The organism is Methylobacter sp. BlB1 (assembly GCF_015476545.1).
Lineage (GTDB): Bacteria > Pseudomonadota > Gammaproteobacteria > Methylococcales > Methylomonadaceae > Methylobacter.
The window spans coordinates 1-45,028 of the sequence record NZ_JADMKV010000035.1; the positions used below are offsets into that span (position 1 = coordinate 1).

General features: G+C 52.5%; 28 protein-coding genes. 18 read left to right on the forward strand and 10 right to left on the reverse strand.

The genetic code is table 11. The features are described from left to right. Window positions 1–37: 37 nt before the first annotated feature. The 3 genes from IT781_RS13635 to IT781_RS13645 all read right to left on the reverse strand — a co-directional run bounded on the left by IT781_RS13635 (window position 38) and on the right by IT781_RS13645 (window position 5,588). On the reverse strand, window positions 38–649 hold the full coding sequence (locus IT781_RS13635; RefSeq protein WP_194970718.1) for a response regulator transcription factor: 612 nt from the start codon (window positions 647–649) through the stop codon (window positions 38–40). Then, on the reverse strand, window positions 639–2,492 hold the full coding sequence (locus IT781_RS13640) for a PAS domain S-box protein (RefSeq protein WP_194970719.1): 1,854 nt from the start codon (window positions 2,490–2,492) through the stop codon (window positions 639–641). Before IT781_RS13640 ends, IT781_RS13635 begins: the two co-directional genes overlap by 11 nt. 117 nt (window positions 2,493–2,609) lie before the next feature. Beyond that, window positions 2,610–5,588 carry a CheR family methyltransferase gene (locus tag IT781_RS13645; RefSeq protein WP_370527001.1) on the reverse strand — a complete coding sequence of 993 codons (2,979 nt, stop codon included), beginning with the start codon at window positions 5,586–5,588 and terminating at the stop codon, window positions 2,610–2,612. Between the two features lie 554 nt (window positions 5,589–6,142). On the opposite strand from IT781_RS13645, the gene IT781_RS13650 reads away from it, so the two are divergent. The 7 genes from IT781_RS13650 (at window position 6,143) to IT781_RS13680 (ending at window position 15,592) form a co-directional block, all read left to right on the forward strand. Further along, window positions 6,143–6,316, forward strand: coding sequence for a hypothetical protein (locus IT781_RS13650; RefSeq protein WP_194970721.1), 174 nt, complete (start codon window positions 6,143–6,145; stop codon window positions 6,314–6,316). Window positions 6,317–6,703: 387 nt separating this feature from the next. Beyond that, entirely contained in the window at window positions 6,704–8,851 is a 2,148-nt protein-coding gene (locus IT781_RS13655; RefSeq protein ID WP_194970722.1) for an EAL domain-containing protein, read from the forward strand. Between the two features lie 172 nt (window positions 8,852–9,023). Beyond that, the gene (locus IT781_RS13660; RefSeq protein ID WP_194970723.1) at window positions 9,024–9,224 is read left to right on the forward strand and encodes a DUF2934 domain-containing protein; all 201 of its coding nucleotides are present in this window, start codon (window positions 9,024–9,026) and stop codon (window positions 9,222–9,224) included. A 95-nt stretch (window positions 9,225–9,319) separates the two neighbouring features. After that, window positions 9,320–10,060, forward strand: coding sequence for a hypothetical protein (locus IT781_RS13665; RefSeq protein WP_194970724.1), 741 nt, complete (start codon window positions 9,320–9,322; stop codon window positions 10,058–10,060). A gap of 241 nt (window positions 10,061–10,301) precedes the next feature. Beyond that, window positions 10,302–12,251: an ATP-dependent zinc metalloprotease FtsH gene (gene ftsH, locus IT781_RS13670; RefSeq protein ID WP_194970725.1), complete on the forward strand. Its 1,950-nt coding sequence runs from the start codon at window positions 10,302–10,304 to the stop codon at window positions 12,249–12,251. Beyond that, window positions 12,248–13,228 carry a zinc metalloprotease HtpX gene (locus tag IT781_RS13675; RefSeq protein WP_194970726.1) on the forward strand — a complete coding sequence of 327 codons (981 nt, stop codon included), beginning with the start codon at window positions 12,248–12,250 and terminating at the stop codon, window positions 13,226–13,228. Before ftsH ends, IT781_RS13675 begins: the two co-directional genes overlap by 4 nt. A gap of 618 nt (window positions 13,229–13,846) precedes the next feature. Beyond that, on the forward strand, window positions 13,847–15,592 hold the full coding sequence (locus IT781_RS13680) for a multicopper oxidase domain-containing protein (RefSeq protein WP_194970727.1): 1,746 nt from the start codon (window positions 13,847–13,849) through the stop codon (window positions 15,590–15,592). Between the two features lie 91 nt (window positions 15,593–15,683). Here IT781_RS13680 and IT781_RS22395 read toward each other — a convergent pair whose 3' ends face one another. Beyond that, window positions 15,684–18,350: a hypothetical protein gene (locus IT781_RS22395; RefSeq protein ID WP_228779146.1), complete on the reverse strand. Its 2,667-nt coding sequence runs from the start codon at window positions 18,348–18,350 to the stop codon at window positions 15,684–15,686. 46 nt (window positions 18,351–18,396) lie between these two features. Then, window positions 18,397–19,959 carry a DEAD/DEAH box helicase gene (locus IT781_RS22400; protein ID WP_228779147.1) on the reverse strand — a complete coding sequence of 521 codons (1,563 nt, stop codon included), beginning with the start codon at window positions 19,957–19,959 and terminating at the stop codon, window positions 18,397–18,399. A gap of 452 nt (window positions 19,960–20,411) precedes the next feature. Between IT781_RS22400 and IT781_RS13690 the strand changes: the two genes are divergently transcribed. From IT781_RS13690 to egtD, 3 genes are all read left to right on the forward strand, one after another. Further along, the gene (locus IT781_RS13690) at window positions 20,412–21,464 is read left to right on the forward strand and encodes an alpha/beta hydrolase (RefSeq protein ID WP_228779148.1); all 1,053 of its coding nucleotides are present in this window, start codon (window positions 20,412–20,414) and stop codon (window positions 21,462–21,464) included. Window positions 21,465–21,548: 84 nt separating this feature from the next. Further along, the gene (egtB, locus tag IT781_RS13695; protein ID WP_194970728.1) at window positions 21,549–22,856 is read left to right on the forward strand and encodes an ergothioneine biosynthesis protein EgtB; all 1,308 of its coding nucleotides are present in this window, start codon (window positions 21,549–21,551) and stop codon (window positions 22,854–22,856) included. Continuing rightward, the gene (egtD, locus tag IT781_RS13700; protein ID WP_194970729.1) at window positions 22,846–23,823 is read left to right on the forward strand and encodes an L-histidine N(alpha)-methyltransferase; all 978 of its coding nucleotides are present in this window, start codon (window positions 22,846–22,848) and stop codon (window positions 23,821–23,823) included. Before egtB ends, egtD begins: the two co-directional genes overlap by 11 nt. A 182-nt stretch (window positions 23,824–24,005) precedes the next feature. On the opposite strand, the gene IT781_RS13705 is transcribed toward egtD, so the two are convergent. Beyond that, window positions 24,006–25,760, reverse strand: coding sequence for an ABC transporter ATP-binding protein (locus IT781_RS13705; protein ID WP_194970730.1), 1,755 nt, complete (start codon window positions 25,758–25,760; stop codon window positions 24,006–24,008). A 382-nt stretch (window positions 25,761–26,142) separates the two neighbouring features. Here IT781_RS13705 and IT781_RS13710 point away from each other — a divergent pair, with 382 nt between their 5' ends. From IT781_RS13710 to IT781_RS13725, 4 genes are all read left to right on the forward strand, one after another. Next, window positions 26,143–27,411 (forward strand): hypothetical protein, encoded by a 1,269-nt coding sequence (locus IT781_RS13710; RefSeq protein WP_194970731.1) that lies wholly within the window; start codon window positions 26,143–26,145, stop codon window positions 27,409–27,411. Beyond that, window positions 27,404–28,777, forward strand: a complete 1,374-nt coding sequence (locus IT781_RS13715) for a hypothetical protein (protein WP_194970732.1) — start codon at window positions 27,404–27,406, stop codon at window positions 28,775–28,777. The genes IT781_RS13710 and IT781_RS13715 overlap by 8 nt, the downstream gene beginning before the upstream one ends. A gap of 565 nt (window positions 28,778–29,342) precedes the next feature. After that, window positions 29,343–30,653 (forward strand): hypothetical protein, encoded by a 1,311-nt coding sequence (locus IT781_RS13720; protein WP_194970733.1) that lies wholly within the window; start codon window positions 29,343–29,345, stop codon window positions 30,651–30,653. 65 nt (window positions 30,654–30,718) lie between these two features. Next, window positions 30,719–33,133 (forward strand): cadherin-like domain-containing protein, encoded by a 2,415-nt coding sequence (locus IT781_RS13725; RefSeq protein ID WP_194970734.1) that lies wholly within the window; start codon window positions 30,719–30,721, stop codon window positions 33,131–33,133. Here IT781_RS13725 and IT781_RS13730 read toward each other — a convergent pair. After that, a complete protein-coding gene (locus IT781_RS13730) occupies window positions 33,089–33,319 on the reverse strand; it encodes a hypothetical protein (RefSeq protein ID WP_194970735.1) in 231 nt (76 codons plus the stop codon). The genes IT781_RS13725 and IT781_RS13730 overlap by 45 nt on opposite strands. 434 nt (window positions 33,320–33,753) lie before the next feature. Between IT781_RS13730 and IT781_RS13735 the strand changes: the two genes are divergently transcribed. The 4 genes from IT781_RS13735 (at window position 33,754) to IT781_RS13750 (ending at window position 39,970) form a co-directional block, all read left to right on the forward strand. Continuing rightward, window positions 33,754–36,048 (forward strand): hypothetical protein, encoded by a 2,295-nt coding sequence (locus IT781_RS13735; protein WP_194970736.1) that lies wholly within the window; start codon window positions 33,754–33,756, stop codon window positions 36,046–36,048. 159 nt (window positions 36,049–36,207) lie between these two features. Next, window positions 36,208–38,136, forward strand: coding sequence for a multicopper oxidase family protein (locus IT781_RS13740; protein WP_228779149.1), 1,929 nt, complete (start codon window positions 36,208–36,210; stop codon window positions 38,134–38,136). A 23-nt stretch (window positions 38,137–38,159) separates the two neighbouring features. Beyond that, window positions 38,160–38,816, forward strand: coding sequence for an SCO family protein (locus tag IT781_RS13745; RefSeq protein ID WP_194970737.1), 657 nt, complete (start codon window positions 38,160–38,162; stop codon window positions 38,814–38,816). A gap of 455 nt (window positions 38,817–39,271) precedes the next feature. Continuing rightward, complete coding sequence (locus tag IT781_RS13750; protein ID WP_194970738.1) at window positions 39,272–39,970, forward strand: response regulator transcription factor; 699 nt, start codon at window positions 39,272–39,274, stop codon at window positions 39,968–39,970. On the opposite strand, the gene IT781_RS13755 is transcribed toward IT781_RS13750, so the two are convergent. From IT781_RS13755 to IT781_RS13765, 3 genes are all read right to left on the reverse strand, one after another. Then, complete coding sequence (locus IT781_RS13755; protein WP_194970739.1) at window positions 39,967–41,511, reverse strand: ABC transporter substrate-binding protein; 1,545 nt, start codon at window positions 41,509–41,511, stop codon at window positions 39,967–39,969. The two genes, IT781_RS13750 and IT781_RS13755, sit on opposite strands and share 4 nt — an antisense overlap. A 361-nt stretch (window positions 41,512–41,872) precedes the next feature. After that, window positions 41,873–44,212: a multicopper oxidase family protein gene (locus IT781_RS13760; RefSeq protein ID WP_228779150.1), complete on the reverse strand. Its 2,340-nt coding sequence runs from the start codon at window positions 44,210–44,212 to the stop codon at window positions 41,873–41,875. 161 nt (window positions 44,213–44,373) lie between these two features. Continuing rightward, window positions 44,374–44,553 carry a hypothetical protein gene (locus IT781_RS13765; protein WP_194970740.1) on the reverse strand — a complete coding sequence of 60 codons (180 nt, stop codon included), beginning with the start codon at window positions 44,551–44,553 and terminating at the stop codon, window positions 44,374–44,376. Window positions 44,554–45,028: the final 475 nt, after the last annotated feature.

Sequence of the window (45,028 nt, forward strand, 5' to 3'; positions counted from 1 at the left end):
TCTATAAATAATCGGGCACTGGGGCTTTTTCTCCGCGTTAGCGGCTTCGTCCAACCATCAATTCGGCCAGATTTTCGGCCTGCATTTTTTCCATGATATGGGCTCTGTGTACGTCAATGGTGCGGTTGCTGATATCGAGTATTCTAGCGGCTTCTTTGTTGGAATGGCTCCTGACTATCAGGTTCAGTACTTCTCTCTCGCGTGTTGTTAAATGACTGAGACGCTCGAGTATCTTGTTTTTCTCTCTGAGTTGCTCTCTAACTTGAGCATCTTTGCTCAGGGCTTCTTCAATGCGGCTCAGCAATATTTCTTCATTGAACGGTTTTTCCAGAAAATCGACGGCTCCGGCTCTGAATGCTTTGGCCGAATCGGGCACATCCGCATGGCCGCTGATGAAGATAATGGGAATATCTATGCTTCTTCTGATGAGCTCTTCCTGAAGATCCAGCCCGCTCATGGACGGCATTCTAACGTCCAGAAGCAGGCAGCTTGGCTGTTCAGGATCATAGTGGTCCAGAAAGGATTCGGCCGATTCGAAACTCATCACAGGCTGTCCAGTTGATTCGATCAATATCGTCAGCGAATCACGCACGGCGAATTCATCATCAACTATATAGACTATAGGAGTCGTCGGCTTGTTATGCGTCATTAGATTTCCTCCGTACAGGTATAGTGAAATAAAAAGTACTGCCTTTTCCTGCCTTGCTGGCGAAATGCAATGAACCGTCATGGGATTTGACTATAGATTGGCTGATGGACAATCCCATTCCCATGCCGGACGATTTGGTCGTATAAAAAGGCGTTAATATTTTCTTTTGGCTGGACTCGCCGAGTCCGTGGCCGTTGTCTTTGACCTTTACTTCGATAAAATTCTCATCATTCAAAAGTGTCTGAATGAAGAGCTTTCGTTGTTTGTTATGTGCCACGTCTTTCAACGCATCGATGCTGTTTCTGACAAGATTTAGAATGACCTGTTCAATTTGAACGCTATCGACATAAATACTCGGCAGATTATCGGCCAGGTTGAAAGACAGCTGGATATTGTATTGTTTTAAATCTGTTATTGACAGGCTGACCGCATTTTCGATCAGCGCATTGATGTCGGCGGTCGACCGATGTATTTTTTTGGACCTGACAAAGTCCCGCATGTGATGGATGATCTGTCCGGCTTTCAGCGCCTGGTCATGGGTTTTTTCCAGAATTGATCTGAGTTTTGCCAGATCGGGTTGATCAGCCTGAATGAAACGCAGACAGGCCTGCGCGTAATTGACGATCGCTGTCAGCGGCTGGTTGACTTCATGAGCGATGCCCGATGCCAGTTCCCCCATCAGGCCGAGGCGCATGACATGGGAAAGCGCTTCCAGATGCTCTTTCTGCTGCAATTCCTGCATCTTGCGCTGGGTGACGTCACGGACAATGCTGGTGAAATAATTCTGGCCGTCGAGCGTAAATTCAGCGATGGATATATCCAGCGGCACTGCAGAGCCGTCTTTGCGCATGCCCTCAACCTCGCGAATGCGGCCCAGCACTTTGGGCATATCGGCTTCTTGCCGATAGCTCTTTCGCTCACGATGAGAGCATTTATCCTGCGATAAGGGCATGAGTTTGTTGATGCTGCAACCGATCAGTTCTGCTTCCGTATAGCCAAAAATGGTTTCTACCGCCGCATTCGCGGAAATGATCTTGCAGGACATATCGCAGGTGATGATGCCTTCTACAGACGCATTGAAGATGGAATTAAGTTTAGCCTCGCGTTCCAGTATCTGCTGCTTGGAATGCTTGAGCTCTTCAACCAGTTGGGTTAGGTTCTGATTGCTCAGCGACAAATCGCAATCTTGCTTGAGCACCTTTTGAGCCAATTTCTTATTGAGATTGGCTATGGTTTCTTCAGCGCGTTTGCGCTCCGTAATGTTGTTTAAAGTCAGCCAGATTTCGCTGTCATTATTATTGATGTCATTGATTTTACCCTGACATTCCACATGAGTGATCTCGCTGCCGTCACTCTTGAGCCGGACATCCAATGACTGATGAGTGCGTTCCGTTGCCAGCCTGCGCAGGAATAAATAGTACGGGTCCTGATCGCTGGCATCGATATATTGCGCCAGTTTCCTGTTGATCAGCTCCTCAATGGGATGATTCAATAGACGCGTCGCAGTCAGATTGGCCTGCAGGATAACGCCGTCTTTATTGAGGGTCAGATAGCCAACCGGAGAAAGGTTGTATAAGTTGGCATACAGGTCGCGTGAGGCGAGCAGCTCCTGATGCGTTCTGTTCAACTCCTCATTCTGGAGCTCAAGCTCTATCTGGTGGACCTGAAATTCGAACAGTAGCTTTTGAATTTCCTGGCTGGACATGCGCGTAATGTCGGTTCCGGATTTGTTAAGCATCGTTTCCGCCCGATTGCGGAGATTCTCGCGATACTGGACAAGCAGGTTCTCCGCATCTGTCTGGAGAATTTCGTAATCGATATTCCCGTCGAATGAATTAAACATGGCGATTTATTCCAGCGGATAAGTGAAAAAGTGAACGCCTGCGGTTGGGGCAGGCGCTCGCCGGATTTATAGTGCGCAATTTTTGCCTATGCGCCGGAGAAATTAGGACGATTGTATTCATGGGTTATCCCGTTCGACATCTTCAATGGCTAACAGAATGCGTCTGGCATTGGTCGATGACTGCTGAAGCAAGCGGCCATTGAGGGTTAGATGTTTTTTTCCTATGACAGGGCATTCACACGTATAGTTAAACGCATCGAAAGGCGTATTGCTGTTTAATGTTTCGTATAAATGGCCGCGTAATTGATCCGAATCCCAGGCCGACCTATTGATAGTGAAAAAAGATTGTCCTGTCAGGTCTTCATGGGACGGATTGAAAGCCTTATGAAACGCAGGATTGGCGGTAATGATGCTGAGATTTTCATCGAGCACCAGCAGCGGGTTGGATACGGTATTGACAATCGCGCTGGCCATACTGGCGTCCAAAGCCGCCTGTTCGGCTTTCTTCAGTCTGTCGATGTCGATAAACGTAATAACCAGCCCGTCGATCATGTTTTCCGCGGTTCGATACGGCAGGATGCGCAACAGATACCACGCACCGTTTGTGGACTGCACTTCTGCATCCTTGTAAATCAGTGTTTGCAACACCGCTTTGGCATCATCTATCAGGTGGGCATATTTAAGACTTGACGCTAGGTCGCCGAGCGGCCGCCCTATATCGCTGTTGATCAGATGGACAATATTGATGGCCGATTTGGTGAAGCGTCTTATTTTGAGGTTATTGTCGAGGAAGATGGTTGCAATATTCGTGCTGTTCAAAAGATTTTGCATATCGTCATTGATCTTCGATAAGGCATCGACCTTTGTTTGAAGCTCGCTGTTGATGGTATTTAATTCCTCATTCAAAGACTGCATTTCTTCCTTGGAAGTTTCCAGTTCTTCGTTGGAGCTTTGCAGCTCTTCATTGGCCGATTGCAGTTCTTCGTTCGTGGACTTGAGTTCTTCGTTCGATGTTTCCAGTTCCTCGATAGTTGCGCGCAGTGATTTTTTAGTAGAAAGCAGTTCATGAGCGAGCTGCTCCTTATCGTTTTTATTGATCAGGATCGGGAAGACAGCTGGCTCGCCAGTTTGTGAGCCGGCATCTTTATGATGCGGATGAAAACTGACCAGGAACAGATCCTGTAGTGCTTCTGGCTCCAGGAGCCTTACCAGCTTCAGGTCGATCGTTTCAAAACCGTTATTGGTTTTGACCCTGATTCCACTATTGATGATTTCCATATCGCCCTTTTTTTGGACTTTACGCAGCGATGTTGCTAATGGCACGCGCAAGCCCTCTCTGGCCATTTCGATGATATTCCAGTTGGGCTGGCCTTGCGCAGGTTCCAGATAATTTCCTGTATGGCCATGAATGTAAATAATTCTGCCGTGTTCGTCGATGATAATGCAGACCGGGGCATAGCGCTCCAGCAATAACTTCTCAATTTGCCGGGCGATCTGGCCGGGCTGGGAATCGAGTTTGTGTGATTTATGTTCCATTGATGGTGCGTTTTTGGCGCTTGTCGGCAACAGACGGGGTTTGGATGTCGGCAAACCGGCCTGGATATCTTTTCGCTGATAGATCTTGCTCTTTTTGTCAACAACTGAGAACAGATGATCAAAATTGCCGATCGACTCGGATGTGCCAAGAAACAGGAGGCCGCCTGGCTTCAGAGTGTAGTGGAAATGCGGAAAAATCTTTTTTTGCAGTTCGCCGTCCAGATAAATAAGCAGATTACGGCAACTGATCAAGTCGATGCGGGTGAATGGCGGATCCTGAAGCAGATTCTGCGTGGCAAATATCACGGTATCGCGAATTTCCTTGGCGATACGATACTGGCTGTCTTCCCGTTCAAAGTAGCGGGTCAGGCGATCCGGCAAAACATCGGTTTCAATGCCGCTTGGATAAAGGCCTTCCCGTGCCTGAATGATGGATGACTCGTCCAGGTCGGTGGCAAAGATCTGAAAGCTGTAAGTTTTGCCATGTGTTTCATTATATTCTTTAAACAGAATGGCAAGCGAGTAGGCCTCCTCGCCGGTGGAGCATCCCGGAACCCATACGCGCATTTCGTAATTGTCGGGTTTATTTTCAAATAGTTTCGGCAGGGCAATATTTTTTAATGCCGCGAATGCGGGTTCGTCTCTGAAAAAATTAGTGACGTTGATCAACAGTTCCTTAAACAGTTTATCTATTTCAACAGGGTTCTCCTGCAGAAACTGCACGTAAGCGTTCATGGTCTGAATATGATGGATATTCATGCGCCGGCTTATGCGGCGGTTGACCGTGGTAGGCTTATAGGCAGACAAGTCATGGCCGGTGCGGTTGCGCAACAGGATAAAAATTTTTTGTAAAGGTTCGGTGGCAGCTAACATTTCCGCCGGTTCCAGCGTTTGAAAATTGTTGAAGCAAGGTGCATCAAAATATTGAAGCAGTTGTTGTCCCATTTTTTCAACGGGCAATACAAAGTCGACATCGCCCCTTGCTATCGCACTCTTGGGCATGCCGTCAAATTTTGCAGTTGCAGGATCTTGAACCATGGCCATGCCAGATGCGCTTTTGATGGCTTTTAGCCCCAAAGTGCCATCGGTACCGGTACCTGAAAGAATAATGCCGACACTCATTTCTTTTACATCTTCCGCCAGGGAATGAAAAAAGAAGTTTATAGGCATACGCATTGTCTCATGATCGGTTCTGTCCATAAGATAAATTCGACGATGGAATACGGCGAGATTTTTCCCGGGAGGACATACGAATATATGATCTTTTTTCAATGGCATACCGTCTTCGGCAGCAATCACAGGAATTTTGGTAAATCCAGCCAGTAAATCAGGTAGCAGGCTAATGTGTCTGGGCTGTTGGTGAGATACTACGATGAAAGCAAAACCGTTGTGCAACGGCAGATTGGAACAGAATGCTTCTAATGCTTGCAAGCCGCCGGCTGACGCTCCAATGCCGACTACAGGTAATAGAGAGCTTACTAAATGCTTTTTATGCTGTACATCATGAACACTTGATCTAGATGTGACTTTTGGCTCTACTTTGCTGTTGCCTGACTTCACAGAATAGGTCCTCTAATTTGCTACCTTGCTGAATTATTTTGGATTCTTGTTTCATTTCTTCATGTTTTTGGTGAAGGATTTCAGCTTAACACCCGATTAACCTTAAAAACAAGCGCTCTATCAAGAGCTTTGATGCCCTGTTTGAGAGAGGGTGCGCAGTATCAATAAATATGAGTAATTAAGGAAGCATCAGAACCAGTGACCTCAGCAAAGCGGCAGTCGAGTTAATCTACGAATTTTCCAGAATGAGCGTTCTTCAACAATTGCGGACCCATTTTCTCGAAACAGAATCTCAATTTCGTCTACGTGTAAGAAAATTACTACATTTCCCAATGGCTATATATGCGTAAAAACACTTAGGTGAATATACGAATGTTTTAATCAAGCTCTTTCTTTTATAAATATAAGACCATTTAAATAGTTTTAAGTTTAGCTTTGCAGGACTGCTTTCAAATTGAGTATCTCTTTAGGATTTTTATACATAATTTATCCAAATAGATAGATTTTCAGATTTAAATGGTTGTTGAAAATTCAGATGAAATAGCGAGTATAAAATGTCGGCTAATATTAATGCACTTAAGCAACAGAAAAGTTTTGATTGGCATTACGAAATTGACGAGGTTGATATTGAGTTAAAGGAAAAGAGATTTATGGATGATGAGTTCGAGTATTACAAATCCACAAAAACCAAATCCAAGAAAAAAGTTCGCCAAGACAGGCAAAAATAAATTAAGTGAAATTCTGTAGATGATCGAATGTCAATTGGGCGAATTATCCGGCAAGGCATCAACCGGAACATCCGGAGAATCATGGCGGCCGTAAGAGTAAATCAAGTCATTATCAAATAACAACATTAAAGATTAAGTTAGATTTGACTGTTTTCCCTTCATTACGATCTGGCAAAGAATTCCAGCCATCTATGTTGTAAGGCAGGCGTGAAGAGATTTATTCAAAGGCTTGAGTAAATCTCTTCAAAGTTGAAGATTGGGACCCAAGTGGGAAAATCACTATGTTGATCCAGCATAAATATCGCTATACAAGTTACCAGGAATGTTTGAAACATCCTGATGCAATGACGCCTTTATCGTGCGAAGTGATGAAGGAGTAAATGGGCTATGTTCAATTTATTTAAGGACGAATCGCAGAATGTTAATTCATTTTTTCTGTTTATGCAGAGCTTGGTGAATCGCAATCTGGCCGCTGAGGCCTTAAGAGTGAGCGAAACCAGGTATCGGAATTTACTGGAAAATATGGATACGGGCGTTGTATATCTAAATAATACTGGGACAATCATCTCTGCCAATCAGGCGGCAGAGCAAATTCTGGGCTTGCAGTCGGATGACATGATGGGGCGCGCATTGACCGAGACCTGCGCCAGGATTGTCAGAGAAGACGGTTCGATTCTTCCTCATGAGCAGCATCCGGCCATGCTGGCTTTACGCACCGGAAAACCGGTGGAAAATGTCGTTATGGGTTTTTTAAATCACGCCCGACAAGATCATACATGGGTGATGACCAGTTCCATGCCGGAATTCCGCCCGGGAGAGCGACAACCCCATCAGGTTTTCATGACTTTGAACGATATCACTCAGCGTAAATTGGCCGAGGAGGAGTTAAATCTGGCATCGGTTATCGTCAATAATACGGGTGAAGGCATCATTGTCGCCGATCAGGACAACAACATCATTTCAATCAACCCTGCTTTTACGATTCTAACCGGTTTTTCCCGGCAGGAGGTTTTCGGCAGGAAAGCCGATTTTCTGCAATCCAAAAAAAATGCCATAAAAATCAATGATGAGCTCCACAAAAGCAGAAAAAATAGGCACAGTTGGCAGGGCGAAATGTGGCATCGGCGTAAAAACAGCGACGATTTCCCTTGCTGGACAACCATCAATCAGGTCAAGGATGCGCAGGGTAAGACAACGCATTATGTGTATGTGGTTATGGATATTACCCATCTTAAAAAGGCTCAGAATCGTCTCGGATTTCTGGCTTATCATGATCCGCTGACTCAACTGCCCAACCGGATGTTATTAAAGGATCGCATCAATCATTCCCTGCAAAATGCGCGGCGGGAAGGCTCGCTGGTGGCTGTGCTGTTTCTTGACCTTGACCGCTTCAAGATCATCAACGATACCTATGGGCATGCCGTCGGCGACGGTTTGTTAAAGGAAGTGGCAAGGCGGATCAAGAATCTGGTCAGAAAGGAAGATACCGTGTCACGTTATGCCGGTGATGAGTTTATCGTGCTTATGGAAGACTTTTTGGACGCGAAAAGCCCCGCCAGATTGGCTAGAAAACTGATTGAAACATTTAACGACCCGGTTGAAGTCAAAGGTCACCGCTTGCAAATAACCACCAGCGTAGGCATCAGTTTGTTTCCACGAGATGGGGACGACACTGACAGTTTAATCAAGAATGCCGATGCCGCTATGTATCGCGCCAAAAAAGAAGGGCGCAATAACTTCCAATACTATAACCCGGAGTTAACGACGCAGGCTTTTGAAAAAATGGCTATGGAAAGCGATTTAAAACAGTCGATAGATAGAAATGAGCTGGTTTTATATTACCAGCCGCAAATCTGTCTTACGGCCGGAAACATTGTCGCTATCGAATCGTTAGTGCACTGGCAGCATCCGACTATGGGCTTGATAAATCCTGCACGCTTCATTTCCATAGCCGAAGAGAGCGGCTTCATCCTGGCTATGGGCGAATGGATGATAGAAACGGCTTGTAAACAGATGAGGCATTGGCTGGATGAAGGCGCGCCGATGAACAAAATAGTGGTGAATGTGTCGGCGGCTCAATTGCTGCGTTCCGATTTTGTGGCTACCGTTGAACGCATACTGCGCACGCACGGGCTTTCACCTCATTGTCTGGAACTGGAAATTAGCGAGAACAGTTTTATGGACAATGTCGAACCGATCATCAAGGCTTTAAATGGATTGGCCGAGGCGGGGGTAGATTTGACCATCGCTAATTTTGGCAAAGGCTATTTTTCACTCATCAATTTAAAGCGTATACCGGTAAAAAAGCTGAAAATTGACAGTTCATTCATATCTGAAATGTTGCGTAATTCCAACTACGAAGACATCATACGCTCCATGATAGCCTTGGGGCACAGTTTGGATTTAAAAGTTATTGCTCCGGGTATTGAATCGGAAGCCCAGCAAAAGCTGCTGGCAGAGTTGGATTGCGATATGGGGCAAGGCCATTTTTATTATCCTCCTGCTTTGCCAGACGCAAATTTCTTTGCAAAATGATGTTGTGAAATTGATACATTTTAAAAAATTAAACAACGTTATTTATTTTTGCAACTGATTCTAAATGTTTGATTAATTAGGCAATTGCTAGGTAATTGTACGGATTGTTGCCAACTCCGTCTGTTCATAGAATAGACTCCAATGAATATTTCTTCGCACTTTAGGAAGAAAGATGAAAGATGATTGCAAAACCATGCAACACATGCCCAAGACAGCTATCAACCCTGATACGTTTCAGGAAATGGTGGCAGAACGCGCTTATTCCAAAGCCGAAAAAAGAGGTTTTGCAGCAGGACACGAACTCGAAGACTGGCTTGAATCCGAAGAGGAAATTAAAAATCAATGTTTCTACTGGTTTCAGGATGCGGAGTAGCTTTTTGAAACGGAGTTTTTTACTTCCTTAGTCTTTTTACCAAACACATTAAGTGATGCATGAACACACGGAATCTCCTAAACATGGTATTCAATATGAAGCGAAACAAAATAATTGACGTTCCCAGTTTTGACAATAAACTCACAGAACACAAGCAATGCGTCGCTTTCCATGAAGCCGGGCATGCAGCGGCAATTTATCTGAACAACAAGGCCCAGAGTCTGCCTCCGGTTTTCTTTCAGATTTTATTCAAGGATATAGGAGCGGTTTCGGAAGGCCCTAAAAACGTTTATCACATCGCCCATGATGATTGTATTGCCAGAGTGGAAGGCGGACGGTTAATTCAATCATTGCCTTATTCCATGGATGAGTTTCTGGATAAATTGGCTGGACATGACGACATGGCTCAGGCAGTGAAGGATTATGTCACGGCTTTCGAGGCAGACATCGTTAATCTGCTTATTGGTCCTCTTGCCGAAGCCAAATACATTGCTGATGCCGATAATGAGCTATTCAATCATCGTCTGGTCAATTTAAACGCATTGAAGAATTATGGCGGACGTTCTGATATCGCATCGGTCTATGAATATTTACAAAGTTACTCCCCCAGTAAACAACGGCAGGATGAAAAACTGGACGAGTTGTTTAATGTCGCCTTTGACTTCATAAACGACTATGAAAACTGGAAAGCAATTTCCAAGCTGGCCAATTACATTATCGACTCTGATAAAGATACGATCAGCTGTGAGGAGGTTATTGCCGTGCTTGAATCCACAAACGCGAACGAGTTTGCGGAGGAGGCAGCGCAGCCAGATTGCTATGTAAAATATGCCTGATTAAGGTGTGACTGCTCTTTGATGGGGATAAGCCGTTGTATAACCAAATTAATAGAGTTCCCTGGACGATTGAAAGTTATTTTTTCTCTATCGCCAAAAGGGCTTTTCGGATACGGGAGCGGATTTGTTGACATGCTTCAGATTCATGGACAGGCAAGTATCTATCGATTGGCGGCCAAGGCCGTCCCACATTAAAACTGTGCCGCTTCTAATACAACGTTTAGGTTGAAGGAACTGTACAATGGATAAGCCGGTAAACAGCATTAAAAATCTATTGAATAAGTTATACAACTATTTGAAGGATTTGCTAATGGCCGGTTCCAGCTCACTCTCCAAGGAAAAGCCGGAGGTTGAGCTTCATAAACCCATCGACGAAAAAACGCCCGACTCCAAACAGCGAAGAATCATTTACCTGGCGCTGTTTTTCATAGTGTTATTGTCTTTGTTTAACAGCATCCAGGAAATTCAGCGGGATGAAATCCCTTATAGCCAGTTTCTGAAGTACGTAAAAGAAAAAAAGGTTGAAAAGGCTGTTGTTACCGACCGCTATATTACCGGCGTGATTAAATCGGACGATCCGCGCGAGCCGTCCAGGCCTTTCATGACCATTCCGCTATTACAGGATGATCTGGCTAATTTGCTGGAGCAAAACAACGTCGAATATGTAGTCAGAAGCGGAGAGAACTGGTTGACCAATATTTTGTTCAACTGGGTCATCCCGATTTTAATATTCGTTTTTATCTGGTCCTGGATTATTCGCCGCACCACCGGCGGACAAAGGGAATTCCTGAATCTGGGCAATAAAATCCGTATTCATCAGGATACGCTGCCCAAGATCACCTTTGACGATGTGGCCGGCGCCGACAATGCCAAACAGGAACTGAAGGAATCCATCGAGTTTTTGAAATCGCCGGAAAAAATACAAAGACTGGGCGGGCGCATGCCCAAAGGCATATTGCTGGTCGGCCCGCCCGGCACCGGTAAAACGCTGCTGGCACGGGCGGTCTCCGGGGAAGCGGGCGTGCCTTTCTTTAATATCAGCGGTTCGGAATTCATTGAATTGTTTGTCGGAGTGGGCGCAGCCCGGGTTCGCGATCTTTTCGAGCAGGCACGCAACAAAGCCCCCTGCATGATCTTTATCGACGAGCTCGACGCCATCGGCCGGTCGCGCAGCGGGCCTGTCATGATAGGCGGCCATGACGAGCGTGAACAAACCTTGAACCAGTTGCTGACCGAAATGGACGGTTTTGATACTTCGGTGGGCGTGGTCGTCATGGCGGCAACAAACCGGCCCGAAATTCTGGATAAGGCGCTGCTGCGCGCCGGACGCTTCGATCGCCAGATCATTGTCGATAAACCGGATTTGCAGGACCGCATCGAAATTCTGAAGCTGCACACCCGAAATATGGTTCTGGCTGATGACATCAATATCGAGATCATCGCCAAACGCACGCCGGGGCTGGTCGGCGCCGACCTTGCCAATATTGCCAATGAAGCGGCGATCATAGCGACCCGGGTCGGCCATAACAAAGTTGAAATGGAAGATTTCGAAGCGGCTATAGATCGCATACTGGCCGGACCTGAAAAGAAAAACCGCGCCCTCAGCCCCGACGAAAAGCGCCGGGTCGCCTACCACGAAGCGGGGCATGCGATGGTCGCCGAGCATGTGCCGACCGGACAGCCGGTGCATAAAATTTCCATTATCCCCCGCGGTGTATCGGCCCTTGGCTTTACGCTGCAATTACCCGTCGAGGAAAAGTTTCTGTCCACCGAAGATGAGCTCAAGGATCAGTTAGCTATTCTGATGGGCGGACACGTCGCAGAAGAATTCATCTTTGGCAACATCTCGACCGGCGCCCAGAATGACCTGGAAAGGGCCAGCGAGATTGCCCGCAACATGGTCTGCAGTCTGGGCATGAGCAAAAAACTGGGACCGTTGACCTACGGCAAACGGCAGCAACTGCAGTTTTTGGAGGCAGAAACACCCGAAGTCCGCAACTTCAGTGATGAGACCGCTCGAATTATCGATACCGAGGTCATGGCGCTGATCGAAGAAGCTGAAACGCGTGCCCGCGGAGTGATTACAACCAACAGAGAGGTATTGGACAAACTGGCGAATCTACTGCAAGAAAAAGAAGTTGTTAACAGAGAAGAAATTACAGACCTACTTAAAAGCGAGATGAAACAGTGAATACGCAAGCAATCTGGGAGCAAAAACAGCTCAATCATCACCGCCTGAGCAATTTTTTTCAGTCGTTGATTTTATACGTCACAATGCAGTTCCTGATCTCCCTTGTCAGTTATTTGTTATGGGGTATGGAAGGATTGAAATGGGCGGCGACTGTTGGCGCAGTTCTGTTGCTCATCGGCATCAAATTTATGCCGGGAATTATCCTTAAACTGTACAGGGCGCGGCCGATCGTTCATGATGAGATTCCCGGTTTACAACAGCTGGTCTCGGAATTGGCGGCGCATGCCAAGCTTGGAGCCGTGCCGCAACTGTATTATGTGCCCAGCCGTACCATGAATGCTTTTAGCGTAGGCAATCACGACAAATCCTGCATCGTCCTGACTGACGGCCTGCTGCGTACGTTGAGCCGGCGCGAACTCATCGGCATCCTGGCTCACGAAATCGCTCATATCGGCAACAATGACAATCAGGTGCTGAGCATCGCCGACATGCTCAGCCGAATGACCAGTTTGTTGTCTACGTTTGGCCAATTATTGCTGCTGATCAACCTGCCGATGTTTTTTCTGGACGGCGCCATAGTGCCTTGGTCAGTGATTGTAATGATGCTTTTTGCTCCGATTATCAATAGTCTTTTGCAACTTGCGCTGCCGAGAACGCGCGAGTTTGAGGCGGATACGCATGCGGTATATCTGACAGGCGATCCTGACGGATTGGTAAGCGCATTATTCAAGATGGAATACTACGGTGCAGGCTTATTCGAATGGTTGTTCCTGGCTGGACACGGAACACCTGAACCGTCCCTGCTGAGAGCGCATCCCGCGACTGAGGAACGAATGAGAGAGCTAAAGTCTCATTTCAAAATAAGCAAAAACCCATCCAATGATGCTTCCGATGAATCCAGACTGCTTACCATTCCTCTGCATGTGCAGAGAGTTCAACGCAGGCCGCGCTGGCGAATAGGCGGCATGTGGTATTAAAGTCTGAAAACTTAATATCGTATTTTTTCACCTTTCAGTTGATCTTATCGGTTCATAGAAACCAGGACTCCGATTGAGTTGCACGACTAAAAACAGATAAATTCGCCCTTTTTTAGATAAAAAAGCAGAAAAACAGAGCCGATCAGGATAAAAATAACCTTAAAATTATAGTGGTTAATTTCTTGACGGGCTGGTAAGCTTCTTTTATTGAATTAGGTGTTGAGTGGGAACTGTTTTTAACTGTCAGAGTCGAAGTCTCTGTCAATACGATGCGACAGGCACTGACCAGATGTCTTGTGTAAAGTAGCGAATGTTTATTAAGGATGAGAGAGAAGTTGCAACGTCGGTTTGATGCCGGCCAAGCGGGTAATCAATCATTAATAGAGAATAAATAGTCTGTCCTCTAAAGCCCACTATGCAGTTATCAGATTACACCTCAATGGTTTGATCGTCATTCATACACCCATCACAAAATCCTGAAACCATTGCCATTTTTATTTTATTCGGGCGTTAAGAAAGAATTTTGCGCCATATTCGTTTAAAATAGTTGCTTTAGTATTCTTTCCGTTTTATATAGCGGCTAGTTATTTTATAAGTGTAATTTTCCGAGGTCATCCTATGCGTAAAAAACTTCTTACCATTAGTTGGGGCACAGCGATGCTCCTTATGCCTCCCTGGATACAGGCAGCTAATGATTTACCACCTTCGGCCAAAGTTGAAATGGGAGAGGTGGAAGAGGTATGTTCTGACTTCACGCCAAAAGAATGGCGCCAGGAACAGGTTATTGATGGGGTAACGATACAGGAGTCGCGGTTATGCAACCCTGACAACCCTGCCGATATCGCCGCTTTTGTTAAAGGCACGAACGGCGTTTCCATGCAAACATTAATGGAAACCCAACTGGCTGCCGACGCTATCACCATGTCCGACGATATGGATGGCGACGGCGACCCTGACAAGATTGTTATCAAACTCGAAGTTATCGAGTTGAACGGTCATTCGCCTGACAGCACTGAATTGACTACCCAGTTTGACATAGCACCGGGCATAAAACCGACTTTCTGGGTTTTCGCACCTAAAACACGCGATATGTCGACCCTGAGCTTGTACGAACCCCAGGCCAATCCGCTGCTGCGTGCGCCGTCTCCTGCTATCCGCGTCGAACAGGATGACGTCATCTGGCTGGTGCTGGAAAACACCCATTATCTGCCGCATTCCATCCACCTGCACGGCATCGATCACCCTTTCATGGATCATAGCGGCCATGGCAACGACGGTGTAGGCCAGACCAGCAACATGGATACGATGCCTGGAGAAACCAAAACTTATGTGATTAAGCCGCGCCAGCCTGGCACCATGTATTATCACTGCCATGTCCAGCCCCATACGCATATTCCTATGGGCTTGCAGGGGATGTTTATTATTGAGGAAAACCGCCCGAACAACTGGGTGCAAACTTTCAACGTTGGCAACGGCCAGGTTCGTCATCCCTCTGTGGCAGTCCTGGAAAAATATTCCCGGGAATACGACCTACATTATCAGTCTGCAGACAAGGAACTGCATGAAATTGTCGCCCGGTCAGCCAATGATCCGCGCCTGATCGCGAAACATCTGAACGTCGATTACGACGTGACCGACGCGACCGACGACTACTTCATGCTGAACGGCCGTTCATTCCCTTACACACTAAGGGAATCGTTGATCGAAATGGAGCAGGACAAGAAAGTCAAACTGCGCATTTTAAATGGCCATACCGAAGCATTTGCCATGCACATTCACGGGCACAAACCGACCATCACGCATTATGACGGCGTCGATAACGGCCCCGATTCGTATATTACGCGTGACGTGCACGGCATGGTTCCGGCTCAGCGGATTGACCTGGAGCTGAGCGGCGTCGATGACGGCTTGCATAGTTTCGGCCAGGGCATCTGGATGTTCCACGACCACGTCGAGAAGTCCTTTACAACCAATGGCACGGGCGAGGGCGGCGATATCAGCCTGGTGGTCTATAAAGACTTTCTTGATGAGAAAGGCATTCCCAAATCGCATGGCATGAGCCTTGCGCCTTACTTCACCAAAGGTTTCTGGCAGAAGAACTATCCAATCTGGCAGGACTATGATGCATGGCGTAGCTTGGGCTTGCCTGAAGTGAAAGGCGTCACCGATCAAAAAGCCGCTCCTGCACAAACAACAGCAGCGCCTGCTAAACAAGCAGCTGCAGCCTCCGCGCCGGCTGTTGAAGAAGGTTCGGCCATTGGCAGACTGTTCAACGGTATCCTGTTGGGTCTGTTGAGCTATACGCTGATCGCCAAACGGAAATTCATTCTCGAACACCTGCGCAAGCTGACGAAGCAACAGTAACGGTGTAACCGGGAAGCGCCGGGTTAAAATCCGGTGCCTTGTTAAACAAAAAGCCATCGCTGGCATATCGGCGATGGCTTTTTTATGTCTTCTAGCGCCGGCGCAATAACGCATTCTTGAGCTGCCATTGGTCTTGCGGCTCGATGTCTGCCAGAAAATTGATTTTTCCCTGAGCGCCGATGGCTATCGGGACGCCGTCACGGTACAGAATGCGCCGGCCGGCCTGCGCCGGCAAGCGCACTCCGGGCGTGATGATGCCGGTCAGATTCAACGGGTCGGCGGCGCTGATGGCGATCAGATCGCCGCGTTTCGCTTGCTTGCGGATCTCGCGCAGAACGCTGACCGCCTCTGGCAGCGCATACTGCTCGCCGGCAAAGCCCTGCACGAAGCGCCCGCCGCGCAGTTCGCCGCGCGCTTCCATGCGCCGGAACACATACAGCAGTTCCCGCCAGCTCGGCAGGTTGTTTTCCTGTTCCAGCACTTTCCGGAACACGACGCCATAACGGCGCAGCAAAACCTGGGCAATATGCTCGCAATGCTGATGGCGCTCCGTTTCGGCTATTGTATGCCGGCGGATCAGTGACCAGCGGCCGGCCTCCGCAAACGGATCGTAGAATGAATAGCGCTGGCTGAGCCGGTGCTGGGTTTTCTGCTCCGTGATCAGCGTGCGCAGGCCCTGAAAACTGTCGGCCGTGATCAGGCCCCAGGCGCTCAGTTCAGCCAGCGCTTCTTCCAGTTGCGACTTCAGCAGGTCGGTTTCGCTGAGCAGTTCTTCGAAGAAACTGGCGCCCCATTGTTTTAACGCATCATGGACTTTCTGAGCTTTACCCGACAATTCCAGCGTTTCAATATCGGGTAATGACGAATAGGCGCGCCAGTGCTGCAGGTGCGAGCGAGCAATGAAACTGAAGGCCGTGGTCTTGCCGGCCGGGCTCTTGCGCTTCGGGGTTCCGACCGGCAGGTGCAGGCGCAACCAGCTGATTTTGCCGGCACTGCAGAGTTTATCGAGATCGGACGCTGCATAAGGTCTGATGCGGACCGGCAGAATATCGGCTTCCCAGCTGGCTGCCGGCAGGCTTAAACCTTCCAGCTGCAATAAACGCTGTTGCAGCGCGGTTTCGCCGGTGCCGGGATCGTCCAGCCCCTGCCAACGGAACAGAAAACGCATGAAGTCAGCCGGCGCGACAGGTTCGATCTCGTTGCGCAGCTGCTTCAGCGTGTAACGGTGGATGCGGGCCAGCAAGCCGCGCTCGCACCATTCTGTGGTTTCGGTGCCCGGCGTGAACTTGCCCTGGATGATGCCGCCTTCCTGTTGTAGGGCGAGCAGGGCAAGTTCAATTTCAGATGTGTTGAGCCGCATCGAGGTGGCCAGCTGCGCAGCCGTAACCGGCCCCAACCCTTCCATCCGGCTGCTCAGGATTTCGACAAGCGCGCTTTCCCGGTCTGCGGCCTCGTTCGAATCCACAGGCCGGATTGCCGGATCGATCCTGGCATCGGGGAAAACCCATTGCAGCGCTTTCAACCGTTCGGCCGCGACCCATAGGTGCGCATCATCGGCTATAGTCATGACCGTTGCGCGTCTGGCTTTTGTCAGCGTTTCCAGCAGCTCGGGCCAATAATCCTGCTGCGCTGCCAGCGAACCGCGTTTGCCTTCGGCTTCGGTCAGAAAACCCAGCACCACCAGCGCATCATGCAGTTCGTCTGGCGTTTGCGCCTCGGGCCAGGCTTCCATGCGCACGCGCGCGATCGCTTCGGGATTCAGATGGCCGGTTTCGGCAGCCGTTTGCGGGTCCATGAAACGGCGCTGCTGTACGGCCAGCGTGCGTCGTTCTTCGGCGGGCGCATCGTCAAGAAACGCATAGGGCCGCGCGTTCAGGATTTCCAGCGCCAGCGGCGAAGGGCTGGCCAGTTCGCGCGCAACGATGCCGACCGTACCTTGTTCGATGCCGGCCAGCAGGCGCTCCAGGCCGCCGATATCCATCAGCTCATGCAGGCAATCGGACAAGGTCTGGTTGACCAGCGGATGGTCGGGCACTTCGCGGTCGCCGGCGATATTTTCAAAACAGGCGAGCTGATCGGGAAAGATCACCGCGATCAGGTCCTCGGCGTTGTTGCGCTGGAAATAGGCCGGGACTTTCTTGCCGGCGCGGTTGCGCGGCACGGCCAGGGCAGTGTTGGCAACCCAGCGCCAGCGCGTCGGAAACATCGGCGCGGCCAGCAGCGCCTGAACCAGTATGTCTCTGACGGTCGCGGCTTTCAGATACTGCGCAGGCTCTTCCAATAGAAAACTGTGTGTCGGCCCCAGCGACAGTACGATATTGTCTTCGCTGGCCGCGGCCTGCAATTCGAAGTTGAAGCGTCGGCAAAAGCGTTTGCGCAGCGACAGTCCCCAAGCCCGGTTGATGCGCGAACCGTACGGCGAATGCACGACGAAATGCATGTCGCCGGTTTCATCGAAGAAACGCTCGAACACGATGCGCTGCTGCGTCGGCAATACGGTCAGCGCTGCCTTGGCGGCGGCCAGATACAGCAGCAGCTGCTCGGCCGCGGCGGCAGGCAGTTGCAGTTCGTCGGCCAGATAACGGTAGGCCGCTTCCTGCCCGAGTTCGAGTTTGGCGTCCAGCGTCGCGCGCAGGTCCGATACGGCCTGCGACAGTTCGTCACTGCGGCCCGGCGCTTCGCCGAACCAGAACGGAATATTGGGCGGCTGGCCGTGCGCATCCTCGACAAACACGCGGCCCTGCTCGATTTTGAGCATGCGGTAGGAGTTGTTGCCGAGCTGGAAAATATCGCCGGGCAGGCTTTCAAACGCGAAATCCTCGTTCAGGGTGCCGACGAACAGGCCTTCCTTCCGGCTGCATGATCACATCGTAGTCGAACTGGTCGGGAATGGCGCCGCCATTCATCAGCGCGGTCAGCTTGGCGCCCTTGCGCGGCCGCAGCAGGCCATTGACGGCATCGCGGTGCAGGTAGGCGCTGCGCCGGCCGCGCTGCGTGTGGAAGCCGTCGCTGAGCATTTTGACGACGTCGAGAAACGGCTCGTAGCTCAGCTCGCGGTAATGCCAGGCAGCAGCGAAGGCTTTGAACAGCTCGGTTTCCTGCCATTCGCGGCAGGCGACTTCGGCCACAATCTGCTGCGCCAGCACGTCCAGCGGCGCATCGGGTATCAGGATGCGGTCCAGTTCATCGCGCTGAATCGCAGCCAGCATGGCCGTGCATTCGACCAGATCGTCGCGCGACAGCGGAAACAGGCGGCCTTTCGGCACGGCGCCGAGCCGGTGGCCGGAGCGCCCGACCCGCTGTAGGAACGTCGAGATCGCATGCGGCGAGCCGAGCTGGCAGACCAGGTCGACATCACCGATATCGATGCCAAGCTCCAGCGATGCGGTCGCGACCAGCGCTTTCAGCGAGCCCTGTTTCAGGCGCTGTTCGGCCGACAGCCGGTGTTCCTTGGCGAGGCTGCCGTGGTGCGCCGTGACGTACTGATCGCCCAGCCGTTCGGCCAGGGCCGCGGCCGCGCGCTCGGCCAGACGCCGCGTGTTGACAAAGATCAGCGTCGTGCGGTGCTGTCCGATCAACTCCTCCAGCCGGTCATAGATCTCGCCCCAGACTTCGGCTGCCATGACCGCTTCCAGCGGCGAGCCGGTGACTTCGATCTGCAAGTCGCGCCGGCGCACGTGGCCCGTATCGATAATCGTGCAATCGGTTGCTGTCGTGCCGGTCAGATAGCGCGCTATCGTTTCGATGGGTTTCTGCGTGGCCGACAGGCCGATGCGCACGGGCGGCGTTTTGGTCAGCTGCGCCAGACGCTCCAGCGACAGCACCAGATGCGCGCCGCGCTTGCTGCCGGCCAGCGCGTGAATCTCATCGACGATAACGCTGCGCACGGTGCTGAGTATGGCGCGCCCCGAATCCGACGTGAGCAGGATATACAGCGATTCCGGCGTCGTGACCAGGATGTGCGGCGGCCAGCGCTTCATGGCGTGGCGCTCGGCCGGCGAAGTGTCGCCGGTGCGCGTCTGCGCGCGGATCAGCACGTCGGGCAGGCCAGCGGCGGCCAGGCCCTCGCGGATGCCGCTCAGCGGTTCTTCCAGATTCTTGTGGATATCATTCGATAACGCCTTCAGCGGGGAAATGTAGAGAATGCGCGTTTCATCGGGCAGCGGCGATTCCAGCCCCTGCTGCACCAGCTGGTCGATGGCGGCCAGAAACGCCGCCAGCGTCTTGCCCGATCCGGTAGGCGCCGCGATAAGCGTGGAATTGCCGGCGCGTATGGTCGGCCATGCCTGACGTTGCACGTCCGAGGGCGCATTGAAATGCGCTTTGAACCATTGGGCGATAACGGGATGAAACGATGTTAAGGGCATGGCGCTGAGTGATTGCGGGCGATAAAATAATTTGATAAAGAGGTCAGTGACATACAGAGCTCAGTTTCAACAGGTGCATAGTCTAGCATTGAAAGAGCATGGTGGGTGTCCGGAGTGAATGGAAGCGTTTTGTATTTGCCGATACAAAAGACTCAGACGATGCCTGGACAGGAAGCGCCCCTTCATTAACCGGCTTATTCCGTTTTTATGGCTGAGCAGGGGCAAGGCAGCGAAGCGCTCTTACATCCGTTGAATCGGCAATCGTTGCGGCACGGGAAAAAATATTCAACATTTAATTTATGTTGCAAGTTTCTGTATTTAAAAGTACTCCTAATATTGTCGTCATCTTGTCTGAGTCTCTATTGCAACTTGTGCCCCGGTTAACCCTCTATAGAACGATCCCATTGATTTTTAAAAACGCAGTAACAAAAACAACGTAGTAAATCTTCCGCATGCTAAAACGCCTTATTTTCCCTTCAACGCTCAGCTTGTCTATGTTGATGCTGACGCTACTTTCAACCTGCCCCTTTCTTTCAGGCTGTACTCCCAGGATTTACAAACCCGGCCCCTATGTCCTCAATGGCGGACAAATACTGGAAAACCGCTATGTAACGTCCGATGGCATTGAATTACCGCTCAGGCAATGGCTGCCCGAGCATAGCAAGGCGTCGGCGGTGCTGATAGCGCTGCATGGCTTCAACGACTACAGTCATTTTCTGCAGCAGCCCGGCGATTTTTTCCGGCAACAGGGCATTATCAGTTACGCCTATGACCAGCGCGGCTTCGGCGGCAGCCCGCATCGGGGCTTATGGAGCGGCGTCGATGCCTATGTGCAGGATCTGGACTTATTCGTGCGGCTGATCCGGAACAAACATCCAGGGCTGCCGGTTTACTTATTGGGCGAAAGCATGGGCGGGGCCGTCATCATCGCGACCATGGCGCGCTCCCTGAAAACGCCCGTGGATGGGTTGATTCTGGCCGCGCCGGCTGTCTGGGGACGGGAAACGATGCCCTGGTATCAGCAGACGCTATTATGGGCGTTATCGCATACCATGCCCTGGCTGACATTGACCGGCAAAGGCGTCGTCAAAGTCACGCCGTCCGACAATATCGAGATGCTCAGAGCGCTGAGCCGCGATCCAATGGTCATCAAGGCCACGCGTGTGGAAGCGATGTCCGGCCTGGCCGACCTGATGGACATAGCATTGCACAGCGCCAAGCAGATAGAAGCCGATACGCTGGTTCTGTATGGCGATAAAGACGAGATTGTGCCAAAACAGCCTACTTACCGCTTTCTGCAGGATTTTCTGCAAACCCGTCAGCAGCGAAAAAGGGTCGCCTTTTATGAAAACGGTTATCACATGCTGCTGCGTGACCGGCAGGCCCCGATTCTATGGAACGATATCGTCGCCTGGATCAAATCATCGTCAGCGCCGCTGCCTTCTGGCGCCGATAAATACGCCGAACAGGTACTGGCGGCTGCCAATGGGGATGACAACTCCTGACGGAATATAGGGAATTCCCGGATTGACTTGAAAAGCATCCGGATTTAGGATGCCAGTCAGTTTAACTCTGATGAGGAGTTCAGCATGCGCCGTACCGATTTTGCAATTCCCCGCAGTTCGGCAGTACTGGATCAGGCCCTTTCGGGCGAAGTGCTGGCGCAATATCAGGTCGTCAGGCATGAAACGGAACAGCTGTGCGAGCCGCTCGCCATCGAGGATTACGGCATCCAGGCCATGCCCGACGTCAGCCCGCCGAAATGGCATCTGGCCCATACTTCCTGGTTTTTCGAGACCTTTCTGCTGGCGCCTTATCTGCCCGGTTATCAGGTTTTTCATCCCCGCTTCGGCTACCTGTTCAATTCCTATTACCAAACTGTCGGCAGTTTTTTCCCGCGTCCTCAGCGCGGCTTGCTGTCTCGGCCGACCGTCGAGGAAGTCTACCGCTACCGCGCCCATGTCGATGGCGCGATGGCGGAACTGCTAGCCAACACGAATGATTCCCGGCGCGATCAGATCATGTTCCGTACCGTGCTGGGGCTGCACCATGAACAGCAGCATCAGGAACTGCTGTTGACCGATATCAAATATAACTTCGCATTCAATCCGTTGCGCCCGGCTTATCGGCCAGCGCCCGAGCCTGTCGGGAAACCGCCGGTTTTGATGCAATGGCTGGGTTATGACGGCGGCCTTCGAGAGATCGGTTTCTCGGGCCCAGGCTTCGCCTATGACAACGAAACGCCCCGGCACAAGGTTTTTTTGGAGGATTTTCAATTGGCCTCGCGCCTGGTGACGAACGGCGAATTTCTGGCCTTTATCGAGGACGGCGGTTATCGGCGCGCCGATTTGTGGCTCTCCGACGGCTGGGCGGCCTTACAGCAAAGAGACTGGCAGGCGCCGCTTTATTGGGAGAAGCCTGACGGCGAATGGTGGACCCTATCGCTGGCCGGACTCAGACGCCTGGATCTGAGCGAGCCCGTCTGTCATGTCAGTTTTTATGAGGCCGATGCCTATGCGCGCTGGTGCGGCAAGCGCTTGCCGAGCGAAGCGGAATGGGAGGTTGCAGCCCAGGACTACGAGCCGCGCGGCAATCTGCGCGAAGCCGGCTTCCTGCAGCCTGTGGCCGCCGAAGACGGCACATGGAACGGACCGGTCCAGTTGTTCGGCGATGTCTGGGAATGGACGCAAAGCCCTTACCGGCCTTATCCCGGATTTCAGCCGCTGAGCGGCTCGCTGGGCGAGTACAACGGCAAATTCATGTGCAATCAGATGGTGCTGCGCGGCGGTTCCTGCGTAACACCTCAGTCGCACATCGCGGCCACATACCGCAATTTCTTTTACCCTGCCGACCGCTGGCAGTTCATGGGCATACGGCTGGCCGGCGATGCAGACTGAGCTGATCGGACCGCACCTTCGGTTTTCGGACCTTAAGCCGCCGCCGGCTGATTTCCGGCGCGAGGTCGTCGAAGGACTGCGTCTGCCGCAGAAGACGCTGTCGCCGAAGTTTTTCTATGATGCCGAAGGCTGCCGGCTGTTCGAGGCGATCTGCGATTTGCCCGAGTATTACCTGACTCGCACCGAAATCGGCATTCTGACCGAACACGCAGAGGACATCGCCCGAACCCTGGGGCAGGACGGCACGCTTATTGAATTGGGCAGCGGCAACAGCCGCAAGGTCCGGTTGTTGCTGGAGGCGCTAAGGCCGGCTGTTTACATCCCGGTCGACATTGCCAGAGAGCACTTGCTCGCCGCCAGCCGCACGCTGGCGGCCGATTATCCGTGGTTGGATATTCATGCGGCCTGCCTTGATTACTCGGAGCGTTTCGAAATGCCGTTTTTGCCGGATGCGCAAAGGAAAGTCATTTTTTTTCCGGGCTCCAGCATCGGCAATTTCGAGCCGGCGGAAGCGGAAAACCTGCTGCGTGGCATAGCGCAATGCGCGCAGCCCAATGGCGGCCTGCTGATCGGCTTCGATTTGAAAAAAGATGGGAATATATTGCAGGCGGCCTACAACGACAGCGCCGGCGTAACGGCGCTGTTCAACCTGAACCTGTTGCGCTGCATCAACGCCAAAGCGGCGGCGAATTTTGCCCTCGACCGTTTTCACCATCATGCTTTCTACAATGAGCCGCAAGGGCGCATCGAGATGCATCTGTGCAGCGAATCCTGTCAGCAGGTTGTCGTGGCTGGCGAAACGTTTGATTTTCTGGATGGGGAGTCCATTCATACGGAGAATTCCTACAAATACGGGATCGAGGAATTCCGGTCTCTGGCCCTCAGCGCCGGATTCGAGCCGGGGCACTGCTGGTGCGACCGGGACGGATTGTTTTGTGTGCATTACTTTGCCATTGGCAGTGCTTAAATATCAGGGCTAGGATCAGATGTGGGGGCGACTAAAGTCGCCCCCACATTTTTAAACTCCGACGTTTCCGCAGTGAGCTAAGGAACTGCACTTAACCAGCGTCAAACGTTTCGGGCGGGGCAACATGCCCCGTCCGGCTGTGGGTCCCGTTTGTCCAGAATTGTTTGTTGAAAACCTGCAGCTCACTCTCCGAGAAAATCTCCGCTCTGATGCTGCCACATGGCGTAATACTTGCCTTTCAGGGCGAGCAGCTGCTCGTGCGTGCCCTGTTCGATGATGTTGCCCTTGTCCAGGACGACGATGCGGTCCATGTTCAATATCGTGGACAGTCGGTGCGCGATCACGATGGCGGTCTTGTTCTCGATCAGCTCAAAAATGGCCACCTGGATCTGTTTTTCGGTCAGCGAATCGAGCGCGCTGGTAGCCTCGTCCAGCACGACGATGGGCGCATCTTCGAGAAACGCCCGGGCAATGGCGATGCGCTGTTTTTCGCCGCCGGAGAGCTTGACGCCGCGTTCGCCCACCAGCGTATCGAATCCATTGGGCAGTTTCTCGATGAATTCCAGGCTGCGCGATTTCCGGGCCGCGTCGATCAAGCGTTCTTCCGGGATATCTTCACCCAGCGTGATATTGTCCCGCACCGAGCGGTGGAAGAGCTCCGGCTGCTGCGGCACCATGGAAATCTGCTGGCGCAGGGCAGGCAGCGTAAAGGTTTTGGCGGGCATGCCGTCGAAAGACAGCGTGCCTTGCTGCGGGTCGAGAAAGCGGAACAGCAGTTTGGTCAACGATGATTTGCCGGAACCGGACGGCCCGACCAGGGCGACTTTCTCGCCGGCCTTGATGGACAGCGAGAAGTTCTCGAACAGCTTCGGCTGGCCAGGATTCGACGGGTTATAGCTAAAGCCGATGCCATCAAAGCAGATTGCGCCTTTAGTGATCTTCAGCGGCTTGGCGTCGGAGGCATCGACTTCCAGGTCCTTTTGCCTGAACACATCGGCCATCTCGGAGGCATCGGCCAGCGCCGTGAAAAAATTGCGGAAATTGCGTCCGAATTCCCACAGACGCTGGATCAGCATGAGCATGATCGATTGGAACAGCACGAACTCGCCGACCTGGAAGTTTCCGGCCTGCCATTTGCGGATCATCAGATAAACCAGCAGCAGCTCGATGCCGAAGGTCATCAGGCCTTGTACGGCAAAGGAGACGAACATCAATATCCAGGCGATTTTCTTCTTGCGGTAAACGAAATCCGACGCCTGGTTGATCTGAGCCTGCTCCCTGGCTTCCAGGGCAAAGCTTTTGACGATGAAGATATTGCTGATGGCGTCCGAAAAAGCGCCGCCGACTTTCGAATCGCCTTTGGCCACGGCTTTGTCGAAGCGCAGTTTCCAGATTGAATAGCCGATGTTCCAGGCCACGAACAGCACAACCCAGGCCAGGAAATAAATCGCGAACTGCGGCTGCTGCCGGTAGAAGATCACGAACGAGATCGCGATCGCGACAATGTTCATGAAGAACTGGAACAGGAACCAGTCCATGATGATTTCAAAAGACCTTGAAAAGCGGTTGGCCTGCTTGATCAGGCTGCCTGAAAAGCTGTTTTCGAAAAAGGCGTATTTCTGTTTTTTCAGCACCTCGAAACAGCGTTTTTCCAGCAAGTTGACGCCGCCGCCGTCGAGCGGCACGATCGCGACTTCCAGCAGGCGCCATGACAGCCAGATGCAGGCGTAGATCAACGCGATCGTCTTCAGATTGTCCAGCAAAGAAGCTAGGGTCGCATCGGAGTAGGGCTTCGCCAACCCGTTGGCGATGTTTTTGTAATAGAGGGGCGCCGACAAATCCAGCATAACGGCGCAGACCAAAGCAAACAGCGATAACAGAAAATACCACTTTTTCTGCCAGACAACCCGGCCGTATTCTTTAAATATAATGTCCATATGTAATGTTGAGTGTTTTTCCAGTGGCTAATTTAACATTGTATCAAGCCGAGCCTATGAAGTTTTACGTGAGAAGGCGAATTTCGGTCGTAGGGTACGCATCGCGTACCTTTTGAAGTTTGGTTCATCGAAAAACTTTGAAAATGGTACGCGTACCCTACAAAGCATTTTTTCCACAAGAAGTAAGCGCCGTAAATATTATCTTGACCGCATGGCTCAAAGCCGGCTATAAGTATTCGTACTTAACATATTGAAATACAGGCATAAAGGCTTTGATTTGAAGCCGACTAACAATAACCCGCCATATAAATACCGATATGAAAACAGCTGAAAAAATATCCTGCAAATTCTCGCATCGGTAAGATTAATCAAGGTGTGAGGAATGAACCTGAATAATTTTCGCGTCATGGGCTCCGGTGGCACCGGCGGCATCATCAACCGTATCCAGACACTGTTCGTCGGCCTGTTGAGGATATGGACAATCCCGATTGTTCTATTGCTGAGCCTGGCCTCCGGATTTACGACTTACTACGGCATGTCGCATTTCATCACGCCGTGGATCGCCTTGATCATCACCGTGGCGATTCAGTCCATCATCGTCATCTGTTCGCTGGAAATTGCCGGCATCCATTGGAAAGCCAACCGGATTCGCTATATCAGCGTATTAGCTTCCCTGCTGGTGGCCATTATCGCCTCGGTTTCATTTTCTTATTTTCAATTTTACGAAATATCGGAAAAGGACAACCTGCATATAGAGCGGCTGAATCAGGTGAGGGATGACGTTAATCATTACCTGAACAAAATCCTGGCCGTAAAAACCGAGATTCTCGAGCAGCAGCGCGCACAACTGGAACTGGCGTCCAAGGAAGTTTCGCAAGCCTATTTCGGCACGCATCCGCAAATTGCTGCCGAGTATAGAAATCAGGTAGGCGAGGGGCCGTTCTGGAAGCATTACAATGAGCTTTATCAGGCTAAAGCGCAGCAGTCAGCCCAGCTTGAACAGGGATTCCGGCAGCTTGACGACGACATGCGCAAACTGCAGGCCAGCCTCAGGCAGGTGAGCCTCGGGCAGGATGAAAGCGGCGCCTACCAGACCGTGCTGTCCAGCCTTAACGACGTGCAGCTTAAATTCAACCAGCTTGCGACCGGTCTGGGGCATGCCGTGCCCGAAGCGCCTGCGGTGATGTCTTACGCGCAGTTTGTGCAGGGCGTGCAGCCGTCGTTCCTGATGTGGAGAGATTTTTCCCCGTTCGCGTTCGTCTGCGCCTCCATGATCGAGTTTTTTACGGTATTGCTGTCATATCGGCTGGAGATGACGGCGCCTGGACCGTTGACCGATCAGGAGGAGGAACTGGTGTTCGAATGCCTCCGGCAATTCACCGAATTCAGAATCAACGAAAACGACGAGCTTGAAATGGTGATCGAGAAAAGCGAGCTGGAGCGGGCCAGACGCTATTCCGACTGGTCGAGAATGTTTGCCGTCGGCTTACTGCTAAGCCGCGGTTTCCTGCGCAAGGTCGATGCCCGAACCGTCGAGTTCGCTCCCAACCTGTATCCGCTGATCGCCCAGCGCATGGGCGAAAAAATCCGCGCTATCAAAGCCGAATCCGGAATTAAACTCGAAGCAGTGCAGCAGGCCGCCAATGAATAATGAAAACACTGATCTGGAAAAATGGCTGGGCGGTTTCGATTCCGGCCAGGACATTGCCGGGCAGGAGAGTTGGGACCCCGGCTTTGATGCCGAGCGGCGCATCGTTCACTCCCGGCTCGGCTTTTACAGCAAGCTGTTCAGCCGGCCCGAGAAATTCGTCAAGCGCTTTTACCATACCGTCTATCCGCTCACGATAGCCGACTGGTCCTTAACGGCCGATAACAAACTCTATGACGGCTTCTGCACCATAGCGTCGCGGCTCGATATTCGCTTTCAGGCTTCAATCAAGTACGCGGCCGCCAACTGGGAGCTGTTGCCCGACATCAACCAACATATCCAAGCGGCTTATGAAGGCCTGGTCAGGGATGCAGTCGACAGGGAATTGCTGAATCTGGACGACGGCGCCTGGATACAGACAGGCTTGAGGAGCACAGAGCAAAAGATAGCCCAGGCCGTTAATGAGCTATTGATGATCCGCGATATTCAATGCCGGACTTTCTGCACGTTGAAGCCCTCTTTCGAAGAATTTCCTGACGATGCGGCGCTGGCGCTGGACGGCCGGTTTGCGCAGGCGTCCGTCTATCTGAGCGTAGTTAAAAAGAATTTCGAGTTCCGGGAAAAACAGGCGCAGGAAAAGCAGCGCCAGGCGCAGGAACTGGAAAATCAGAAACTGCTGCATGAACAACAGCAACTGCAGCAGCTGAACAGGGAAGAGGAACTGCGAAGGCTGAAAGCCATTCAGGACGCCGAAAACCAGCAGTTGCGCCTGAAGGATCAGGAAAAGCTGCAAGCCGAGCAATTTGACATTGAAAAGCGCCTGCATGCGGAAAAAATCAGACACGAAAATGCCCTGAAAGAGATGGCATGGCGGGCCGAAATCGAGGAACAGGAAAAGCGCCAGGCGCTGCTGCATGAGATCGAACAGCAAAACCAGCTTAATCAACTGTCGCATAACGCGCGCTTGAAAGAAACGGCGCTGGACGCCGAAATCAGGGAATTCGAAAAGCAGCAGGCGCGCTGGAACGAGGCCAAGGAAAAAATGCATGTCGAGAACCTTAAGCAGCAGCAGCGCCTGCAGCAAATGGATCTGGAAGCCGAGCTCAAGGCGCAGGAACACCAGCAGCAGCAAAGGAACAATGTGCAGCAGAAGCTGAAGGCGGACAAGATTGAGTACGAAGCGCGCCTGAAAGATATGCAGCTGAAAGCCGAAGTCAAGGAGCAGCAGAAGCGTTTCGAGGCCACTGAAAAATCGGACGAGTATTTGCGCCGCGAAATTGAATTGCTGATTCTGGAAAAGCAGCGCGCCGAACTGGTGCTGGCCGTCAATAAGCCGGCCGACAATCTTTTGGAAGCCCCAAATAGCTGAAATTCAATTCCGTTTGTGTATGCCGGTCCGCTACCAAAAACTGTGAAACAGCGCTGAACTAGCCGATAATCAGTTCCAACAGTGAAGTTATATAAAGCCTGGCTCTTATTTTAAACGATGAGTGCAGGATCGGTTTCATCCGACTTTACGCATGCAGACCCCCGTCATGTGATGAGTGCCGGACATTGAATGAAGACCGGTTTGACACCCTATCGGCCAGCCCGGCCGACAAAATAAAAAAGGACTCTGCCAAATCAGTTATATCAAGGTATGGCTGCTCGTCTGGCTCAATAAATCTCCACATGATTTCCATTCCGCTGCAATGTACCTTAATTTTTAGTCAGGTATTTTTCAGCGCCAAATACAGTTTTCACCTGATAGCGTATTTTCTTCGCCTTTAATATGCTTGAGCAAGCGTTAAAGGACGCAACAATTCCGGTTTCACGATTACGATTATGAAACCGCCGCCTAACCACTTTAAACCTCTACGTCCTTATCTTTAGGTAAAGGAATTCGGGTGCCTTTTTCGTCATTCGCATCTTTCGAAAAGCTTGGAGAAAAAATTATGAAATCAAGGCGTACTATTTTTCTTCCTCTCGTACTGTTGCCGTTCAGTTTTTTTCAGACAGCGCAGGCGATCACCGGCGGCTGTCCGATTGAAGGGGCGACGCCCATGAATATCGGTCCCCTCAACAATTCCCCGGACAGCGGTTTTCCGCTTTACGTTCAGGATTCCAGCGGACTGACCGTGGAAATATGCCTGCATCCGACGCTGTGCATCTCCGATCCGGTGATTCCAGGGCATGAATTTTCGGAATTGATCGGCTTTGGCGCCGAGGGTTTCTGGGCGGCAGCCGATGCGATTATTACCACGACCGCCGGCATTGATGCACGTTTGATATCCGGTGTCGAGGCCGCCTTCGTGACCGAAAATCCGGCTGCCGGCCAGCAGTTTCCGTTTACGCGCCTGCGCATCCGCATCGATGTTCCGCAGGCCGGCATTTATACCGTGACGCATCCCTGGGGGCAGGAGGTATACACAATCGACACGCCGGGCGTGCGCGCTGTCAACGACAGCTTTGATATCGAGTTCGCCGCCAATTCCGTGCACCAGGGCCGCATCGGGCCGATTCTGCGCTGGGATGCCGGACTGCCGATCACCGACGCGCAGGGCGGGCAATATATCGGCGATCCGGCCATACCCCATGCTGTGACCGGCAGCCCTTGCGGCACCAATTTTTTCCGCATCGAGGCTGTTGATCTGGACGGCGTAACGCCGCTCGCTATCGATCCGGGCGATAGCGACAATAATGGCAGCGCCAGCAGCGTGCAGACCAATTTATTTAACGTTTCCGGCAAGCTTTTCAGCGGCAACGCGCCGGCGCCGTTAGTGGTCGACCGCACCAGCTATACCCGCGAGATCGGCGATGAAGGGCAAGTGAACGCGTTTGTCACCTCGGCGCCCTTAGCCGAAGTCACGGTGAGAGGGGAGCCCAATCTGCCCCCGGATGACGTACCGCTGGATGGCAACGGACAAGGCCTGTTTTTCAAGAGCATTCCAGTGGACGCCAGTGTGTTGCCGGATTCAGTGGAAGTCAGCGCCAAGAACAGCGGCAATGCCAACGCCTCGCATATCAACCTGCTCACCGATGCCGTGAATATTACCAAGGCCGAATATAACGTGACATCACAGACCCTGACCATCCAGGCGAACTCCAGCGACAAGGCAACGAATCCTGTCCTCACGGTCTTCGGGTTCGGCGATCTGACCAACGGCAGCGGCACATTCAGCAATGTGATCGCTCCGCCTGCGAAAGTCACCGTGACCTCGGCAAAAAGGGGATCAGACAGCGAAGACATAACCATCATCCGGTGAAGGTGCGGCTATATCTGACTTATGCCGACACTTGCAACGACTGATAAAAAATACGGAGAAACCTCATGAATTCAAGGCTTAATACGAGTATTGTCGCCGCCTTCGCGCTGTTTGCCTGCACCCAGAGCGCCCACGCAATTCCCGGCGGCTGCCCGATCGAAGGGGCAACGCCCATGAACATCGGTCCCATTAACCCACAAAACGGTTTTCCTTTATCGGTTCAGGATTCCAGCGGACTGACCGTGGAAATGTGCCTGGACCCGAACCTGTGCATCTCCGATCCGGTGATTCCAGGCAATGTCTTCTCTGAACAGATCGGTTTCGGCGCCGAGGGCTTCTGGGCATCAGCCGATGCCAGATTGACTACGTCTGCCGGCATTGATGCGCGCCTGATCACCGGCGTCGAGGCCGCTTTTTTGACCGAAACCCCCAGGAACGGCGACCAGTTTCCGTTTACGCGCCTGCGGATCCGCATCGATATTCCACAGGCCGGCATCTACACGGTAACCCATCCCTGGGGCCGCGAAGTCTATACGATCGAAACGCCGGCCAGACGGGCCGTCAACGAGAGCTTCGACTTCTCGTTTGCCGCCAATTCCGTGCATCAGGGCCGCATCGGGCCGATTTTGCAATGGGATTCCGATCTGCCGATCACTGACGCGCAGGGCGGGCAATACATCGGCAATCCGGCCATACCTCATACTGTGACGGGCAGCCCCTGCAACACCAATTTCTTCCGCATCGAAGCCGTGGCGCTGAACGGCGTGACGCCGCTCGCTATCGACCCGGGCGATAGCGACAATAATGGCAGCGCCAGCAGCGTGCAGACCAACCTGTTCACCGTTTCCGGCAAGGTTTTCACGCAAGTTGAACCGGCCGCGCTGGTGACCACCCGAACCACCTACGCCCGTCAGGCCAACAGCGCCGGCCAGGTGGATATCTTTGCCACCTCGGACGCAGCGGCCAATGTAACCGTGAGCGGCGGCGCGAATCTGCCGGCCGGAGAAAATCCGCTGATCGGCGACGGCAACGGCTTGTTCTATTCCAGTCTGCTGCTGGAAGATGCCGCCATATTGCCCCGAGTGGTCAGTGTGACGGCCAACAGCTCAGGCAAGACACCTACCCGATTGCTGAGTCTGTTGACCGACAAGGTCGACATTACGCGAGCGGAATATAATCTGCAATTGAAAACCATGACCATAGAAGCCGTTTCCAGTGATCTGCTCAATCCGCCGACACTCACGGCATTCGGATTCGGCAATCTGAGCAATGGCGGCCTGACGGTTCCCGATATAACGGCTGCGCCTTCCAAAGTCAGGGTGATCTCGACGGCCGGCGGATCGGATATCGAGAATGTCACCATTGTGGGAGCGGCACAGCCGGTAGCCGTCAACGATGCTTACAGCACATCGCAAAATACCGTGCTTGAGATTCCTGCGCCCGGTGTGCTGGGGAATGATATTAATCCTGATGGGACAGCGCTGACCGCTGTTCTGGCTGCCAATGTCAGTAACGGCACGCTTGCCCTGAATCCGGACGGCTCATTCACCTATACGCCCAATACCGGCTTTATCGGACAGGACAGCTTTACTTATACGGCGCAGGACGGCAACTCGTCTGGTCCGGCAACCGTGACGATCGATGTCATCGGCTCGAATGCCGCTCCGGTGGCCGTGAACGATGAGGCGACAACGGCCGAGGATACGCCGGCGAATATTGCGGTGCTCGCCAACGACAGCGATGCGGACGGCAACACGCTGACTCTGACATCAGTCAATCCGCCTGTGAATGGTACAGCGGCCATCAATCCGGATAATACGGTCAGCTATACGCCCAATGCCAACTTCAATGGCACAGACGCTTTCACTTATAGCATTTCCGACGGCAACCTCACGGCCACTGCCACGATCACAGTTACCGTGACAGCAGTCAACGATAACCCGGTCGCGGTCAATGACGCGGCGACAACCACTGCCGGCACCCCGGTCACTGTTTCTGTGCTGGGCAATGACAGCGATATAGACGGCGACAATCTGACCGTAGCGGCCATCGCATCATCCCCTGCCAATGGTACGGTAAACTTTAACGCCAACAGTGTCACCTATACGCCAAATGCCGGCTTTACCGGCACCGACGCGTTCCAGTACACCGTTTCCGACGGCAGCCTGACAGCCACGGCCACCGTGACGATCACGGTCAATCCCGTCGCCGTAACCGATCAGGTGACAGTGATCACAGCCGATTTCAGGACGAGGGCCGTCCGCTGGTCGATCAGAGGCACCTCGGGGGCCAATACCACCGTCACCATCCATGTCGGTTCATCCGAGACGGGAACCGTTATCGGCACTGCGGCGGCGGACCAGCGCGGCAGATGGAAATTCGATAGCCGCGGCGGCGCCCCGTTAGGAAACAATACGACTATCACTGTCGTTTCGTCAGGCGGCGGCAAAATAACCGTCCCTGTCACCGTAAGGAGATAGTAAAGCCGCTTTAGAGCAATAAGCCGCCGTGCCGGATGGTCGAATCTGACAATCCCGTACGGCGGTTTTTTTATCCCTGCTGTCGCGCATGGGCGTCTCATCCCGTCTGATGCAAAGCATGCCGCTGCCGGGGGGCGAGGCTGTGAAAACTTGCGGGATTGAAGAGGGCTCGGCTTTTTTCGTCATCTCCTTTTATTGCTGCGCGAGGTTTTCGATCGCTTGGTATCGATGCGTTTGTCCGGTGCTTAGCCATGATTGAGGTCTTTGCCATTCACTATGGAAAATTCAATCATTTCAATTTGTTGAGTATCCTGCCTGCGGGAGCCTTCCCTTGAGTTAAAAGTTAAATCCCGCTTTTATAATCAGGTATTTGCCTGACTCAATTTCAGGTGTTCACCCGAGTTTGTTTGATTTGCTTTTGTTATACGCTGTGATCGAGAGCAGCTCAGTCTGGCTGCCATTGCGGCCCTTAACGAGCCTGCCTGATGCCCATACCAGACATTAATTAGGTCGGCTTCAGTTGAGGAATGGATGAGGATTATCGATACAAGAAATAATTTTCATACAGCAGTTCATGGATTACCGCCTAATGAATGTAAATCCTACAATGAGGTTTAAACATGAAAATGAGACACACAGCTATTGCAGTCGCGCTCGCTGCGTCGGGCTTCTCCGCACAGGCCGATCTGGCCAGGGTCGGGCCTAGTAACGTGCCATCACCGCCGGGATATGGCTTTCCTCTTTGGTATCAGGATCTGAACGGCACAGTTCTGGATCTGTGTTTGCCGGACGCCAATGACCCCGGCGCTGCGCAGCAGAATGCCTGTTTACTGGTCGGACCCGGCTTGCCCGATCCGCCTTACAGCTTCCCGAACAACTTTCCCGATGAAGCGTTTTACTTCAATGCCACATCCGTGATGGACATGCCGGCAGGCAAGCGCGCCACGCTGGTTACGGCGCTGGAAGCGGCATTTTCTGTAGGCCCTGTAGTCATAGGCGATCAAATAACATTTACACGTATCCGCGTATTTGCCGGCGTTCCCGAACCTGGCACTTATACCGTGACGCACCCTTACGGCGTTGAAACCTTTCCGGTTGATTCCGTTTCCGCCGGCAATCGCGACATCGTCTTCAGCGAAGACGTCGGCGTGGCGCGCGGCATATTTGATGGCGCGCTCAAAAGCCGCGTCGGGCCTTTCCTGCAGCGAGCCGACAGCCTGGGCGCCCCGCTCGGGCCGGTCACGGTTAACGGCGCTCAATTCCTGTCGGATGGGGCTGCCACGGAATTTGTCACCGGCAGTCCTTTCGGCACCAATTATTTCGAGATCTGCGGCGTCCGTACAGACGGCACGCCCATCATATTGGGCGATCAGGGCGCTAGCGGTATGTGTATTCGTTCCGACCAGTTCAGCCTGATGGGCCGCCTGCACGATTTTGTGGCAAATCCAATTCCCAGCCCGCTGGAAATCTACAACAGCTTCTATAAGCGCGACGCGGACGGTACGCAGGTCGATGTCTACGCCCGCAATATCAAGGCATTGCCCAGCCAGCCCAATCCCTCGCTGACAGCGGCGGCGGCCAATATAAAGCCTGTCAAGATGATTCCGTTCGGTCCGACTGGCCTCGGCCAATTCTATACTCAGGGCCTGGTGGATCCCAGCGGCGCCTTGCCTGGTCCCGTATCGGTCATCAACAGTGCCGATACGCCGTCCAGCAAGGTTACGAAGGATGCCGTCGATATCGTGACAGCGGCTTCGGCAAATTACGATTACAACACGGATACGCTGACCGTAACGGCAACCAGCAGCGATAAAGGTTTCGGAACCGATCTGCCGCCAAAACTAAGCCTCGACGAGAATAAATACCCTGGCCATACGGCAGTGGCCGCCAACAACGCCAACGATCCCGCCGAAATGATACTGACGGCCACGGGAGTAGGCACGCCGCCGGATACTGTCACCGTTCTGTCGTCTGCCAACGGCAGCGGGACATTCCCCGTAATGCGCAATCAGGCGACAGGCGTCAATATACCTGGACCTGGCGTGCCGCTGGCGCTGGATGACAGCGCGACGGCGGAAGCGAATGGCGCGGCAGTCGAAATTCAGGTTGCCGAGAATGACATCGTCAATACGGCAGCGCCCATCACGTCCTTGCAACTGGTCGGGCCTGCGATACCGGCCGGTTCTGGAACTGCGTCCGTTAATGGCGCGAAAATCATCTACACGCCGGGTTCCGTCAATGGCGTCGTGACTTTCCAATATACGGCATCGAACAGCGTCGGCCAGTCCAATGCGGCGACGGTGACGGTCACGGTTATTCCGTCCGCAGCAGGTCCTGCGCCGATCGTTAATCCCGATGGTCCAGTCAATGCGACTGTCAGCCAGTCGGTAGTGATCAACGTGTTGGCCAACGATTCGGGCAATGGCGGCACGCTGAATCCGGCCTCGGTAACGTTAGCCAACGTCACCGGCGGTACGGCGGCTGCCGATGCCACCGGCAAGGTGACTTTCACGGCCGGCACAGCGGCAGGCAACTTCGGCTTCGATTACACGGTAGCCAACGACAACGGCCAGGTTTCGCCGACAGCGCATGTCGCAGTGACGGTCGTCAATCCTGAGAATATCCAGATAACTACATCACAGTGCAAGGTCATCAGTACCACGGCGGGCGAATGGCGCGTGGCCGGCACCAGCTCGGTGCAGACCAATAACAGCATCCAGTTGTATCTGACGGCATCTGTGCCGGCCGATCTGAGTGACAACAAACTGGGGGCAGCCGCCCCTGTTGTTGCCGGCGTGCCTAACGGTACCTGGGAAGTCCGGTTAAGACCGGGACCAGCCTGCAGGACGCCGATCAGCTTGATTTCCTCGGCGACAAGCGCCAAGCGGGAAAACATCGCTGTTGCGCCCAAATAAGCGCAGGGAATCGGAAACCGGCCCCGCCAGGGGCCGGTTTTTAAGGCTGAACGGCAAAACAGCATCTGGACTTGCTGTTGAGTGTTGGGCAAAAAGAAAAGCACTGAAACACAATTTCTTTGCGCGGTTTTTCAAAAATAAAGATGGGGAAGGAGTGTCATGTTTAAGAAAACAGTCAAAGTAACGAATTACAGCCAGCGCGAAAAGGCCATAGCCCGGTATATGCAGGAGGTTAACGATATTCAGAAAGCCGGCATCAGCCGGCGCGAGTTATTCAAGATGGGATTGACGGCTGGCGTGGGCGGCCTGACAGCGATCGGAGGTCGCCATTTTCTGCCTAATCTGGCCGAAGCGGCCGATAGAGGATTGATCAGTCCACCCTGTAGGAAACCCTGGACGGAGCCGCTGCCGATCCCGAAGGCCTGCCAATCGGTAGGCTCTTTTACCGGCCCTTCGCCGGAAGAAGGCAAATGCGGCGAAAAGCATACGCTTTGGAATCCCGGAAAAAATGATTTCGACGATTTCGAGGAAGCGCGCGACGAGGCGCACCAGCGCTGGAGCGAGTTGGGCGGCCTGGACGCCTGCACGAAATATGAACTGATGGTCAGGGAAATCGACTGGAATTTTTATTCAGCGCAAGAATACCCGGCATTCAATTCCAAAGTCTGGACTTATGTCGACCTGAATTCGGACGCGGTCGGCGTGCTGCGCATCAATGCCCATTACGGCGAGCCTATACTCATGCGTATGTACAATGGCTTGCCCAAGGATGACAAGGAAAACCAGGGATTCGGCATCAATCAGTGCTCGCCGCATCTGCATAACGCCCACAATCCCCCTGAATCCGACGGCGGGCCGACCCGGTTCTTCGATTCCGGCGAATGGTGGGATTACTGGTATCCGAACATTCGGGCAGGCTTCGCCAGCACGCACAGGAACGGCACCTGGTACAATGGCGCCTGGTGTCCGGGCGACTGGCGGGAAACGCAAAGCACGCTGTGGTTTCACGACCACCGCTTCGACTTTACAGCCGCCAACGTCTATAAAGGCATGGCCTCGTTCTACACGCTGTTCAGCAATGACATCAACCTCGATACCGGCGATGAAACGACCGGCCTGAGGCTGCCCAGCGGTGAATACGATGTCCCTTTGCTATTTACCGACAAGGTCTTCGACCAGACTGGCCAGATGTTCTTCGATACCTTCAATCTGGAAGGCATCATCGGCGATATGCAGACGGTCAACTTCAAGATCAAGCCCTATATGTATGTCAAACGCCGCAAATACCGTTTCCGTTGCCTGGATGCCGGGCCGTCACGGTTCATCGAACTGTTTCTGAGCAATGGCGCCAAGTTCACGCGCATCGCCAATGACGGCAATCTGCTGCCCAAGGCGCAAGTCGTCTCCAGTGTACGGTTGGGTGTAGCCGAAAGGGCGGATGTGATCGTCGATTTCAGCCAGTATGCGCCCGGTACGGTGATTTATCTGGAAAACCGGCTGGAACAGCTCAACGGCAAGGGCACTTCCGGCAAGCTTCTGCCTTCCGGCAGCAAGACGCAGCTTCTTAAGTTCATCGTGTCCGGCGATCCGGTCGTCGATGAAAGCGCGCCGTTGAGCACGCTCCAGTCTCAGGTCATGGTGCCGTTGCCAGCCAGAACCAATCCCATCAAGGTCAACCGGACCTTCAAATTCGATTCAAGCAATGGCGCCTGGACAGTCAATGGCAGGCTATTCGATCCCTCCAGAATCAGCGCCTATCCGGCAGAGGGTTCGGCGGAGCGATGGACGCTGAATTCGAGCGGCGGCTGGTCTCATCCGGTGCATACACATCATGAGGAATTTCAACTGCTCAGTCGCAACGGCAAGGCCGAGAACCTGGCGATCGATGACAAGTCCCGCAAGGACGTAGTAAGAATCGGCGATGGCGCCGTGGGTTCGTCGGGATCGGGCGAGGTCAGCTACTACATACAATTCCGCGACTGGTACGGCGACTATCCCTTGCACTGCCACAACGTCGTGCATGAAGACCATGCCATGATGATTCGTTTCCGCATCGTGCCGCCCGATGATTCGAAGGCCGGCAAGTAACGCGACTGAGCGAGGATAAAACCATGAACAAAAGAGATTTTATCAAAAAGCTGACCGGTGCTTCTCTCGGCATAGCCACATTGAACACCTTGCCTTCCGCCGCTATCGCCCAAGGCGATTTTCACCCGGCCAGAATGGACCGGGCCGAGCGCCGCAAAAAATCCTTTCCGAACGTGCCGCTGATTACGCATGAGGGCGAGGCCGTGCGGTTCTACGACGATCTGATCAAGGACAAAACCGTACTCATCAATTTCATGTACGCGCGTTGCGGCGATATCTGCCCGGGCATGACCGCGAATCTGAAAAAGGTGCAGAAAGAATTCGGCGATAGGGTAGGGCGCGATATCTTCATGTATTCGATCACGCTGGAGCCGGAACATGACACGCCGTCAGCGCTGAAAGCCTATGCCGAGCTCTTCAGGGTCGGACCGGGATGGAAGTTCCTGACAGGCAAAAAAAATGACATCGAACTGCTGCGCAGACAACTGGGTTTTACTTTCTCGGACCCGATGCTGGACCAGGACAAAACCCAGCACATAGGCGTCGTCAAATACGGCATCGAGCCGCTGGAGCGCTGGGGAACATGCCCGGCCCTGGGTAATCCCAAATACATCGCCGAATATCTTTATTGGATGGAGCCTGACGGACGGCGGCCGAAACAATCGGAAATGCTGGGTTAAGCCCGCACTTGGCAGGGACAATGGCGCCACGGACGGCACGGCTCATTCATGGCATAAATCAATGATAGCTCAAAAATGCCTTAAAATTTTCCGTGCGACACGAAATTAATATCAATAATTTCATATATTTATTTAATTTTTAATTAAATAATCATTAGATAAAATTAATATTTAGGTAGTAGTGCTTATTTATCCCTTCTGACGCAAGCGCTAGCATAATGTCGTAGTGTGTCAAGTTAAAAAGAATAAAAAACAGACATTTTTTTAAATTTGTGAAACGTGTCACGTTTTTTTTGTCCGCTGATACACCAGATTGGGGGAGCCATGTTGATCATGTGTCTGCCTGATGAGACATATTTTATTCGAGCATCAATAGAATTGATTAGTTGTAAATTTTTAAAAGTATCTTCTTTTCAATGCTTTTAAAAAGTCCCGTCAGAAGTGGAGAATTATAAATGTATAAGATTGCAATAGTTGAGGACCAAACGATTATAAGAGCAGGGCTGTATGCGGTACTGACTCAGGAACCGCAGTTTAATGTTGTTTCTCAATCCGGGGATCCCATTGAATTGTTTCGGCAAACCTGGTTCGTCCCGCCTGATCTGGTGCTGCTGGACCTGATCATGCCCAAGATGAACGGCGTGGAAGCCATAGAAGAAGTCAAGAAGCGCTGGCATGGCACAAAAGTATTGGTTTACACGTTCAAGGATGCGGGCGCGAGCATTTCTGACGCATTCCAGGCAGGCGCTGATGGCTATCTGCTGAAGAACGCCTCGACGGAAGAATTGGTTTCCGCCGTAAAAAACGTATTGGCGGGACATTACTATGTTTCAGATGAGATTTTACCGACGATCATGAGCCGGTATCTTCGGGCGGAAAGAATGCTGTCGGCCAACCATTTGCAGAACCTCCTGACCACACGGGAGCGTGAATTGCTTAAATTGATAACCGAGGGTTATAAAAATAAAGAAATGGCGGACAGTCTTTGCATCAGTTTAAAAACAGTGGAGACGCACCGGACTAATCTGATGAAAAAACTCAATGTGCATAATGTAGCGGAATTGATCTCAGTGGCAGGAGAGGCCGGCATTACCCGCTCTGACAATCGATCTTTTAATCCTGTTTCTTTTCGCCAAGTCCAATTGGCGGACTAACGCTCATTTCGGGATGCTGAAACAATAGTAACCGCTGTTGAGCCTATGTGTCGGTTCGACCCGTAAGAAAGAAGGGGTATCACCCCCGTGTCGAACTGATAAATAGTTTCCAGCGTATTGATCAGCTTTTTCCTGCTTAAGTCCCTGCCTGTTCTTTGCAGGCCTTCCGCTAATAGTTTGGCTGCACTGTAAGATACGGCTTGCGCGGTTAAATGATGCATTGAACGATTATTTCGTTTGATCAGCCGGAAAAACTCATCCGCGTTCGCTTGAGCGGGCGGCGCGAGAGACAGGGACATAAAAATCCGGCTGCCGGGCGCTTCATTAAACATGCCAGGGCTTGTCAGTGAGCCGGAGACAAACAGGTAAGGTTTCGGCTTCAATTGTTCGGCGCTCTTCAATAACATGCGCAATTCATCATCAGTGCCAAAAAAGAAAATCACGCCCGGCGCCCGCCTTTTAAGTTCAGCAGCAAACATCTGGGATTGACGCTGCGGATAAATGAATTTGCCGGCCGGACCCAAGCCGCGAGCCCGGCTTTGTTTGTCGATAGCTTCGAGCGCGCCTTGGACCATGGCGTTTTTAGGGCCGATGACCATCGGCGCGGCATTCTCCAGGCGCAATGCATCAGCCGCATAATCCACCATGGCGCGGGCTTCGTTTTTAAGGCCCGGCAGCAGATAGAAAGCGGATCGGCTGCGGACCGGATTCTCTTCAGGAAACAAGGTATAAGGGCCGATCTGCGGAACGCTGCGGCTCTCGCTCAGCAATAAAATATCCTGCTCCAGGTTGCCGGCGAACGGCGCTATTAAAGCAAATACCGGTTCGGCTTCGAGCAGACGGCGCGCATTCTCTATGGTCGAATCGGCGCTGCCGGTGAACTCGGCGACTTCCAGGCGAATCTCGCGATTGTAAATGCCGCCTCGTGCATTAATCTCGTCAAAATAAGCCGACAGCATGTCCTTCATGGCCTGGCCCATGCCCGCCAAGGGGCCGCGCATCGGCAGCACTGTGCCCAGCCGGATAACAGACTCGCTCAGCCCCGGATCGGCATCGGTCGAGAGGCGTTTCAGGTACGCGATCAGGTCGGCGCTGTCGCTGGCAGACAACGCGTATCTCGGCATGGCGGAATCCAGCCGGTTGCCGGCCGGATCGAGGCCGCCGGCAATAGCCGCGGCGATAGTGCCGGCCGTGAAAGCGGCATGTTTTCTGCCGTTGTCATGGGTGTGCCCATAGGCCAGGGTCAGGTGCTCAAAGGTGATGTCGGTTGGAACGATGCCGCCTTCCGGCCGCCCATGCCCATCCTCGCCATGGCAGCCGGCACAGGGCACATCCGTCCCCGACAGTTCCGTCGATTCGGGCCCTACCAGCGCTTTGACCGGCTTGCCGGAAGGGCCGGCGCCGGTCAGGTAAAGCTGCTTGCCCCGCGTTTCCGAAGCCGTCAGCGGCGCAGCCGACAGGGAAGGGCTGAACAACACGGCCGATAACAGCACAAAGCCGGCCGCGTCCAATCCGTTTATTGTTTTATCAGGGCTTTTCATGGCAGGCAGTCAGCAGGTCATAGATTCTGAAAGGTAGCACTTACGCAAGCTTGTGGGGGCGACTTTAGTCGCCTTTTATATTGAAACGGGCGGCTAAAGTCAGTCGCCCCCCACATTATTAGAATAGCTTTTTTTCATCTTTAGATCACCTAATCCTGTTTTCTACCGTTTATGAGAGTCTTTCTACCATTGTCGTTATCGAAGGAGCGAAATACTGCCGGCTTTACTGTGGGCGTGAGAAAGAGCACAGCCCATCCGGGGCTGCACTCCGTCCGATACGCTTTAGGTAATATTCGACACGTAATTTGCTCCACAAATTGCTACAAAGTCGGAACGATACTCGCCTTACCCCGGCCCTGGCCTAGTTGCCCGCCAGCGGAACCGGGCAGTCAGCCTGATTGCCCACGCAGAGGGGGCGCATCATGTCGTGGTCTTCATGAGACAAAATATGGCAATGCCAGACATACAGGCCGGGGCGGTCGAATCGGGCTTTTACGCGCGTCACTTCGCCGGGATAGGCGATCACTGTGTCTTTGGAACCGAATTCCCAGGCTTCCGGTCCCCTGGCAGCGCCTCCTATTGGTGTTGCCGGGAGCAAAGGCATACCGTTCAGATCGGTTTGCAGCGGCTCACGGCTTTCAACCTGGAACTCTACCAGGTGCATATGGACAGGGTGGGCGTCTGCGGTGAAGTTGTAGATTTCCCATATCTCCGTGGCGCCGTTGCCGGGATTTTCGGTAACCGGGTCCATCCAAGGGAAGGGCGCAGGAGCGCCATAGCTATCCAGCGTGCCAAGCATGGAAATGGTCGGGCCGAACGGAATACCGGTAGGATCCTCGATAATATTCACCAGGTTGCCATTGGCATCGGTGTTGTAATTGGCAAACACGGTTCCGGATTCCATTTCGTTGAGGGAAACCTTGCGTATCATTGAAGGGTTGCCTAAATTTTCAGCCGGCAACAACTCCGTTATCTGTTGCGGAGGAATCGAGTTGTCTTTCGAAGTTGCCTGCACGACGTTAAGCTTCATGATCTGGCCTGTGGTGTCCGGATCGGAGAAGGCATAATCCACCCCGCCTTGGCCGCCGCCATAAGGCTCATCAGGGCCTTCATTGATCAGGTAAAGCTGCGTACCGTTAGCCACATTGGTGAAATCCACGATCACATCGGCTCTCTCGGCGGGCCCGATAAGAAGCGAACCTGATTGTGCCGGCTGGGTCTGAAATCCGCCATCGCCTCCAACCACCCAAAACGGCACGGCCTCTGTTGCTGGCCGGGCTGTCGGGTCGTCGGCAATTTTCAGAATCATGAAGCGCGAGTCTGACGCATTCAGAATGCGAAAACGATAACGGCGCTGCTCGACGTTAAGTTTCGGCCAGCTGTGGCCGTTGACCAGCATCACGTTAGAGAAATATTCCGGATTCCAGATGGGCGAGACATCGCTGTCGCCGCCCGTTGCGGTTTTGCTCGGAATGAAGGGTATCTGAAGATCGTTCTTGGCCAGTCCTTCGAAGAACGCCCGATCGCCCGGATAAAACAGGCTGCCGTCACTGTTGAAAGCGCGGTCTTGAATGACCAAGGGAATTTCGTAGGCGCCTTTAGGCAATGACGCGCTAGGGAGGTCCGATGCGCCGCCGCGTAAAAAGTAATTTCCTGTCAAACCGGCATAGACGTTGTTTCTGGTCATGCCCAGCGCATGGTCATGGAACCACATATGCGTGGCGCGTTGATCATTGGTATATTGATAAGTTGCGGCTCCGGCCTCATCGGCGACCCCGTCTATTTGTGTCCAATGGGAGCCTCGGGGCGCATAGCCGGCCGGAATATCCGATGCCGCAGGCAACGTCCATGATTCGGGATAGCCGTCGCTTCCCGAAACGACATGCGCACCGTGTAAATGTGTAACCAAAGGCACTGGTCCGGTATACGGATTCGGGTTTGTGCCCATGCTGTCCTGTCCTCCCGGGCCTCCGGCAGGATTGGCCCAGTGCACGGTCTGATCGACCGGCAGAAGGTGGGGAAGGAAATTTCCTTTTTTACCTTTGAGGTCGTTGATCCATTTTACCTGTACCGGCCGGTTGACTTTCGCTTCGATGGTATAGGAAGGAGAATGGAAGGTTTTCGAATCACTGCTGGCACCATATGCCCATAGTTTCGTTTTAGGCAGCGGAGCCGGAAGAACCTGTTGTGAAATCTGGCGTGCAGCGATTTCGTAATAATCGATTTTAGAATTACTTTTGTAAGGCACTTTAGGCATTGCGGGTGGAACATACAAAGGACTGGCGTATTTGGGTATTGTCGCCGGATCCAAGGTGCCGCCCGGCAGTGCTGCCCAGGCGGCGCTTCCCATCCATGGCAGCATAAGCATCAGGCTGACTCCGGCCAGAGTCCGCCGCTTAAGTGGGCATATGGCTTTTTGCCTGACTTTTCCCCGGTACTTTATGGTTTTGCCGGGCAGCTTTTTCGGGTCATGCGATTGAGTTGCTAGCGAGGGAAAAACATCATTATCAGGACTTACGCAAGCCTGTGGGGCGACTTCGCCTAGAGCGCCTACTGTTGGCAGTCGCCCTTTATCTGAATGGGCGACTGAAGTCGCCCCCACAGGTTTTAGAGCCGCTTGTCTCAGTAGTTGAACAGGCAGACTGCATAAGTCCTGATTGTGGATCACATTATTATTGTCGTTATGCACTCTCTGAGACATATATAAACCCTCAATAATGCTAAGTTATAAAATTTATGTTTTAAAAAACAAACATAATTGTTTGATAAATAAGTAAATTTTGTTAAAACATTCTTGTTCAATATCCGTGAGCCTCGCTCGGATCACCCGTGTGCACGACCTGAGCATGATTTCTCTTGCATTCATTCCTGTTCCTTTAACAGCGCATTTTTCATCTCGACGGCAGGCATTGGTCTAACCTGCAAGACGGGACTATCCTGCTTTCTATTGCGTGGCGGCGCATCCTCCACCATCCGCAGGCAAACCGGAATGGCGCCTGATTCTGGTAGCGCCAATGGATCACGGCATTGGCCGATTCCCACTTAGCGATACCTTAAAAAATCATTAAGGCAGGCAGACTTTATCTGTAGAGCTAGAGAGTGCATATCAGGTGAAACCCTGATTTTTAACTCAGAAAGTACCTGATTTGGTGGGCTGCAATTTGTGAAAACTAAGTAGTCGGGTGACGATGCTTCCGTCATTCGAAAATGACGTCATGCAGGGAGGTTCGGATACTCGTGAGCTTAAGCTCCAGGCATTTTCACGGCGAGCATCAAGCAGTTTATCGGTTAAAGCTCCTGTTTTGTCTGCAGTCCTGCAGAAATGGAAAAGGGTGCAGCCGACTATCGGCCGCACCCTTGATACGTTTTACGGGATGCTATTGCACGCGTAATTTACCCCACAGCCCGCCGTCAAACTGGAACGATGCCTGATCCCGGTAGAGGTAATCCCCGGGCGTTGCAAAGACACCGCCGGCGCCATTGGCCAGCAGGAAGTTGAAATGGCTGCCCGGCCCGA

What these genes read in the sequence shown, in the direction of transcription:
- IT781_RS13730 (WP_194970735.1), bottom strand. Translation starts at nt 33,319, where the DNA reads ATGACGAAAAAAGCCGAGCCCTCTTCAATCCCGCAAGTTTTCACAGCC.
- IT781_RS13650 (WP_194970721.1), top strand. Translation starts at nt 6,143, where the DNA reads ATGTCGGCTAATATTAATGCACTTAAGCAACAGAAAAGTTTTGATTGG.
- IT781_RS13760 (WP_228779150.1), bottom strand. Translation starts at nt 44,212, where the DNA reads ATGTCTCAGAGAGTGCATAACGACAATAATAATGTGATCCACAATCAG.
- IT781_RS13635 (WP_194970718.1), bottom strand. Translation starts at nt 649, where the DNA reads ATGACGCATAACAAGCCGACGACTCCTATAGTCTATATAGTTGATGAT.
- IT781_RS22395 (WP_228779146.1), bottom strand. Translation starts at nt 18,350, where the DNA reads ATGCTCAAAATCGAGCAGGGCCGCGTGTTTGTCGAGGATGCGCACGGC.
- IT781_RS13755 (WP_194970739.1), bottom strand. Translation starts at nt 41,511, where the DNA reads ATGAAAAGCCCTGATAAAACAATAAACGGATTGGACGCGGCCGGCTTT.
- IT781_RS13735 (WP_194970736.1), top strand. Translation starts at nt 33,754, where the DNA reads ATGAAAATGAGACACACAGCTATTGCAGTCGCGCTCGCTGCGTCGGGC.
- IT781_RS13745 (WP_194970737.1), top strand. Translation starts at nt 38,160, where the DNA reads ATGAACAAAAGAGATTTTATCAAAAAGCTGACCGGTGCTTCTCTCGGC.
- IT781_RS13710 (WP_194970731.1), top strand. Translation starts at nt 26,143, where the DNA reads ATGAACCTGAATAATTTTCGCGTCATGGGCTCCGGTGGCACCGGCGGC.
- IT781_RS13655 (WP_194970722.1), top strand. Translation starts at nt 6,704, where the DNA reads ATGTTCAATTTATTTAAGGACGAATCGCAGAATGTTAATTCATTTTTT.
- IT781_RS13690 (WP_228779148.1), top strand. Translation starts at nt 20,412, where the DNA reads ATGCTAAAACGCCTTATTTTCCCTTCAACGCTCAGCTTGTCTATGTTG.
- IT781_RS13715 (WP_194970732.1), top strand. Translation starts at nt 27,404, where the DNA reads ATGAATAATGAAAACACTGATCTGGAAAAATGGCTGGGCGGTTTCGAT.
- IT781_RS13705 (WP_194970730.1), bottom strand. Translation starts at nt 25,760, where the DNA reads ATGGACATTATATTTAAAGAATACGGCCGGGTTGTCTGGCAGAAAAAG.
- IT781_RS13680 (WP_194970727.1), top strand. Translation starts at nt 13,847, where the DNA reads ATGCGTAAAAAACTTCTTACCATTAGTTGGGGCACAGCGATGCTCCTT.
- IT781_RS22400 (WP_228779147.1), bottom strand. Translation starts at nt 19,959, where the DNA reads ATGCCCTTAACATCGTTTCATCCCGTTATCGCCCAATGGTTCAAAGCG.
- ftsH (WP_194970725.1), top strand. Translation starts at nt 10,302, where the DNA reads ATGGATAAGCCGGTAAACAGCATTAAAAATCTATTGAATAAGTTATAC.
- egtD (WP_194970729.1), top strand. Translation starts at nt 22,846, where the DNA reads ATGCAGACTGAGCTGATCGGACCGCACCTTCGGTTTTCGGACCTTAAG.
- egtB (WP_194970728.1), top strand. Translation starts at nt 21,549, where the DNA reads ATGCGCCGTACCGATTTTGCAATTCCCCGCAGTTCGGCAGTACTGGAT.
- IT781_RS13660 (WP_194970723.1), top strand. Translation starts at nt 9,024, where the DNA reads ATGAAAGATGATTGCAAAACCATGCAACACATGCCCAAGACAGCTATC.
- IT781_RS13750 (WP_194970738.1), top strand. Translation starts at nt 39,272, where the DNA reads ATGTATAAGATTGCAATAGTTGAGGACCAAACGATTATAAGAGCAGGG.
- IT781_RS13740 (WP_228779149.1), top strand. Translation starts at nt 36,208, where the DNA reads ATGTTTAAGAAAACAGTCAAAGTAACGAATTACAGCCAGCGCGAAAAG.
- IT781_RS13640 (WP_194970719.1), bottom strand. Translation starts at nt 2,492, where the DNA reads ATGTTTAATTCATTCGACGGGAATATCGATTACGAAATTCTCCAGACA.
- IT781_RS13720 (WP_194970733.1), top strand. Translation starts at nt 29,343, where the DNA reads ATGAAATCAAGGCGTACTATTTTTCTTCCTCTCGTACTGTTGCCGTTC.
- IT781_RS13665 (WP_194970724.1), top strand. Translation starts at nt 9,320, where the DNA reads ATGAAGCGAAACAAAATAATTGACGTTCCCAGTTTTGACAATAAACTC.
- IT781_RS13725 (WP_194970734.1), top strand. Translation starts at nt 30,719, where the DNA reads ATGAATTCAAGGCTTAATACGAGTATTGTCGCCGCCTTCGCGCTGTTT.